Here is a 55,403-nt window from a genome sequence, read left to right as displayed (position 1 = left end):
CGACGGCTTCGTCATCGCCGGCGGCGCCGGCATCGTGGTGCTCGAGGAATACGAGCGGGCCGTGGCGCGCGGCGCGACCATCTACGCCGAGGTCACCGGCTACGGCGCCAACTCCGACGGCTATGACATGGTCGCCCCCTCGGGCGAGGGCGCCGAGCGCTGCATGCGCATCGCGCTGGAAATGGCCGGCAATCCGAAAATCGACTATCTGAACCCGCACGGCACCTCGACGCCGGTGGGCGACAGCAAGGAGATGGGCGCGGTGCGCAACGTCTTCGGCGACGCCATGCCGATGATCTCCTCGACCAAGTCGCTGACGGGTCACAGCCTCGGCGCGGCCGGGGCGCAGGAGGCCATATACTGCCTGCTGATGATGAAGCACGGCTTCGCGGCCGAGAGCGCCCACATCGAAAATCTCGACCCCGAGTTCGAGGGCATGCCGATCCTGCGCGAGCGCCACGACGGCGAGCTGACGCACGTCATGTCCAACAGCTTCGGCTTCGGCGGGACGAACGGCACGCTGATCCTGTCGAAGGTCGACCGCTAGGGTGACGGATCCGGCTGACGCAGGCCGTTCCACCGCTCCGACGCGGCAGCCGAGATGCAGGCGGCCAGCGCGTCGCTGTCGCGTTCCATATCCCTCATGCCATGCATCCGCGCCGCGCGCGGCCACATCCAGGTGTCCTGGGCGGCGGCGTCGGCCGGCGTGACGCCGCGTCCGAAGCAGCTGACCCGCAGCGTCTCGCCGCCAAGGCGGTGGTCGGTCGCCCCGGGCCCGTCGTCGAAGGCCACGACCACCGTGGGCGGCGTATCCGCCGGGAGGTCGGCCCGGGTCAGATAGTAGCGAATGCAGTAGTCGAGGCCGTGGTCCATCCGGTCACCGACGCACGAGCGAAACAGCGCCGGCTCGAGCGCCGGCGGGGCCCAGTCGAATCGGCCCCACCGCGCGTCGCCGAGACTGTCGAGAGACGACCGGCCATACTCCGCCTGGAGCTGGCGCAGATTGTCCAGGGTGACCACCGTCACGGCGACGCGCGGGCGCTCCCCTGCCTGGACCGGAGCGGCGACCGGAAGCGCGAGCACGGCGGCAAGAACGGCGGCGGGCGGAGTCAGGCGCATCGATAGCCTCCACTGGGCGTTTTCCGCATACTGGCCCTGTTTCATCGCGACGGAAGCCGCCCGAATCTGACGACCGCCCGGAGGCTGCGTCCTGCCCGATCCCTACATCCTGTTCCTGCTCGGCCTCGGCGCCGTGGTGCTGCTGGTGTCCTGGGCCCCGGTCGGGTTGAAGCGCGTGCCGCTGACCCTGGCGATCCTTTGCGTGTCGATCGGGGTGACGGTGTTCTCGAGCGGCCTTCTCTCGTTCAACCCCGATCCCCGAACGTGGGACACGGCGACCGAGCGGCTCACCGAGCTGGTCGTCATCATCAGTCTGATGGGCGCCGGGCTGAAGCTGGATCGGCCGCCCGGCTGGCGACGCTGGGCCACGACCTGGCGGCTGCTGATCGTGGCCATGCCCCTGACCATCGCGGCGGTCGCCTTTCTGGGCTGGGCCGGGCTCGGTTTCAGCCTGGCCATGGCCCTGCTGTTCGGGGCCAGCATGGCGCCGACCGATCCGGTGCTGGCCGCCGACGTCCAGGTCGGACCGCCGAAATCCGGCGACGAGGACGAGGTCCGCTTCGGCCTGACTTCCGAGGCGGGGCTGAACGACGCCCTCGCCTTCCCCTTCGTCCATCTGGCCATTCTCGCCGCCGCCGGGGGTCTGGCGACCCAGGACGGCCTCACCGACTGGTTCACCATCAAGGTCGGCTGGAAGCTGCTGGCAGGGCTGGGGGCCGGCTGGCTGATCGGCCGGATTCTCGGCCACCTGCTGTTCCGGAGCCGGCGCGGCCTGTCCAGGCTCGGCGACGGTCTGATCGCCCTGGCCGCCACCCTGATCGCCTACGCCGTCACCGAGCTGGTCCACGGCTACGGCTTCCTCGCCGTCTTCGTCTGCGCCGTGACCATTCGGGCCTCGGAACGGGATCACGACTTCCATCAGGAGATGCACGACTTCTCCGACCAGATCGAACGGCTGCTGATGATGCTGCTGCTGGTGCTGTTCGGCGGGGCCCTTGCCAACGGACTGCTGTCCAGCCTGACTTGGACCGACGCCCTGATCGGCCTGGCGGTCGTGTTCGTAGTGCGGCCGGTCGCCGGCCTGATCGCCATGACGGGATCCAGCCAGCCGTGGCGCGAGCGGCTGCTGCTGGCCTTCCTCGGCATCCGCGGGGTCGGCTCGGTCTATTATCTCGCCTACGGCATCAACCACGGCGATTTCGGCGACAGCGAGCGGATCTGGGCTGTGGTCGGCTTCATCATCCTGGTGTCGATCATCGTCCACGGAGTCACCGCGACGCCCCTGCTGGCCCGGCTGGCCCGGCGGCGCGAGGCCGATGCAGCCTGACGCTTCCCCCCGAATGCGGGCGCTGCTAACCCTCCCGGTTCAGAACACGGAGATGTACGATGGCGAGCGAGAGCGGCTGGAACATGCCCACGGGCGAACTCATGAAGGGCAAGAAGGGCCTGATCATGGGGGTCGCCAACAGCAACTCCATCGCCTGGGGCATCGCCTCGCAGCTGGCGGCCCAGGGCGCCGAACTGGCCTTCACCTACCTCGGCGAGGGCCTTGAGCGCCGCGTCCGTCCGCTGGCCGAGAGCGTCGGCGCCAAACTGCTGATCCAGGCCGACGTCACCGACGACGCATCCATGGACGCCGCCTTCGCCGAGCTGGAGAAAGAGTTCGGGACGATCGACTTCGTGGTCCACTCGGTGGCCTTCGCCAACAAGGACGAGCTCAAGGGCAGCTTCGTCGACAACACCAGCCGCGACAGCTTCCTGTTGGCCATGAACATCTCGGCCTTCAGCTTCGTCGACGTGGCCAAACGCGCCTCCAGGATCATGCCCAACGGCGGTTCGCTGGTGACCATGACCTATCTCGGCTCGGAGCGGGCCATCCCCAACTACAACACCATGGGCGTGGCCAAGGCGGCGCTGGAGGCGGCGACCCGCTACATCGCCCGCGACCTCGGACCCAAGGGCATCCGCTGCAACGCCATCTCGGCCGGGGCCATGCGCACCCTGTCGCTGGCCGGCATCTCGGGCGGCCGCGGCATGATCGCCCAGGGCCGGGCCATGTCTGCGATGAAGGAGGACACCTCGATGGAGGGCGTCGCCGGCTGCGCCCTGTGGCTGTGCTCCGACCTCGGCCTGTCGACCACCGGCGAGGTCATCCACGTCGACGCCGGCTTCCATATGATGGGCCTGCCGGACGGCGAGGAGGGCTGAGGCCCTCGGCTACCGCCCCAGCGCCGCCCTTTGCAGGGCGAACAGTTCGGCGCAGCCGCCCTCGGCCAGCTGGAAGAGGCGGTCGAACTCGGCGCGGGTGAAACCGCGCTTCTCGCCCGTGGCCTGGATCTCGACGATGGTCCCCGAGCCGGTCAGGACGAAGTTGGAATCGGCCTCGGCGGTGGAATCCTCCTCATAGTCGAGGTCCAGCACCGGCTGGTCGCTGCACACGCCGCACGACACCGCCGCGACCTGATCGAGGATGGGGTCGGCCTTCAGCACCCCCTCGGCGCGCAGATAGTCGAAGGCCGAGGCCATGGCGACCCAGGCTCCGGTGATGGCCGCCGTGCGTGTGCCGCCGTCGGCCTGGACCACGTCGCAATCCAGCACCACCTGCCGCTCGCCCAGCGCCTTGAGGTCCACAACCGCCCTCAGCGAACGGCCGATCAGCCGCTGGATCTCCTGCGTCCGGCCCGTCTGCTTGCCCGAGGCGGCCTCGCGCCGGCCCCGGGTGTGGGTGGCGCGGGGCAGCATGCCGTATTCCGCCGTGACCCAACCCTGCCCCTTGCCGCGCATCCAGCCGGGCACATTCTCCTCGACCGAGGCGGTGACCAGCACCCTGGTGTGGCCGAAGGTGACGAGGCAGGAGCCCTCGGCGTAGCGGTTGACGCCGGTCTCCAGCGTCACGGCGCGAAGCTGTTCGGGCGCGCGTTCGGAGGGGCGGGCGGCGGTCATGATCGATTTCCTTGGACGGGACGGCGGGGCTGCTTATCCTGAAACCGTGAGCCTGTATTCCCCCCTGTCCGCGCCTTCCGCCATCCGGCTGCGCCCGGCCTCGGTCGAGGACGCCGATCTGCTGGCCGGCTGGGACCGCCAGCCACACGTCATCGCTTGTTCGACCGACGACCCCGGGGCTGACATCGCCTTCGGCGGCATCCCCTGGCGCGAGGAGCTGGCCGATCAGTCCGACGTCAGCTTCTACCGCATCGCCGAGGTGGAGGGCCGACCCATAGGCGTGATGCAGGTGATCGATCCGCACCGCGAGCCGACGCACTACTGGGGCGACATAGAGCCCAACCTGCGGGCGCTCGACATCTGGATCGGCCCGCCAGACGCCCTCGGCCACGGCTACGGCACGCAGATGATGACCATGGCCATCGACGACTGCTTCGCCGACCCGGCGGTGACCGCCATCGTAATCGACCCCCTGGCCTCTAACGAGGAGGCGCATCGCTTCTATCAACGGCTCGGCTTCGAGCCGGTCGGCCGGCGGCTGTTCGACGAGGACGACTGCCTCGTCCACCGCCTGCCGCGGGCACGATGGGAGGCGCGTCAGCGATGAAACCGCCCCTGCTGACCTCGACCGCGCTGGAGACCGGCAGCCTGACCGGGCTGGACCAGCGCGCCCGCGACATCTTCCGCCGCATCGTCGAGACCTATCTGGAGACCGGCGAGCCGGTCGGATCGCGGACCCTGTCCCTGACCGGCGTGGCCCTGTCGCCCGCCTCGATCCGCAACACCATGCAGGACCTGACGCTGGCGGGGCTGCTGGGCTCGCCGCACACCTCGGCCGGCCGCATCCCGACCCACGCCGGCCTGCGTCTGTTCGTCGACGGCCTGCTGGAGATCGGCGACATCGGGGCGGAGGAGCGGCGCGAGATCGACGCCCGCCTCGCCGGCCGCGGCCGCAGTTTCGAGGAGGCGCTGAACGAGGCCTCGTCCCTGCTCTCCGGTCTGGCCGGCGGGGCCAGCATCGTCGCCAGCCCGGTGCGCGAGGCCGGGGTCAAACACGTGGAGTTCGTGGCGCTGGGCCACGACCAGGCCCTGGCGGTTCTGGTCGGCGACGACGGCTCGGTCGAGAACCGGCTGATGCCGCTCAAGGCCGGGGTCACGCCCTCAACCCTGCAGGAGGCGTCCAACTTCCTCAACGCCCGGCTCAAGGGCCGTCCGCTGCACGAGGCGCGCACCGAGATGCGCACCGAGCTGGACGCGGCACGGCGCGAGCTGAACGAGACCGCCGCCCGCCTCGTCGAGGACGGCCTCGCCGCCTGGTCGGGCGGGGCCGAACGCGAACGGGCCCTGATCGTGCGCGGTCGGGCCAATCTGCTGCACGACCGCGAGACGGCCGAGGACCTCGAGCGGGTCCGCATCCTGTTCGACGACCTCGAGCAGAAGGAACAGCTGATCGGCCTGCTGGACGGGGTCTCCACGGCCCAGGGGGTGCGTATCTTCATCGGCGCGGAAACACGGTTGTTTTCGCTTTCGGGTTCCGCCGTGATCGCGGCGCCCTATATGACGGGCCGGCAGCGGGTGCTGGGCGCCATCGGCGTGATCGGCCCCGCAAGACTGAACTACGCCCGTGTCATACCGTTGGTGGACTATACCGCCCGGGTGCTGGGCCGGATTCTGGACGGACAAGAGACTTGAGCGACATTCACGACGACACCCCGACCTCCGAGGAACTGGCCGCCGACATCGGCGAGACCAGCTACGAAGGCGAGCCCGATGACGGTCTCGGGCCCATCGACGCCCTGATCGCCGAGCGCGACCAGTGGAAGGACCGCGCCCTGCGCGCCGTGGCCGAAGCCGAGAATACGAAGAAGCGGGCCGAAGCCTCGAACAACGACGCCCGTGCTTACGCGATCCAGAAATTCGCCCGCGACCTGCTGGGCGTGGCCGACAATCTGGAGCGGGCGCTGCAGGCGGCTCCGAAGAACGCCGACGCCGGCGAGGCCGGCCTGGTCACCGGTCTGGAGCTGACCCAGAAGTCGCTTCTGCAGGCCTTCGAGGCCAATAATCTGAAGCGCGTCGCCCCCGAGCCGGGCGAGGCCTTCGACCCCCACCTGCATCAGGCCATGATGGAACAGCCGTCCGACACCGTTCAGGGCGGCCAGGTGATCCAGACCCTGCAGGCCGGCTACGCCCTGTTCGGCCGCACCGTGCGCCCGGCCATGGTCGTGGTCGCCGCCAAGGGCTCCGGCGCCGCGGCGGGCAATGCGGCCTATGCGAAGGCGATGGACTCCGACGGCGGCAATTTCGACGGGACGGCCTAGGCCTTCAGCCGCGCCTCAAACAGCGCCAGCAACTTGGCCCACCCGTCCGCCGCGTCCGCCGCCCGGTAGCTGTCGCGGTAGTCGGCGTGGAAGCCGTGCGGCGCGGCCGGATAGACGTCGATGCCGCTGCCGGTCTGGCCGGCGCGCTGCAGGGCGCTGCGCATGGCCTCGACGGTGTCCAGCGGAATGCCCCGGTCAGCCTCGCCGTACAGCCCCAGCACCGGCGCCTTGAGGTCGCCCGCCAGATCGACCGGCCACGGCCGGCCCGCCTCCACCTGTTCCGGCGTCGCGGTGGCGGCCGGGGCCAGCCGCCCGTACCAGGCCACGCCCGCGTCGATCGCCGCGAACCGGGCCGCGGCCTGCCACACCACCTTGCCGCCCCAGCAAAAGCCGGTGATCCCGACCTTGTCCGCATTGGCCCATAGCTGCTGGCTGGCCCAGTCGAGGGTGGCGGCGATGTCGCCCATCACCTGCTCATAGCCGGCCGCCGCGACGATCTGCTGGACGCGCTGCATGTCCGACAGCGGGGCAGGATCCTCGACCCGGACGAAGAAGGCCGGGGCGATCGCGGCGTAGCCCGCCCTCGCCAGCCGGCGGCAGACGTCGCGGATGTATTCGTGGACGCCGAAGATCTCGGATACGACCACCACCACCGGAAAGGGACCGTCGCCCTCGGGCCGGGCCACATAGGCCGGCAGGTCGAAGCCGTCGGGCGCCGGATAGCTGACGTTCGCCGTCTCCAGTCCGTCGGTCGGGGTCGTCACCGGGCTGGCCTGGGCGGCGAGGGCCGCGGGCGCATAGCCGGCGAAGAACAGGCCGCCCAAGCCGCCTGTAGCCAGGGCGCGGCGGCTGAAACGGAAGTCGTCGGCTTCGGGACCTTCGGGTCGGATCAGATCGGGCATGGGGACCTCCGGCTCGGGAAAGCGGGACAGTGGCGCGGCTTCCCGGAGGCGTCGAGTCACGATTGCCGTGAGGCCGGACCGGCCCTGCGCAGCGTCAGGTTGATCCGCCCCCCGCCGGGGATCAGCCCCGACGACCCCGTCAGGATGCGGTCGATTCCGTGCCGCGCCAGCCGGGCGGGGCCGGTCAGGGCGCAGACGTCGCCGGAAGTCAGCCGCACCGACCGCGTCGGGCCGCCGTCCGCCGCCCCGAACCGGAACACCGCCGTATCGCCCAGCGACACCGACAGCACCGGCGCCGACCGGTCCGCCTCGTCGAGGTCCTGATGCAGCCCCATCCGCGCCCCGTCGCGATACAGGTTGACCAGACAGGCGTCCGGCGGCTCCGGCCAGCCGGTCAGTTCGCGCCACAGGTCCGTCAGCGCGGCCGGCATGGGCGGCCACGGCGCGCCCGTGACCGGGTGGGTCGGCTGGTAGCGGTAGCCGCCCCGGTCGGAGACCCAGCCCAGCGGCCCGAGGTTGCTCATCTCGACCGAGAACGGCCGGCCGGTCCGGGTCGTCGGCCGGTGGAAGGGCGCGGCCTCGATCGCGGCCAGCACCTGATCCAGCAACGCGGCCTGCTCGCCCGGCGACAGGGCCCCCGGCCACAGGCGGAAGCCCTCCAGCCCCGTCTCGATCTCGCGCCGGGCCAAGACTCAGCGGGTCAGATAATAGTCGGCGATGCGGCAGACGTTGATGTTTTCACGCAGGAGGGTCTGGCCGCCGGCCAGTTCGGCCCGCAGGTCGTAGAGGCAGCCGCCGGCCCCGCCGTCGATCAGCACAGCCACGCTGGCGCCGCTCGCCACCGGGGTTCCGCCCAGCAGGTCGGCGCCGAAGGTTCCGGTCCGCACATCGGCGGCCTGCAGCTTCTGAAGCGCTACGCCGGTCTGGTTATGGACCCTGACGCGGCGGTTCTGGCCGTCCGCCGACTGGCCTCCCGGCGCCGGCGCGGCGCTGACCAGTCCCGCCACGCCGAGCGAGGCGGCGATCAGGACGGCCGTGAACGTTCTCCGGGCGAGCATGGGCCCCTCCTCCTGACCGGCCGGGGTCGGCGGGTCGTTAACGCCATTATATGCCGTTGCGCGCTTCGTGACACATCTGACGGAGACTGACGCTGAATCGCGATCAGGCCTTGCGGGCGGGGGGGTGTTTCCCATATCGGCGACAACCCGCCGTAAAACCCCGCAGTCCGTGGGGCTATGCGCCGGAACCGTACATATCGACCCAGGACCCGACACCGGGGGCGGTCACGCGCGGCGCTTCGCTTTAAAAGGCCGCCGCACCGCCCGCTGAAATGGAGTGAAAGACCAGACTATGGCCAAGATCATCGGCATCGACCTCGGCACCACCAACTCGTGCGTGGCCGTCATGGACGGCAAGAATCCCAAGGTCATCGAGAACGCGGAGGGCAACCGCACGACTCCGTCGGTGGTCGCCATCCAGGACAACGGCGAAGTGCTGGTCGGCCAGCCCGCCAAGCGTCAGGCCGTGACCAACCCCACCAACACCTTTTTCGCCATCAAGCGCCTGATCGGCCGCGCCTTCACCGACCCCGTGGTCGCGAAGGACAAGGACATGGTGCCCTATGAGATCGTCAAGGGCCCGACCGGCGACGCCTGGGTGAAGGCCCACGGCAAGGACTATTCGCCCCAGCAGGTCTCGGCCTACACCCTGGGCAAGATGAAGGAGGCCGCCGAGGCCTATCTCGGCGAGACCGTCACCCAGGCCGTCATCACCGTCCCCGCCTATTTCAACGACGCCCAGCGTCAGGCCACCAAGGACGCCGGCAAGATCGCCGGCCTCGAGGTGCTGCGCATCATCAACGAGCCGACCGCGGCCGCCCTGGCCTATGGCCTCGACAAGAACGACGGCCAGAAGATCGCCGTCTATGACCTCGGCGGCGGCACCTTCGACGTCTCGATCCTCGAGATCGGCGACGGCGTGTTCGAGGTGAAGTCGACCAATGGCGACACCTTCCTCGGCGGCGAGGACTTCGACCTGCGTCTGGTCGACTACCTGGCCGACGAGTTCAAGAAGGAGCAGGGGGTCGACCTGCGCTCCGACAAACTGGCCCTGCAGCGCCTCAAGGAAGAGGCCGAAAAGGCCAAGAAGGAGCTCAGCTCCACGACCCAGTACGAGGTCAATCTGCCGTTCATCACCATGAACGCCTCGGGTCCGCTGCACCTGAACATCAAACTGTCGCGCGCCAAGCTGGAAGCCCTCGTCGAGGACCTGGTCCAGCGCACCATCGAGCCGTGCCAGAAGGCCCTCAAGGACGCGGGCCTCAAGGCCTCCGACATCGATGAAGTGGTGCTGGTCGGCGGCATGACCCGCATGCCCAAGGTCCAGGAGGCCGTGAAGGCCTTCTTCGGCAAGGAGCCGCACAAGGGCGTCAACCCCGATGAAGTCGTGGCCCTGGGCGCCGCGGTCCAGGCCGGCGTGCTGCAGGGCGACGTCAAGGACGTGCTGCTGCTGGACGTGACCCCGCTGACCCTCGGCATCGAGACCCTCGGCGGCGTCTTCACCCCGCTGATCGAGCGCAACACCACCATCCCGACCAAGAAGAGCCAGACCTTCTCGACCGCTGACGACAACCAGTCGGCCGTGACCATCCGGGTCTTCCAGGGCGAGCGTCCGATGGCGGCCGACAACAAGATTCTCGGCCAGTTTGACCTGATGGGCATTCCGCCGGCCCCGCGTGGCATGCCGCAGATCGAGGTCGCCTTCGACATCGACGCCAACGGCATCGTCCACGTCACCGCCAAGGACAAGGCCACCAACAAGGAACAGTCGATCCGCATCCAGGCCAACGGCGGCCTGTCGGACGCCGACATCGAGAAGATGGTCAAGGAAGCCGAGGCCAACGCCGCGGCCGACAAGACCCGCAAGGAACTGGTCGAGGCCCAGAATTCGGCCGACAGCCTGATCCACTCGACCGAAAAGGCCATGGCCGAGCACGGCGACAAGATCGACGAGGCCGGCAAGACCGCCATCGAGGCCGCCCTTGCGGACCTGAAGACGGCCAAGGACGGCACGGATCCGGAAGCCATCCGCGAGAAGACCAACACCCTGGCCCAGGCCTCGATGAAGCTGGGCGAGGCCATGTACGCGGCCTCGCAGGGAACCGACGGCGCCGCCGCCGAGGCCCCGGCTGACGACGGCGTCGTCGATGCGGAGTTCGAGGAAGTCTCCCCGGACGCCGACGCCGGCGACGAGAAGAAGAGCGCGTAAGCCATTTCCTCCCCATCGCATTGCGATGGGGAGGGGGACCGCGAAGCGGTGGAGGGGCTGTCGGCCCCGGGCTCTGTCGTTCATGGAACGGAAAGAGCCCCTCCACCACGCTTCGCGCGGTCCCCCTCCCCGTTGCTTCGCAACAGGGCGGAGACAAACTTGCATCAGTCGGCCGGGCGCCCATGTCAGCCCGGTCAGCCTTTCCGGTCAGCGGCCCATCAGAGGCGACGGCCGGAGCGGGCAGGGTAAGAGGACGAACGCCAGATGGCGACGCGTGACTATTACGAGATTCTGGGCGTCGAACGGACCATCGACGCCGCCGGGCTGAAATCCGCCTATCGCAAGCTGGCGATGCAGCACCACCCCGACCGCAACGGCGGGTGCGACGAGGCCATGGCCCGCTTCAAGGAGATTTCCGAGGCCTACAGCGTGCTCTCGGACGACCAGAAGCGCGCCGCCTACGACCGCTTCGGCCACGCCGGCGTCAACGGCGGCGGCAATCCCTTCGGCCAGGGCGGCGCCGGCTTCGCCGACGTCAACGACATCTTCTCCCAGGTCTTCGGCGAGGCCTTCGGCGACGTCTTCGGCGGCCGCGGCGGCGGCGGCGCCCGCCAGCACGGCCCGCGGCGCGGCTCGGACCTGCGCTACGACCTCGAGATCACCCTGGAGCAAGCCTACAAGGGCGCCGAGGTCGAGATCGCCGTCCCCACCACCGCCACCTGCGAAAGCTGCGAGGGGTCCGGGGCCAAGGCCGGCACCAAGCCGGCCACCTGCACCACCTGCCAGGGCGCCGGCCGCGTGCGGTCGGCCAACGGCTTCTTCCAGGTCGAGCGCACCTGCCCGCGCTGCGGCGGCGCCGGCCAGATGATCGCCGATCCCTGCACCGCCTGCCACGGCCACGGCCAGGTGCGGAAGAACCGCAAGCTCCAACTCAAGGTCCCCGCCGGCGTCGACGACGGCTCGCGCATCCGCCTGTCGGGCGAGGGCGACGCCGGCATGCGCGGCGGCCCCCGCGGCGACCTCTACGTCTTCCTGTCGGTCACCCCGCACGAGCTGTTCGAGCGCGACAACCTCGACCTGCTGGTCACCGTCCCGGTGCCGATGACCACCGCGGCTCTCGGCGGCGAGATCGACGCCCCCTGCCTGACCTCCGAAGCCTGTGACGGCCGCTGCAAGGCCGCGGTCACGGTGCCCGCGGGCTCCCAGACCGGCAAGACCGTCCGCATCAAGGGCAAGGGCATGCCCCACCTCAACGGCAAGAACCGCGGCGATCTGGTGGTCGAGCTGTTCGTCGAGACCCCGACCGACCTGACCGCCCGCCAGAAGGAGCTGCTGGAAGAACTGGCCGCCTCGCTGGGCGACCTGCAGACGCCGCGCAACTCGTCCTTCGCCGGCAAGGCCAAGCGCTTCTGGGCCGACATTCTCGGGGACGCCAAGGAAACGGCGCAGTGACGCCGGCCGGGGGGCGGCCGTTGGGCGCCATCTTCCACGCCGGCATCTCCGGCGCCCGCGGCCGCATGGGCCGGGCCGTCTCGGCCGTGCTCGACGCCCGCGAGGACGTGGTCGTCGCGGCCCGCTTCGATCGCGGCGAGACGCCGGACCTGTCGCTGTGCGACGTCATCATCGACTTCTCCACGCCCGACGCCTCGGTCGAACTGGCCCGCGCCTGCGCCGCCCGCGGCGGCCCCGCCCTGGTCATCGGCTCGACCGGCCTGACCCCGGACCAGGACGCCGAAATCCTCAAGGCCGCCGAGACCGTGGCCATCGTCCGCAGCGGCAATTTCTCGCTCGGCGTCAACATCCTGATCGGCCTGGTCGAGCACGCCGCCCAACGCCTCGACGCCGCCGACTGGGACATCGAGGTGCTCGAAACCCATCACCGCAGGAAGGCCGATGCCCCTTCCGGCACGGCCCTGATGCTGGGCGAGGCCGCCGCCAGCGGCCGCGGCGAGGATCTGGCCGATGTCCGCACCGCGCCCTACGACGGCATCACCGGCGCGCGTGAGCCCGGCAAGATCGGCTTCGCCTCGCTGCGCGCCGGTGGGGTCATCGGCGAGCACACCGTCCTGTTCGCCTCGGACGACGAGACCCTGACCCTCAGCCATTCGGCCATCGACCGTTCCCTGTTCGCCAAGGGCGCCGTCGCCGCCGCCGCCTGGGTCCGCGGCCGCAAGCCCGGCCTCTACGACATGCAGGACGTTCTGGGTTTCAGGCAGGCATAAGAGAACCCTCTCCCGATGGGAGAGGGCTTGAGCGCACGAGCGCGTAGCGATCGTCCTTGCGCGAAAGGGTGAGGGTCGACTGTCCGGGGCGGCTTCGCCGCTCAAACCAGCCAACCCTCATCCGGCGCTACGCGCCACCTTCTCCCATCGGGAGAAGGAAAACGGAGTCAGTGCGCGTGCCGCCTCCGGCCGTGGCCGCCCAGCACCAGAGACTTGATGAAGAAGAACACCGCGATGACGATCGCATAGCCGAGGAACAGGGCCAGCACCGTCATCCAGAAGCCGAGCGACAGCAGGTCTGGCAGGACGAACGCCCCGCCGTCCAGCATCGGCCGGATCACCCCGATCGCGATATGCACGAGGGCCGCGCCCAGCGCCGAGGCCCCGAGCCGGCTCCACCCCGTCATCAGCAGGGCCGCGATGATGGCGATCAGCAGGCCCATGACCTGGTTGACGCCGTCGAACCCGCCCTCGGCGAGGTTGAACAGGGCCGTCAGAAACGCGCCGATCGAATCGAACAGGGACTCCATAGGCCTCTCCTCCGCCTGCGGCCCAGCTTGGCCGTGAGCAGGGTTAACGCGGTTCCGGCCGAATGGCTCCGCTTAACGTCCCGTGGAGCCGAAACCGCCCGCGCCGCGCGCCGTCTCGTTCAGGGCCCGGACCTCGACCAAGGCCGCCTGCTCGTGCCGGGCGACGACCATCTGGGCGATACGTTCGCCGCGCCGGATCACGAACGGCTCCTGCCCCAGATTGGCGAGGATGACCCCGACCTCGCCGCGATAGTCGCTGTCGATGGTCCCCGGCGAATTCAGGCAGGTGATCCCGTGCTTCAGCGCCAGCCCCGAGCGCGGCCGCACCTGGGCCTCGAACCCCGGCTCCAGCGCGATCTTCAGCCCGGTCGGCACCAGCGCCCGCGCGCCCGGCGCCAGCGTCAGCGGCGCGTCGTCGGCCACCGCGGCGCGCAGATCCATCCCGGCCGAACCGGACGTCTCATAGGCCGGCAGGGGCAGGCCTTCGGCGTGCGGCAGGCGTTCGATGCGAAGGGTGGTCATGCGAAAGGGCTTTCAGGCTTTGAAGTGGTCGGCGATCCGGGCGGCCAGTTTCCTGGCCACCTCGGTCTTGGTCTGGCGCGGCCAGGCCTCCATCGAGCCGTCGCGGGTGAACAGGGTCACCGCATTGCCGTCGGAGCCGAACACCTCGTCCGAGACGTCGTTGCCGACGATCCAGTCGCAGCCCTTGCGCGACAGCTTGGCCCGGGCGTTGGCCTCCAGATCGGTGGTCTCGGCGGCGAAGCCGATCACCAGCTTCGGCCGCATCTTCCCCGGCGCGGACACCCCCGCCAGGATGTCGGGATTCTCGATCAGGGCCAGCGACGGCGGCCCGCCGGGGGCCTTCTTGATCTTGCCCGAGGCGACGCCGTCGACGCGCCAGTCGGCCACGGCGGCGCTCATCACCGCGATGTCCGCGGGCCCATCTTTCGTATTCAGCGCCGCCTGCACGGCGGCCTGCATCTCGCGCGCGGTCTCGACCCACACCCGGTCGATCCCGGCCGGCGCGGTCAGGGCCACGGGCCCAGACACGAGCGTCACCCGCGCGCCCAGCGCCGCCAGCGCCTCGGCGATCGCATAGCCCTGCTTGCCGCTGGAGCGGTTGGTCAGCCCCCGCACCGGGTCGATCGGCTCGAAGGTCGGTCCCGCCGTCACCACCGCGTGGCGTCCGGCCAGCGGCCGCTCCGGTTCCGGGGAAGCGGCCGGTTCGGCCAGCAGGTCCTCGATCGCCTCCAGGATCGCCGCCGGCTCGGCCATCCGGCCCGGGCCGAACTCGCCGCAGGCCATCTCGCCCCTGTCGGGCCCGACCACCGCCGCGCCATGGAAACCGTCGAACCCCTTGAGCCGCTCGACATTGGCCTGCACCGCCGGGTGCAGCCACATCCGCACATTCATCGCCGGGGCCAGCAGCACCCGCTTGTCGGTGGCCAGCAGGGTGGTCGAGGCGAGGTCGTCCGCCAGCCCGTTGGCCGCCTTGGCGATCAACCCCGCCGTAGCCGGCGCGACCACCACCAGATCGGCCCAGCGCGACAGCTCGATATGGCCCATGGCCGTCTCGTCCTCGGGCATGAACAGCGCCTGGCGGACCGGATGGCCGGTCAGGGCGGCCAGCGACATCGGGGTGACGAACTCGGCGCCCGCCGGCGTCAGCAGGCTCATCACCTCGGCCCCCGCCTTCTTCAGCAGGCGCACCAGCTCCAGCGCCTTGTAGGCGGCGATGCCGCCGCCGACGATCAGCAGGATCTTGCGTCCGGAAAGCGCGGCTGGGGTCATGGCCCTGATCTAGCGACCGGGCCCCGCGGCGTCGAGGGGAGGCCGATCCGAACAAGAACATTGCAAGAACAAAATAACAGCGTTATGGAGTCGCGCGGGTTCAAAACATGGAGGGTGTGATGATCGGCAGAAACATCAGGGCGGGGTGGGCCGTCGGCGCCGTGGCGCTGCTGGCGGCGTGCGGCAATGGCGGTTCGGCGGTCGAGACGCGCGACCGGGCGGCCGAAGGGGCCGAAGCGGTGCTGACCTCGGCGGCCGGAACGCCCGCCGCGGCGGCGGAGAGCCCGCAACGGGCCAAACCGGTCCTGACCGCCAACCGGCGCGAGACGGTGGACGCCAAGACGGCGCGGCTGTTCGCGCGTAACGGCGCGGACTTCGGAGCCACGACGGCGGAGGACTATCTGGCCAAGGTGCAGGCGTTCACGGGCCGTCCGCCGGCCGACGCCGAGCGGGTCGAACGGCCCAATGGCGACGTCCTGCTCTACCAGGCCTCGACCAATACCTTCGCCGTGGTGTCGCGCGACGGCGTGGCCAAGACCATGTTCAAGCCGCGCGAGGGCGCCGCCTACTGGGCGGAACAGAAGGCGGCCGCGCCCGACTTCGGGCGGCGGCGGTCCTCATCGTCCGGGTGAACCGGGCGGGAACGGGCCGTCAGGCCTCGTCCGTCTCCTTGCGGTCGGCCATGTCGCGGATCAGTTCCAGCGCCAGCTTCTGCTGCCGGGTCGACAGCTGGGGGGCCAGGCGGCTGATCTCGATCGTGTAGCGGGTGGCCGGAAAGTCGTGGTCGAAAGCCGCGCCGCCCTCGGCCATGCCGGCAAGCTGCGCCCCGTTCAGACCCTCGAAGAAATAGCCGATGTCGACCTTGAAGAAGCGGGCGATGTCCCAGAGCTTGGACGCCGAAATCCGGTTGGCGCCCTTTTCGTACTTCTGGATCTGCTGGAAGGTCAGGCCGAGCGCGCGACCGAGATCGCTCTGGTTATACCCGAGCGCCAATCGCTTCTCGCACACACGTCGTCCGACGTGCCGGTCCACCGGATGAGGTCCGTCCTCGCCCTTGCCTCTGGCCATCTCTGGTTATGCCCTTTCTTGGGTACGCCCCCGTTCTGAATGCGCCTGCTTGAGCCCGCTGTCACGGAAAAACGCGCCGTTTTTCCCCTGCCCACAACCATAGGTCGCGTAACCGCTTCAACCCCTCTCTGCTCACGGGAAAATTGCCCGAAGGGTGTAATTCAGGACTTGCGACGCAGGCGCCGTCCGACCGCCGGCGCCAGGGCGAGCAGCAGGCCGAGCCCGAACAGAAGATCGCCGAATCGCCCATAGAGCGTCACCCCGGCCGGGGCCGGCAGACGGGCGTCTATGACCCCGCTCTCGCCCGGTTCCAGCCGCTGATCGTCGATCACCCGGCCCCAGGGGTCGATCATGGCCGAGACCCCGGTCGGGGTCGAGCGGACCACCGGCAGGCCGGTCTCGATCGCCCGATAGCTGGCCAGGTTGAGGTGCTGCAGAGGCCCCGAGGTGCGCCCGAACCAGGCGTCGTTGGAGATGTTGACGATCCAGCGCGGCCGCTCGGCCGCCCCGGGCGTGAAGCCGGGATACAGGCTCTCGTAACAGATCAGCGGCTGAACCTGCGGCAGGCCGGGGACGGAGATCGGCGCGGGCCGGGGCCCGGCGCTGAAATCCAGCGGCATATGGGTCAGGCTGCGCACCCCCAGCGCGCCCAGAAGGTCGCCGGCCGGCAGGTATTCGCCGAACGGCACCAGCCGGTATTTGTCATAGGCGGCGGTGATCCTGAGACCCTCGCCGCCCTCGTCGGACAGGGCCAGCAGGCTGTTGTAGTAACGGGCCCCCTCCGACGCGGCGGGATCGGCCACGCCCCGGCCGAGGCCGAGGATCAGGGTCTGGCCCGGACGCACCGCCCGCGCGATGGCGGCGGCGTCGGGCGAGCCGGGGGCGAACACCTGATTGGCCGAGGCCGGCAGGGCCCCCTCCGGCCAGATGATCACGTCCGGCACCACCGCGCCGGGACGCGCCGTCAGATTCACATAGCGGTCGACGATGCCGCGATAGGCCTCGGGGGTCCATTTGGACTCCTGTGGCACGTCGGCCTGGACGATCCGCACCACCGTGTCGGTCAGGGCGGGGCGGGCCCCGGACAACCGCATCGTTCCGCCCACGATCAGGGCCGCCAGCGCCAGGGCGCCGAGAGCAGCCGCGCCGATGCGGGCCTTGCGCGGCCCCGGACCGGCCAGCGGTCCGAAGGCTGAGGCCGCCGCCACCGTCACCAGGCTGAGGCCATAGACGCCGGCCACGGCGGCGAACTGCGACGCGGCCGAGCCGGCCTTCCAGCTGGCCCCGGCCGGGTTCCACGGAAACCCGGTCAGCACATGGCCGCGCAGCCACTCCAGCAGGCAGAACAGGCCGGCGAAGACCAGCACCCGTCCCACCCCCGTCGGCGCGAACCGGCGGTACAGGGCCGTCGCCGCGCCCCAGAACACGCCCAGTCCGATCGGCAGCAGGGAGGCGGCGAACGGCGCCATCCATGCCTGCGCCGGATTGACCAGAAAGGCCTCGGCCACCCACCAGCAGCTGATGAAGAAATAGGAGAAGCCGGCCAGCCACCCCACCCAGAAGCCGCCGCGGGTGTTCATCGACCGCTCGGCCAGCAGCATCAGCAGCGGATAGCCCAGCAGGCCGGGCAGGACGCCGAACGGCGGATGGGCCAAGGCCGCGAGCGCGCCGGCGGCCAGCGCCAGGGCGACGCGGCCGAGGCGCAGGATCAGTCCGTCGCGGCGGGAAGCGGGATCAAGCTTGAGCATCGGCCCTGTATGGGTCGGCGACGCCCAGACTGGCAAGGATGGTCCGCTCTTCGGCCTCCATCGCCTCGGCCTCGGCCTCGTCTTCGTGATCGCGGCCCAGCAGGTGCAGGACGCCGTGAACGGTCAGATGCGACAGATGGTCCGCCAGTGTCTTGCCCTGGGCCTCCGCCTCCGCCGCGCACACCCCATAGGCGAGCACCAGATCGCCCAGGTGCGGCGCCGCGCTGGCCGCCGCCGGGAAGGACAACACATTGGTCGGCCGGTCGCGCTCGCGGAATCGGCCGTTGAGGTCCTGCACCGCGGCGTCATCGGTCAGCAGCACCACGACATCCCCGGACGCCGCGCCGAGGGCGGCCGCGGCGGCGCGCCCGACGACATCGGCCACGTCCGGCAGGGCGGCGCTCCAGGCGTCGTCCTCGATTTCGACCTCGATCATGCGTCCGGGTCTTCCAGATCGGCCGCCGGGCGATGCTTCGCCGCGTCGGCGTCATAGGCCCGAACGATACGCTCGACCATGGCGTGGCGGACCACGTCTTGGGCCTGGAAGCGCTGCACCCCGACCCCCTTCACATCCTCGAGGATGCGCAGGGCGTGGCGCAGGCCGGAGTCGCGCGGGTTCAGCAGGTCGATCTGCGACGGGTCGCCGGTCACCACCATCCGGGCGCCCTCGCCCAGCCGGGTCAGCACCATCTTCATCTGCAGCCGCGAGGTGTTCTGGGCCTCGTCGACGATGATGAAGGCGTGGGCCAGGGTCCGGCCGCGCATGAAGGCGATCGGCGCCGCCTCGATCTCGCCCTTGTCGCGCCGGCGGCGCACGTCGTCGGCCCCGAGGATGTCGTTCAGCGCCTCCCAGATCGGGGCCAGATAGGGATCGACCTTCTCGTTCAGGTCGCCGGGCAGGAAGCCCAGCTTCTCGCCCGCCTCGACCGCCGGCCGGGTGATGACCAGCCGGTCGACCTGCCCCCGCCGCAGCAGCGAGGCGCCATAGGCCGCCGCGAGGAAGGTCTTGCCCGTCCCCGCCGGACCGACTCCGAAGGTCAGTTCGCAGCGCGACAGCAGGTCCAGATAATTGGCCTGGGCCGCGGTCTTGGGGGCGATGGCCCCGCGCCGCCCGACCGGCAGGGCGATGGCGTTCGGCGCCACCGTCCCCTGCCCGGCCCGCGGCTGCGTCGCCGCCGCGCCGAGCGCCGTGCGCACATCCGCCTCGGTGATCTCGGCCCCGGTGGTCGAGCGCGCCGCGAGGGTCTCGATGACCCGCCGGGCCTGGGCCCGGTCGCGGGTCGAGCCATTGATGGTCACCCCGCCGCCGGGGGTCTCGACCAGCACCTTGTAGGCGTCCTCGATCAGGGCGATGTGGCGGCTGTGCGGCCCCGTGACGGCGCGCAGGGCGGCGTCGTCCAACGCCAGGAACTCACTCTCACGCGCCATACTAAAGGGTCCCTATCGCTCGACGCGCGGCGTCTCGCTGCATGAGGGACGCGCCTTCCTTGGTTATGAGCCGACCCGTCAGGGAGTTCTGCTGGCCGCGCTCGATCTCCACCGGAACGATCTGACCGATCAGATGATCCGCGTCATCGACATGGACCGACTGCAGCCACGGCGAGCGACCGATGGCCTGCGCCCCGTGCCGCCCCTTGCGTTCGAACAGCACCGGCACGGTCATCCCCGCCCGCGATTCATTGAAGGCCACCTGCTGCTCCGTGAGCAGGGCCTGCAACGCATGCAGCCGCGCGCGACTGACGGCGTCCGGAACCTGCGCCGCCATGGTCGCCGCCGGAGTGCCCGGGCGCGGCGAATACATGAAGGAGAAGGCGCTGGCGTAGTTCACCCGCCGCACCAGATCCATGGTCTGCTCGAAGTCCGCATCGGTCTCGCCCGGGAAGCCGACGATGAAATCGCCCGACAGCGCCATGTCCGGCCGCGCCGCCCGTATGCGCTCGACCAGATCGAAATATTTCTGCCGGCCGTGCTTGCGGTTCATCAGCCGCAGGATCCGGTCCGAGCCCGACTGCACCGGCAGGTGCAGATACGGCATCAGCGCCTCCAGCTCACCGTGGGCGGCGATCAGCTCGTCCGACATGTCGTTGGGATGGCTGGTCGTATAGCGGATCCGGTCCAGCCCCGGGATCTCCGCCAGCGCATACGCCAGCCGCGCCAGGCTCGACGGCTTCCCGTCCGGCCCCTCGCCGTCATAGGCGTTGACGTTCTGGCCCAGCAGGGTGACCTCGCGCACGCCACGGTCGGCAAGGGCCCGCGCCTCGGCCAGCACGTCCGCCACCGGCCGCGACCATTCGGCCCCGCGGGTGTAGGGCACCACGCAGAAGGTGCAGAATTTGTCGCAGCCCTCCTGCACCGTCAGGAAGGCCGTCACCCCCTCGCCGCCGCGCGGGATCTGCAGCGCGTCGAACTTCTCATTGGGCGCGAAATCGGCCCCGATGCGCTCGCCCCGCGCCCGCGCCGTGCGGGTCAGCAGCTCCGGCAGCTGATGATAGGCCTGCGGCCCGACCACCAGATCGACCGCCGGCTGTCGCCGCATGATCTCCTCGCCCTCGGCCTGGGCCACGCAGCCGGCCACGGCGATGGTCATCCGCGCCCGGCCCGCCGCCAGACGCAGGTCCCGCATCTCGCGCAGCTTGCCGAGCTCGGAATAGACCTTCTCGGCCGCCTTCTCGCGGATGTGGCAGGTGTTCAGGATGACGAAGTCCGCATCCTCGGCCGTGTCGGTCGGGGCGTAGCCCAGCGGGCGCAACACATCGGCCATGCGCTCCGAGTCATAGACGTTCATCTGGCAGCCGTAGGTCTTGATGAACAGCCGCTTCGGCGCGGCGCCCGCCTCGGTCGTCTCCGGCGCTGGAACAAGGGTCTCGGTCATGCGGCGACTTTTAGTGCGCCCGCGCCGTTCGCGCCATGGCCGGCGCTAGTCGAGGTCGGCCGGGTCGACCCGCGCCGCGTGGCGTTTGAAGATCAGGCCTTCGCGGCTGGACGGCTCGGCCCCCTCGATCGGCTTGCCGTAGAGCTCCAGCTTGTGGCCGATCAGTTCGAAGCCCAGCCGTTCGGCGATCTCGGTCTTCAGCCGTTCGATTTCGGCGTCGAAGAATTCGATCACCTCGCCCGACCGCGTATCGATCAGGTGGTCGTGGTGATCGTCCCCCGCCTCTTCATAGCGGCTGCGGCCATCGCCGAAGTCATGCTTCTCGACCACCCCGGCCTCCTCGAACAGGCGGACCGTGCGGTAGACGGTGGCGATCGAGATATGCGGATCGATCGACGAGGCGCGGCGGTACAGCTCCTCGACGTCCGGGTGGTCCTCGGCGGTCGACAGGACCCGGGCGATGACGCGCCGCTGCTCGGTCATGCGCATGCCGCGCTCGGCGCAGAGTTTCTCGATCCGGTCCATCCGGACAGAATAGGCGGGCCGGACGGTCTAGGGAAGCGTCCCGGCCAGGTCGAGCGCCAGAACGAGGGCGTCGCGCCGGGCGCCGTCCGCGCCGGGGTAGTAGCCCGGTCGCCGGCCCGCCTCGACGAAGCCCGCCCGCGCATACAGCGCCCGGGCCGCCTCATTGTCCCCGGCCACCTCGAGGAAGACCCGCACGGCGCCCCGGGCCGCCGCCGCCAGCACCCCCTCGCCGACCAGCCGCGCCCCCTGCCCGCCCCGCCGGGCCTCGGGCCGGACCGCCAGCGTCAGGATCTCCGCCTCGTCGGCCGCCGCCCGCATCAGGATGAAGCCGTCCCGGCTCTCGATCGCGAACACTCCCGGCTGATCCAGCAGGGCGGCGAAGGCGGCTGTGCTCCACGGCGAGTCATGCGATCCGGAGAAGGCCGCGGCGTGAATCGCGGCCAGATGCGCCGGGCGCTCGGCCGCACCCGTATCGGACGCCGGGCCCGTCATGCGCCGGGCGCGACCGGCCGGGGCTGGCCGGGCAGGCGACTGGGCGGCGTCGCATCGGGCGCGCGCAGATAGAGCGGGCGCGGCGGGTGGGTCGCCGGATCGGCCGCCGCCGCCAGCCGGGCCAGGGCCTCGGGCGCCGGCCCGTCCAGGTCGAGCGTCGCCGCCCCCTCGTCCGCCACCAGCGCCGCCCCGGAGCCGACCAGCCGGACATCCGGGCCCAGCGCCGCCGCCCGCGCTCGCGCCGCCTCGATCGACAGGGCCTCGGCCGGCCCCTGCGCGATCCCGTCGCGCCAGAAACGGGCGTAGACCTGACCCCGTCGGGCGTCGATCAGCGCCGCCATGGGGCCCGCCCCGCCCGCCGAAGCCGCCAGCCCGTCGAGGGTCGAGACGCCCACGACCGGAAGGCCCAGCGCCGCGCCCAGCCCCTGGGCGAAGGCCAGTCCGACCCTCAGCCCGGTGAACGATCCCGGCCCCGTCGTCACCCCGATGCGGTCCAGCCCCCCGAAACCGCCCGCCTCGGCCGCGGCGTCCCGCACCAGGCCCGCCAGCCGCTCCTGATGCCCCTTGGCCATAGCCTCCGAGCGCAGGCCGAGCGCACGCGCCACGCCGCCGGCCGGGCCGCCCTCGACCGCGAACACCGCGGCGCTGCACAGGCCGAGGGCTGTATCGATCACCAGTACCCTCACGACGCCGCCCCGCACCGGCCGGCGGTCAGTCGTCGCACGCCAGCGCCTGCACCACCCGCGCCACCGCCTTGCGCACCTCGCGATCCTCGATCAGCGGAAAGGCCGTCGCCACGGCCCGGCCGTCCAGCGTGGCGGTGATGGGACGCAGCGCCTCCCATCCGCTGTCGGCCGGCCCCCGCGCGGTCTCCACCGGCGGAAAGAAAGCCTCGACGGAGGTCGCCAGGACCGTCGCCACCCGATGCAGCCGCGAGGCCGAGATGCGGTTCTGGCCGGTCTCGTATTTCTGGACCTGCTGGAAGCTGATCCCGAGCTGCTGCGCCAGCGCCGTCTGCGACAGGCCGAGCGCCGAACGACGCAGGCTGATCCGTGCGCCGACATAGGTGTCGACCTTCTCCGGTTCGCCCGTCCTCCCCATCACGCCGCTCCTTCTGATCTGGACGGAACAGTTTCATGGAAACGGAACTGATGCAACCATTTCGTTTCATCTACACATCCAGCCGGGCCACAACCGCCGAGACCTGTCGCGTCTCCGACCGTTCGATCCGCTCCTCGCCGCCCGCGACCCCGCGCACCACCAAGGTCCCGGCGTCGCCATGTTCATAGAGGCCCACCCGGACCGCGCCGTCGGCCATCTCGATAACGCAGCCCTGACCCCGTCGCGGCCAGCGACCCGGCTCATATTCGAGCACCACGCCGGAGGCCGCCCACGGCGCCAGGTCGTCGTTCGACAGCTGCAGCCGCCGCCTCTCGAGAGGCGGCGCAGCGGCCCAGGCGCGGCCCGCCTCCGCCATGCCGTGGGCCGGCGTTTCTGGCGGCGCCGGCGCCTGCAGCTTCCGGGCCAGCGCCTCGGGCGAGGCCCCGAGCGCCGTGGTCATCCGACGCTGCACATCGGGGCGGAACAGCCCCGGCCGCTTGCCGGATTCATAGAGGCCCCAGCCCTGACTGGTCATGCCGACCCGCTCGCCGGCCTCGGCCTGGCTGAGCCCCGCCTCGTGGCGCAGGGCTGCGAGCGCCTCGCCGAGGCGCCGGGCGTCGCTGTCGCTCTCGAACCGGGGCATGGATTCATGATGGCGCCGTCCGCCCCCCGAAGCGAGGACGGATTTGTTTCAGCCGCGCGCAAGCCCCATCGCCGTCATCCTCGGGTCAAGCCGGGGATGACGGGAGAGAGGGTGACTCAGATCACCTGCTCGACCCGCGTCACTTCCGGCACATAGTGTTTCATCATCTGCTCGACCCCGGCCTTCAGCGTGGCCGAGGAGGACGGGCAGCCGGCGCAGGCCCCGCGCATGCGCAGGGACAGCACCCCGGTCTCGTGGTCGAAGGAGTCGAACAGGATGTCGCCGCCGTCCTGGGCCACGGCGGGGCGGACGCGGCTGTCCAGCAGGGCCTTGATCTCGGCCACCACCTCGTCGTCCTCGACGCCGGATGCGGCGACGTCAGCGCCGCCGTCGCGCATCAGCGCCGCGCCCGATACGAAATGATCCATGATCGCCGCAAGGATCGGCGCCTTCATCTGCGGCCAGTCCGGTCCGGCCGGATCGCGCGTCACCGAGACATAGTCGGCCCCGAAGAACACCCCGGTCACGCCCTCGAGCTGGAACACGCCCTCGGCCAGCGGCGACGCGGCCGCCTCATCTATGGTGCGGAACTCGCGCGGCTCGGCCGAGACATCGCGGCCGGGCAGGAATTTGAGCACGTTCGGATTGGGCGTGGGTTCGGTCTGGATGAACATGGCCGGTAAGTGCGCCCGCCGGCCCCCGGGTTCAAGGCGCCGGAGCGCCGCAGCATTCCTTCCCATCGAAGGAGGGGGCCCCGCTCAAGCCGGGAGGCGCCGCGCGCCGAGCCTCAACGCCCCTTGTTCATATCAGGCCAGATCCTCGATCTCTTTCTCGGTCAGCTCCCCCGGCACGATGGTCACCGGCAGTTTGCGGCCGGTGAAGGACGCCCCCTGCTTGACCACCGCGGCGACCAGAGGCCCCGGGGCGCTGGAGCCCGCCGCGAGCACCAGGATCTTGATGTCGGGATCCTCGGCCACGACCTTGCGGATGCACCCTTGCGGCTCGCCCCGCTCGATCACCAGCACGGGCGTCGAGCCCGACCGCTCCGCCGCCTCTGCGGCCCAGCCGCCCAGCGTGGCCTCGGCCTCGGCCCGGGTCTGGCGTTCGATCTCCTCGCGCACCCCGGCCCAGTGCGCGTCCGAGGCCGCCGGCGGAATGATGCGCAGCAGCACGACATGGCCGCCGGTCGAGCGCGCGCGCCGCGCCGCATAGCGCAGCGCCGACTCGAACTCCGGACTGTCGTCCACGACGACCAGGAATTTACGCGGCATCGGCGACCCTCTCCCTCACACCGCAGGCTAGCAGATCGAACCCGCCGGCGCGAAACGTCAGGCCGCGTCGGGCCGGCAGGTCCCGCAGAACCGACGACCACGGGTCAGCAGGACCGCTCCGATCACCCCGCCGACGAAGCGATCTCCCGGATGACCGCATTGGCGATGGTCAGCTTGGCGAAGGTCCAGCCCGAGCCCGAGGCCTCGATCTCGTCGACCGAGGCGCGCACCCCCTCCACCGTCTTCAGCCGCGGGCCGATCCAGCGGTCCACGGCCTGCTCAGCCGACAGTTCGGTGGATCCGGCGGAGGCGTCCGTCGAGCGGGCCACGGCCCGGGTCAGGACGACCTGCTCGTTCATCAGGTCCTCGATCATGCGCCGCACCGCCAGCCGGTCGAAATGGTCGGCCGAGGGCACCGCCCCCGCCGCCGCCCGCAGCCGGTCGAAGTCGAACGCCGCCCCGACCTGGTGGTACAGGGTGGCCATGGCCGGTTCCGGCCAGCCGGCCTCGCGGGCCAGGTCGCCGATATCCGCCGTGGCTACGAGCGGCCGCAGCATGGCCAGGTCGCGGGCGATGTCGGCGGGCGCGCCATAGCCGGTGAAGGCTGCGATCCGGGCCTCAAGCTGGGCCTGTTCGAACCGCGACAGCACCGCGCCTCCGGCGGCGCGCAGGGCGTCGGCGGACGGGCGGTAGGCGGCGATCAGACCGTCGACGGACGCCCCCTGGCGGGCCGCGCGGCGGGCCAGCCAGAAGGTCTGGCGGCGCAGCACGGTCGAGATTTCCCGATACAGAGCGATCTGGGCCTCGGCCGGGATCTTGAGGTCGAGGGCGGAGACCTGGTCCCAGGCCTGGTCGAGCCGGAACACCTGCCGCGCCGCCTCGAAGGCGATGACCATGGCCCCGGTGTCGCACTGGGCCGACAGCCTCAGACGCTCGGGGAAGGTCGGGCCGCACATGTTGACGATCTCGTTCGCCAGCACCGTCGAGACGATCTCGCGCTTCAGCCGGTGGCGCTGCATGTCCGCCTCAAACTTCGCCAGCGGGCCGGGGAAGTAGCGCACGAGGGTCTGTTTGAAGAAGGGGTCGTCCGGCGCGCCCGAGGCGACGATGTCGTCGAACAGCTCCAGCTTGGAATAGGCCGTCAGCACCGCCAGCTCCGGCCGCGTCAGCGCCTGTCCGGCCGTCTTCATCTCGGCCAGTCTGACGTCGTCGGGCAGGCCCTCGACCTTGCGGTCCAGCTTACCCTTGCCGCCCAGCCACTGCATGAAGCGCTGCTGCGAATCCAGCGCGCCCGGCCCTTCCGCCTGCTGCAGGCTGAGGGCCAGGGTCTGGTCGTAGTTGTGGACCAGCACCTTCAGCCCGACCTCTTCGGTCATCGACGCCAGCAGGGCGTTGCGGTCGGCCGACTTCAGGGCGCCCGAGGCGATCGCCGCCCCGGTCAGGATCTTGATGTTGACCTCGTGGTCCGAGGAATCCACGCCGGCCGAGTTGTCGATCGCATCGGTGTTGATGCGGCCGCCGTTGCGGGCGAAGGCGATGCGGCCGGCCTGGGTCATGCCCAGGTTGGCGCCCTCGCCGATCACCTGGGCGCGGACTTCGCCGCCGTCGACGCGGATGGCGTCATTGGCCTTGTCGCCGACCTGGGCGTCCGTCTCGTGCGGCGCCTTCACATAGGTGCCGATGCCGCCGAAATAGAGCAGCTCGGCCGGCGCCTTCAGGATCGCCTTCATCAGCGCGGGCGGGTCCAGCACGTCCTCGGCGATATCCAGCGCCGCCTTGATCTCGGGCGACAGCTCGATCGACTTGGCCGAACGCGGGAACACCCCGCCGCCCTTGGAGATCTTCGCCTTGTCGTAGTCCTGCCACGACGAGCGCGGCAGTTTGAACATCCGGTCCCGCTCGACCCACGAGATGGCCGGATCGGGGTTCGGGTCGATGAAGATGTCGCGGTGGTCGAAGGCCGCGACCAGTTTGATCGCCTTCGACAGCAGCATGCCGTTGCCGAACACGTCGCCGCTCATGTCGCCGACGCCGACCACGGTGAAGGGCTCGGTCTGGATGTCCTTGCCCATCTCGCGGAAGTGGCGCTTGACCGCTTCCCAGGCGCCGCGGGCGGTGATGCCCATTTCCTTGTGGTCGTAGCCGACTGAACCGCCCGAGGCGAAGGCGTCATCCAGCCAGAAGCCGTAGTCGGCCGAGATGCCGTTGGCGATGTCCGAGAAGGTCGCCGTGCCCTTGTCGGCGGCCACGACCAGATAGGGGTCGTCGCCCTCCCACAGCACCACCCCGGCGGGGTGCGCCACCGAGCCGTCGGCGAGGATGTTGTCGGTGATGTCCAGCAGGCCCGACAGGAAGGTCCGGTAGGCCCGGATCGCCTCGGCCTGCTGGGCGTCGCGGTCGCCGCCGGCGCGCACGATGGCCGGCAGGCCCTTCGGATAGAAGCCGCCCTTCGAGCCCACCGGCACGATGACGGCGTTCTTGACCTGCTGCGCCTTGACCAGCCCCAGAACCTCGGTGCGGAAGTCGTCGCGCCGGTCGGACCAGCGCAGGCCGCCGCGCGCCACCGGGCCGAAGCGCAGGTGCACGCCCTCGACATGCGGGGCCCAGACGAAGATCTCGCGGAACGGCTTGGGCAGCGGCAGGTCGTCCAGCTCGCGCGAGGCGATCTTGATCGAGATGTGCGGCTTCGGTTCGCCGTCCGGCCCGGTCTGGAAATAGTTGGTCCGCTTGATCGCCAGCACCAGCAGCGCCAGCCGGCGCAGCGCCCGGTCGTGGTCGAGGCTCTTCACCGCCTGCAGCAGCGCCATCAGCTTGTCGGACTGCTCGGTCACGGCAGCCGCGCGGGCCTTGGCGTCGCCGCCGACCGCCGGATCGAATTTGGCGTGGAACAGCGACACCAGACCGCGCGCCACCGCCGGATAGTCGCGCAGCGCCTCTTCCTGCACCGCCTGGCTCGGATCGAGACCGGTCTGCTGACGATAGCGGGCGAGGGTGCGCACCAGCGCCGCCTCGCGCCAGCCCACGCCCAGCTCCAGCACCAGCCGGTTGAAGCCGTCGCTCTCGGTCCGCCCGGTCCAGACCGCCGCGAAGGCCTGTTCGAACGGCGCGCGCACGTCGTCGAAATGCAGGTCGCCGCCGCGCGGGTCCTCGAGCAGGAATTCGTGCACGTGGATTTCCGGTCCGCCCAGAGGCGCCAGCGAATGGCCCCACTCCTCGAGCGTCTTCAGCCCCATGTCGGCGAGGATCGGCAGCACGTCCGACAACGGCACCGCCGCGCCGCGGCGATACAGTTTGAAGCGGAAGTTCAGCGGTCCGTCGGCCTCGGTGCGGAATGCCCGCACCGCCACCGGCTCGCCGCCATCGTTCAGGCCGGACTCATTCAGCTGGTCCGCCGCCTGCAGGTCCCGCACCGCCTCGTCGGCGTCGTAGCGGTCGCGATAGCCGGCCCCGAAGGCCCAGGCCCAGCGGGCGCTGAGCGGCCCGACCTGGACGTCGTCGACATCGGCCGTGCGCAGGGCGCTCTCGAAGCGGTCGACCCAGCTGCGGCCCGCCTCGGCGATCTCGGCGTCCAGCTCGGCCGGGTCCGGGCACGGGTGTTCGCCCGGGGTCACGCCGATGATGTAGTGGATGCGCACCAGCGGCTGGTCCGACAGCTGCGGATACCAGGCCGACAGACGCCCGCCCCAGGCCTTGGCCAGGATCCGGCCGATGCGCTCGCGCACCCCCGGATTGAACCGCTCGCGCGGAATGAAGGTCAGCACCGAGACGAAACGGTCGAACGGGTCCTTGCGGGTGAAGCTCTTGATCCGCGGCCGGTCGTGCAGATGCAGGATGCCGAGGGCGATCTCCAGCAGCTCGTCCTCGCCGATCTGGAAGAGCTCGTCGCGCGGATAGTTTTCGAGGATGTTCTTCAGCCGCTTGTGGCTGTGCGTGCCCGCCGCCTTGCCCGCCCGGGCCAGGGCATTGGCCACCTTGCGCCGCAGCAGCGGCACCTCGTTGGCGGTCTTGTCATAGGCCTCGGCGGTGAACAGGCCGACGAACCGGGTCTCGCCCGACGCCTTGCCGTCCGGCCCGAACCGCTTGACCCCGATATAGTCCATGTAGGCCCGGCGATGGACCCGCGAGCGGGCGTTGGCCTTGGCCACCGTCACCGGCTCCGACAGGTTCAGCTGCTTCTTCATCGACCGGGTCAGCACGGCCGGCTCATTGGCGCGGCGCAGCACGGTGCGGCCCGGATCAGCCAGCACGCCGAGGCCCGCGCCCGACTGCGACAGCGGCGCCTCGGCCTCATAGCCGCCGTCCTTCGTGCGCGGATAGTCGTAGTCGCGCGCGCCGAGGAAGACGAAATGATCGGCCTCGAGCCAGCGCAGGAAGGCCAGGTTCTCGGCCAGGATGTCCGGATCGACGCCCGCGACGCCGCCCTCCAGATGCGCGATCGAGCGCGCCATCAGGGCGTTCATCGCCGCATGGTCGGCGACGGCGGCGCGCACGTCGGCCATGGTCGCGGCCAGACTCTCGCCCAGGGCGTCGCGGCGCTCCTGGGGCACCGGCTCCATCACCACGATGATCACCGAGGTGCGCACGCCGTCCATCGCCACGATCGGGTGGAACATCGAGCGCACCGTGACCCCGGCCTCGGCCAGCTCGCCCATGACGCTGTCGACCAGGAAGGGCCGGTCGTCCTGAACGATGGCGATGGCGTCGTAGCCCGTGGCCCGGCCGTCCGCCCCGGTCAGCGGCCCGAGGGTGATCAGGGCCGCCTCGCCGGGCTTGCGCCCGGCCGCCGACTTCCACACCGTGGCCAGCAGATGGGCCAGGTCCGCGCCGCCCAGCTCCGGGGCCTCGTCGGCGACATAGTCCTCGTGGGCCTGGGTCAGGTAGGAACGGGCTTCCTCGCCGCCCGCGCCGCCGACCGCGGTGACGAAGCTCGCCTCCAGCGCCTCCAGCGTGATCGCCTGAGGGAGCGTGGGGGCGGAAGCGCCGGGCATGGGGGACTCTTTGCGGAACGCGGCCGCTGTCGGGCCGCCGGGGACGTCGCCAGACTAGGCCGCTTCGCCGCTTCGGCAAGCCGCCCGTCCGACCCGGCTCCACTAGGACAGGCCGACGCGTGCGGGAAGCCCCAAAACGACGAAGGCCGGCCCCTTTCGGAGCCGGCCTCGCCAGATGACTGCAGGTGTTCCGACGTCCTAGAAGCGGACGTTCATCCCGAGGCGGAAGCCGTGGGTCTTGAACGAGTCGGTCGACCGGATCATGTCCGTGCCCGTCGTGTTCGGGGCCAGGATGAAGGGGTTGGTCGCCGGCGTGGTCCCGTTGCTCGCGACGCGGATGTTGTATTCGCCCGTCTCCAGGTCCGAGTAGATGTACTCGCCCGTGACGGTGAGGCTGGGCGCCAGGCGCCATTCCACGCCGCCGCCGAACTGGTAGCCGTCGGCGTCGTCCTCATCCGTCGTCACCGTGAAGCTGTTGGCGGTGTTGTTGGTGACGAAGCTGTTCTCGACCTTGCCGTAGGCGACGCCGCCGGTGGCGTAGATCAGGGCCGGGCCGGCCGCGAAGCCGACGCGGGCGCGCAGGGCGGCCATGTGATCGAGATTGCGGGTGAAGCTGTAGTAGGCCGGAGTCGTGCTGAAGCCCGTGACGCTGTCCTCGACGTCCGTTCCGGCCACTTCGCCGACCGCGCCGACGACCCAGCGGCCGAACTGCATGTCATAGCCCAGCCGCACGCCGCCCTCGACGCCCGATCCGTCGGTGTCGCACGGACCCGCGCCGGTTCCGCTGACCTGATCCGCGCAGAAGCCCGGGCTGAAGGCGTTGGCGCCGCCCGCGGTCACCACGGAGTCGTCATAGGTCCCGTCCAGGTCGCGATCGAAGCGCAGGGTTTCGTTGTCGTCGTCGTTGGGCTGAACGAAGCCGCCGAACACGCCGATATAGGGGCCGGACCAGTCAGGCGCGGTCTGGGCGAGGGCCGGGGCGGCGACGCCGGCCAGCAGAAGCGCCACGGAGGCGGCGGAGACGGTCTTCAACATGGATATGTGTCCTTGAAATCGAGCAGCCCCCTCCTCGGCCGCACCAACGTGACCGCTGCGATCCCGTTCCCGATCGGACGACGATATGTGGCGTTCACGCCACTCGCGTCCGGGAACGTGTTATTTTCGCATCAGGTGCAGGTGGCGGAAACGACAAGGCCGCCGGACTTTCGTCCGGCGGCCTGTTCGGACCGGCGCCCAGGAGGGGAGGGGTGGCGCCGATCTCGCGCCGCGGCCTTGGGGGGAGGGGAGCCGCGGCGACAGGGTTGAGATAGGGGCCGGTTGTGGCCAATCAAGGGCGCGAAAGAGGGGTCAATCGGCCTTGGGCTGCGGCGGGTTGACGCGGCGCCGCGGCGACGCCGGCTCGCCGTCCGCGTCGGCGTAGGGCTCCCCGTCTCCGGACAGCAGGATGGCCATCCAGCGCGAGCCCTGGAACTCCGCCAGTATGGCCATGGCCATGACCGCCAGCGGCGTCGACAGGAACATGCCGACCACCCCCCAGACCTTGCCCCAGAAGGCCAGCGCCAGCAGCACCACCACCGGGTCGATGTTCTGGTTGTCGCCCTGCATGCGCGGCTGGATGATATTGCCGCTGATGAACAGGATGGACTGCAACCCGATCAGCAGGATCGCCGCCGGCCAGTAGCTCTCGAACTGGACCAGGGCGAACAGCGGCGGGGCCAGTCCGGCCACCGCCCCGCCCAGCACCGGAATGAAGCCGACCACGAAGATGACGAAGGTCCAGAACTCGGCGTTCTGCAGGCCGACGGCGCGCATCAGCAGCCAGGCCGCGGCGCAGATCATCGCCCCGGTGACGGTCTGGACCCACAGATAGCCCTCGACCCCGCCGCGGACGCGCTGGAACACCTCCAGCGCCTCGCCCCGGGCCGTGCGGTCAGGGAACATGCCGACGATCTTGCGCCGGAAGCCCGACTGCGAGGCCAGCAGGAAGGTCAGATAGACCATGACGAAGAAGGCCCCGGTCAGCACGCCCTGGGCCTGCATCGCCGCGTCGGTCAGATAGCGGCGCACGTCCAGCTGGGTCATCAGCTCGGCCGCCGTCGGCACGGTGTCGACGCCCAGCAGCCGCCCGCCGTCGATCAGGATCTGGTCGATGCGCGGGCCGATCCGCGACGTCACCCCGGTGGCTTCGTCGAAGAAGCCCGCCGCGCCGTTCACGATGATGCCGATCGAGGCGAAGAAGCCGAGCGTGACCACGATCAGCGCCGTCGCGCCAGCCAGATGGGAAGGAACCGGCGTCCGCTCCTCGATGAACCGCTTCACCCCGTCGATCATGATCAGCAGGAAGATGGCCATGGCCAGCGGCGTCAGAATGTCCCGCAGCCAGTAGACCGCCGCGCCCATGGCGACGACGGCGATCGCCACGAGGGCGTTGCGGGCCACCGACGAGGTGGGAAGGCTGATCGGGGCTTTCATCGCCATATGGTCAGGGTCCCCGCCCGCGCCGTCAATCGCCCTTGAACCGCCGCGCCGGCCAGTAGAGCATGAGCGCCGATCCCCTTCAGGAGTTCCCATGCCCGACGCCCTTCCCGACCTGTTCCTCGGCCAGTCTCCGACGGACGGCGGCGGCCAGGCCGAAGTTCTGCTGCTGAACCGCGCCAACCGTCACGGCGTGGTCGCCGGGGCCACCGGCACCGGCAAGACCGTGACCCTGCAGATCATGGCCCAGGGCTTTTCCGACGCCGGCGTCCCCGTCTTCTGCGCCGACGTCAAGGGCGACCTGTCCGGCATCTGCGTGCCGGGCTCCCCCAATGAGAAGCTGCTGGCCCGGGCGGCCGGCATGGGTCTGACCCTCCAGCCGAAGGCGGCGCCGGTCGTGTTCTGGGACCTCTATGGTCTCAAGGGCCACCCGATCCGCACCACCGTCAGCGAGATCGGCCCCCTGCTGCTGGCCCGCATGCTGAACCTCAACGACGTCCAGGAAGGCGTGCTGTCGGTGGTCTTCCACGTCGCCGACAAGGAGGGCCTGCTTCTCCTCGACCTCGACGACCTGCGCGCCCTGCTGGTCCATGTCGGCGAGAACGCCGAGCGCATCGGCCGCGAGGTCGGCAATGTCGCCCCCGCCTCCATCGCCGCCATCCAGCGCTCGATCCTCCAGCTCGAGCAGCAGGGCGGCAAGGCCTTCTTCGGCGAGCCGGCCCTGCGGCTGGAAGACATGATGCGGACGGGGCTCGACGGCCGCGGCCAGGTCAATGTGCTGGACGCGACGAAGCTGATGGCCAGCCCGCGCCTCTACGCCGCCTTCCTGCTGTGGCTGCTGTCCGAGCTGTTCGAACAGCTGCCCGAGGTCGGCGACCCGGACAAACCCCGCCTCGTCTTCTTCTTCGACGAGGCCCATCTGCTGTTCACCGACGCCCCTGACGCCCTGCGCGAAAAGGTCGAGCAGGTGGTGCGCCTGATCCGTTCCAAGGGCGTCGGCGTCTACTTCGTCACCCAGAACCCCGCCGACATTCCCGACAGCGTCCTGGCCCAGCTCGGCAACCGCATCCAGCACGCCCTGCGGGCCTACACCCCGTCCGAACAGCGCGGCCTGAAGGCGGCGTCCGACAGCTTCCGCGTCAATCCCGCCTTCGACACCGCCGAGGCCATCCAGTCGCTCGGCGTCGGCGAGGCCCTGGTCTCGACCCTCGACGAAAAGGGCGCGCCCCATGTCGTCGCCCGCACCATGATCCGTCCGCCCGACAGCCGCCTCGGTCCCGCCACCGACGCCGAACGCGCCGCCGTCATGGCCGCCAGCCCGGTGCGCGGCCTCTACGACACGCCCGTCGACCGCGAGTCCGCCGAGGAGATCCTGATGGCCCGCCGCGGCGAGGCCGACCAGGCCGCCGCCGAGGCGAAGCTGGCCGAGGCCCGGGCGAAGGCCGACGCCGCCGCAGCCAGGGACGCCGAAAAGGCCGCCGCCGCCCGGGCGAAGGAACAGGCCCGCCTCGACCGCGAGGCCGCCCGGGCCCGCGCGCCGGCCCGCCGCTCGACCCGCGAAACCCCGATCGAGGCGGCGACCAAGTCGGTGCTCCGCACGGCGGGATCGACCCTCACCCGCGAAATCCTGCGCGGCATCCTCGGCGGCATGCGGCGGCGGTGATGAGAGCCCTCTCCCGATGGGAGAGGGCTTGAGCGCACGACCGCCTGGCGGTCGTCCTTGCGCGAAAGGGTGAGGGTCGATCGCCGGCGTTCGGCGCAAGCTTTCGTCCTGTCAGGCGCAGCGGCTGACGCCGACTGACACAGCCGACCCACATCCGACGGGGCTCCGCCCCGCCACCTTCTCCCATCGGGAGAAGGACGCGCAAGCGCCTGACGCTGTGCTGGCGATCCGCGAAAACATAGTCGGGTTCAGCGGACAAACTCCCGAGTTTCCAGACGCCTCGCCGTTTCTAGAACCCATCTTCCATCCGGACAGGCCGGCGGGCGCATAATGCCGCCCGTCCTGTCGCCGCGGCAGGCCCCGGTCTTTGACAACCGCATTCCCGCCGCACCGTCCGAGGCGCGCCGATATAGACTCTGCCGACTCTGCACCCCGGTTTTTGCGCCGCCGATGCCGACCCTGCCGACTCCGCCCCCCGTTGTTCCGGATTTCACCCGGGTGGAACCCGGCCGCCCGCTACGGCCGCGGAACCAGCCGCCACATCCTGAGCGGATGACGCACCGCCCCGGCCTCCTCGCCGGCCGCCGCGCCGCGTCCCACGTAGAGGTCGGCCCGCACCGGACCCCGGATGGCCGAGCCGGTGTCCAGCGCCACGACCAGCCCCTGATAGCTGCCCCGGGCGCCCGTCAGGTTCCCGCCGTCGGCGTGAATCCAGACGAGGTCGCCATAGCGCCAGTGCGTCGGATCGACGGCGATGGCGCGCCGGGCGGGCAGGGGGATTCCCGCCGCCCCGTTCGGATCGCCGCCGTCGTCGGGGGCGAGGCTGAAGAAGATGTAGCGCGGGTTCAGCGCCATCACCGCCCGCGCCTCCGCCCCCCGATGCGCCGCCAGCCAGGCCCGGATGGCCTCGCCCGAGGTTCCGTTCGGCGGCAGCAGACCCTGCTCCGCCATCGGCCGGGCGATCCCGGTGAAGGGCCGGCCGTTGTCGGCGGCGTAGGCGGCCCGCGCCTTCGATCCATCGGCGAAGGTCAGATAGCCCGAGCCCTGGATCTGCATGAAGAACAGGTCCTCGGCGCGCATCCACGCCAGCGGGGCCGCGCCCGAGGCCGCCGCCGGGTCCGCCTCGATGCGGGCCCGCTCCGGCAGGACCTGACCACGCGACCAGCCGGGGGGCGGAGCCAGCACCGGCATGTCGAACTCGGCGTCGGGGCTGCGCCGGGCGGCGTATTCAGGCGCGAAATAGGCCGTCAGCAGACCGGGCCCGCCGTCCGCCGTCTCCGCCGCGACCACCGAGAAGCCGCTCTCGAAAAACGCCCGGGCCAGTGACGGCGTCACCGGCTTCGAGGTGCGCCGCAGCTGCTGCGCCCGCTCACACTGGGTCCGTCCCGCTGGATCGCGGGCCGCGCGGCAGCCGTCGGTCCAGGCGTCAAAGGCGGCTAGGTGATCCTCATGGTTCCAGCCGGGCAGGGCGGCGGGGCTCAGGCCTGCCGACGGCGCAGGCGCAACGGGTCCGGGAACCGGCGGCGCAGGCGTCGGCCGGGTCGGAGCGACCGGGCCCCGCGGCGTGGCGCAGGCCGCCAGCGCGAGCATCAGGGCCAGCGCCCCCGCGCGCATCGTCGCCCCGGGGCCGGACCCGCGGCGCCCGTTCCTCATGCGGCGGCGGGCTCGGTGCGGGCCAGCAGCCAGTTGGGGTCGCTGGCGCCCAGGGTCCGCTCGAAGGTCCAGACCTCGGCCACCCGGCGCTCCTCGACCTGTTCCTCAGCGGCCGGATCGGCCGACTTCACCCGGTTGCGCAACTCGGCCAGGAAACGGACCTTGGCGATCGCACGGTTCTCCTCGGCGGTGGCCGTCTCCAGGTCCGCCCGGGCCGGGTGCAGGAACTCGGCCTCCTCGGTCTCGCCCCGCGCCTCGCGGGCGGCGATGCCGGCCTCGAACGAGGCCATGACATGCGGGGTCAGCAGCGGCTTCAGGGTCTCGCGGTCGCCCGAGGCGTAGGCGCGGACGATGGTCTCATGGGCCTGGCGCGCGCCTTCGAGGAAGCGGACCGGGTCGAAATTGGGGTCGCGCGCCTTCAGGCCGGCGATGGAGGCCAGGGTGACGGCGTCCAGCGCGCTGGGACGGCCGGCGGCGCCTTCGGCGGCGGGGGCCGGCGCGGGCGGCTGGGCCCGGGCGTCCTCCTCGGGCTGCCGCCCGACCTTCTTGCCCAGCACATTATAGAGCTGGAACAGCACGATGGCCGCGATCACGGCGAAGATGACGATCTGGACCTGGACCGGCACGGGCATTCCCTGACTGGCGCCCATTGAACGCAGGGCGCGGCGAAACGACGATTAGGGGCTGATATGGGGGCGCGCAAGGCGAACGGCTCCCCCGCTCTCCTGCGGCGGATCGCCCGGATCGCCGCGGCGGCGGCGTTCCCCGCCGGGCGAGCGTCGTTGCCGCAAGCGGCGCTGCATGGTAGTCGCCGCGCCTTCCGGGCCGGACCGCCGCGCCCCTCACGCCATTCCAGACAAGACCGACCCGCCATGACCGACGCCGCTCCGCCCGCCGACGCCAACACCGCCGCGCCCGTTCCGAACGGCGCCGAGGCCCCCGCCGGCCCGGGCTTCCGCATTCTGGCCCAGTACGTTCGCGACCTGTCGTTCGAGAACCCCAAGGCCCCGGACTCGCTGCGCCTCGACGGCAAGCCGGCCATCGACCTCGGCGTCGAGATGAACGCCCAGGGCCGCAAGGACGGCCTGTTCGAGGTCGAGCTGCGGTTGACCGTCAAGGCCTCGACCGACGCCATGACCGTGTTCAACGTCGAACTGCTCTACGGCGGCCTGTTCGCCCTGCACGGCGTGGCCGAGCAGGACATCGAGCCGATGCTGCTGATCGAGTGCCCGCGCTACCTGTTCCCGTTCGCGCGCGAGATCATCGCCCGCGCCACCTCGGACGGCGGCTTCTATCCGCCCTTCATGCTCGACCCGATCGACTTCGCCGCCATCTACATGTCGCGCCAGCAGCAGATCGCCCGCGGCCCGGCCGAAACCGCCCAGGCCTGAGGTCAGGGCGGCTCAGGCCGCCTCCACGTCCAGACCGTAGGCCGCCCACAGCGAGTGGTCCTTCAGGGTCTCACGCAGGAAGGCCAGGTGCGCCGCCTGCTCGGCCTCGGTCGAGCGCGGCGCCAGCGGCCGCGGGCGCGGTCCATATCCGCCCGACGCAGCGGCCGCGGCGGCGGTGGTGACCGTCCGCGCCGCCGTCAGGTCCAGCCGCCGCTCCTTGCCGCCCTTCAGCTCCAGATAGACCTCGGCCAGCAGCCGGGCGTCGATCAGGGCTCCGTGCAGGGTACGCTCGACCAGGCTGATCTTGAACCGCTTGCACAGGGCGTCGAGCGAATTGGCCATGCCCGGAAACCGGCTCTGGGCCAGTTTCAGCGTATCGATCCAGCGCGTCTCCTCCAGCAGCGGATGGCCGCACAGGCCGCACTCGTGGTCGATGAAGGAGCGGTCGAAGGCGGCGTTGTGGGCGATCACCGGCGCGTCGCCGATGAATTCCATCAGCTCCCCCACCACCTCGTGGAATCGCGGCGCCCCTTTCACCTTCTCGTCCGTGATGCCGTGCACCCGGATGGCGTCGGGCGGGATCAGCCGCTCCGGATAGACGAGGGTGTGATACATCCGCCCGGTCGGCAGCAGGTCCTCGATCTCGATACAGCCGACCTCGATCAGCCGGTCGCCCGTCTTCGGATCAAAGCCAGTGGTTTCGGTGTCGAGAACGATTTCGCGGGCCATCCCCCTTATTGAATCGCTTCGCCGTCGGGCGAAAGCCCGCGCCGGGGCGAAGTCCACCCCGGAGCCAGAACCGTCCCCACGATTTCCCGCACCTGCGCCTGCGCCGCCTCCAGCCCCTGGCCGGTGTCGACGATGAAGTCCGCCCGCCGGCGCTTCTCGGCGTCAGGCGTCTGCCGCGCCAAAATGGCCTCGAACCGCTCCCGGGTCATGCCGCGCCGGGCCAGCACCCGCTCCGCCTGGACCTCCGGATCGGCGGTGACCACCACCACCGCGTCCACCGCCGCGTCGCCCCCGGTCTCGAACAGCAGGGGGATATCCAGCACCGCCAGCCGCACGCCGCGCCGCTCCGCCCCGGCCAGATCCTCCAGCCGCCCCTGCAGCACCAACGGATGGACGATCGCCTCCAGCCGCCGGAACGCCTCATCGTCCTGCCCCAGCGCCCCCACCAGCCGGATCCGGTCCACGGCCCCATCGACCACCACGCCGGGAAAGGCCTCGCCCACCGGCCCGACCGCGGCCCCGCCCCGGGCGTAGAGCCGGTGCACCGCCTCGTCGGCGTTCCACACCAGCGCGCCCTCTTCGGCGAACATCTCTGCCGTCGTCGTCTTGCCCATGCCGATGGAGCCGGTCAGGCCGAGTACGATCATTCGGTCTCTCCAAGGGCGGCGAGGGCCAGGACGCGAACATCCACCGGGGGCGGGTCCATGCCGAACAGGGCCCGGAACGAAGGCCGCGCCTGACCGATCAACATGGCCAGACCGTCGACCGTGGTCAGGCCCCGCGCCCGCCCGGCGGCTAGAAAGGAGGTCAGCAACGGCCGGTAGGTCATGTCCATCAGCACCGCGTCCCGACGGAGGGCCCCGATGTCGAGCCCAGGCGGGACGCTCAACGCATTGACCACCAGCGCCGCCTTCGTCTCCGCATCCGGCCCGGCCACCCGGACCCCGAGATCGGCAGCCAGCACCCGGGCCCGCTCCGCCGACCGGTTGAGGACGCCGACGTCAGCGCCAGCCGCCGTCAAGGCCGCCGCCGCCGCCCGCGCCGCGCCGCCGGCGCCGAGGATCAGGACGGACTGGCCCGCGACATCCAGCTCCGGCGCCTGTTCGGCCAGCGCCGCCATCAGACCTTCACCGTCAGTGCTGTCGGCCGAGATCCGACCACGCTCAAACACCAGCAGATTGGCCGAGCCGCACAGCCGCGCCGACGCGCTGACCTCGTCCGCCAGCGCCAGCGCCGCGGCCTTGAACGGCGCGGTCACATTCAGCCCTCGCAGCCCCCTCGCGCGGCCTTCGGCGACCAGGGCGGCGAATCCGGCTTCGTCCTCCGGCCCGAAGGCGCGATAGTCCGCGTCCAGTCCCGCGGCCGCGATCCACGCCCGGTGGATCAACGGGCTCAGCGAATGTCCGATCGGCTGACCCGCGACGCCCGCGATCACCGTCATTCCGCCAGCACTCCGGCGCGGCGCAGTTCCGCCAGCACAGGCCACAGCGGCAGGCCGAGCACGGTGAAATAGTCGCCGTCGACCGCTTCGAACAGCTGCGAGCCCATCCCCTCGAGCCTGTAGGAGCCGACCGACCCAAGGACCGCCTCGCCCTCGGACGCCAGATAGGCCTCAAGGAAGGCGTCCGAAAAGACGCGCATCCGCATCGCCGCCGTGTCGACGCCGGACCAGACCACCTGACCGTTGCGAGCCAGAGCCGCGCCAGAGTGCAGATGATGGCTTTGTCCGCGCAGGGCTGACAGCTGGGCCCGGGCGGCGGCGATCGAGGGAGCCTTGGACACCAGTCCGCCGGCGAAGGCCAAGGTCTGGTCGGCTCCCAAGACCCAGGCGTCCGGATCATGGCGCGACACCGCCAAAGCCTTCACCCGGGCGAGCTCGGCCGCCAGCCCTGCGGCGTCGCCCGGATCATGCGTCGCCTTGACCGCGTCCTCGTCCACATCGGCGACCTGGACCGAAAAGGGCACGCCCGCGCCTTCCAGCATGGCTCGCCGCGCCGCGCTCTTCGACGCCAGGATCAATCGCTCGCCGCTCACCAGCTGGTCCCCACGCGATGGGTGCGGCGCTCGTTCAGAACGTTGATGATCGCCGCCGCCGTCTCCTCGACCGACCGCCGCGTCACGTCGATGACCGGCCAGCCGCGGCGTTCGAAGGCCCGGCGCGCCTTGACCGTCTCCTCGCGCACCGCCTCGTGGTCGGTGTAGGACGAGGCCCGGCCGGCGTTGAGGCCATCCAGCCGGTTCCGGCGGATCTGCACCAGTCGGTCCGGCGAGACCGTCAGGCCGATGACCAGCGGGTTCTTCAGCCCGACCAGTCGCTCTCCGTCCTCCTGACCCGGCACCAGCGGCACATTGGCGGCGCGGATGCCGCGGTGGGCCAGATAGATGCAGGTCGGCGTCTTGGAGGTCCGGCTGACGCCGCACAGGACCACGTCGGCGCTCTCCAGCTGCTCGGTCGTGCCCTGGCCGTCATCATGAGCCATGGCGTAGTCGAGCGCCGCGATGCGGTTGAAATAGTCGGTGTCGAGCGCGTGCTGGGCCCCCACCCGCGTCGAAAGCGCCGCGCCGAGGTAGCGCGACAGGGCGCCGACCAGCGGGTCCAGCGCCGCGATCTGCGGCATGTCCAGCCGCCGGCAGCCGTCCTCCAGCTGCTCGCGCAACTCACGGTCGACCAGGGTATGCAGCACGACGCCGGGCGAGGCGGCGATCTCCTCCAGCACCCGGTCCATCTGTTTGGCGGAGCGGACGAGGGCGTAGATGTGCTCGATCGGGATCACCCCGTCGAAGCGGGCCACGACCGCCTTGGCCATGGCGTTCAGGGTTTCGCCGGTCGAGTCCGAGACCAGATGGACGTGGAAATATGTCGCCAGACGCGAGGCGCCGGAGGCACGGGCGGGACTCACGGTGCTGGCCTCGGGGACGCGCCGCTCATGGGGACGGACTCATCGGAAGCTGTCCATGACGACGAGACTCCTGTGGACGGGGTCGGGCGCCGATCACCCTGACCGGTGCGTCGATCTCTATAGCCGGGCCGACGGAAGGCGGCGAGCGGGGATCAAGGTGGACGGCGCCCCCGCCCATCGGGCGAGTCATCCCGCGCCGTCGGCGGCGCTCGCGATCGGGTGTGGACAACCTTAACAAATCCTTAACGGCGCCCGGCTCGTCGCCTCTGTTCTCCACGGGCGGTGTCAGACAGATCAAGGGCTTGCGCCGGTTGTCCCCGCTTTCACCAACCCGGTGGGCGTCGGTGGAAGACCGTCGGAACCCGCTGCGGATAAGCGCGGCAAACCGGCCAGATGGGCCTCTGTTATCCCCGCCATCCCCCGCCCTGCCTTCTTCCACCATTCTTCTTCGAATCTCTTTCATTGAAGGAAGGGGGGTGCGACATCGGCCTGGGCTTGAGCGAGACAGGGCCCCCCGGTAAGCCCGAGATCAGATGACCGTTTCCGACACCCCGCTGCTGCTCAAGGTTCTCGCCGGCCAGGCGACCGGGCGTCCACCCGTGTGGTTCATGCGCCAGGCGGGACGCTATCTGCCCGAGTACCGGGCGCTCAGGGCGACAACGCCGGATTTCATCTCTTTCTGCCTCGACCCCGAAAAAGCCGCTGAGGCCACGCTGCAGCCGATGCGACGCTTCGGCTTCGACGCGGCCATCGTGTTCGCCGATATCCTGCTGATCCCCCGGGCCCTCGGCCAGGAGGTGTGGTTCGAGGCAGGGGAGGGGCCTCGGCTCGGAGCCCTGCCACCGGTGGAGACGATGCGGGCGCTGGCCTCCGGCGCCGGCGAGGCGTTGAAACAGGTGGGCCAGACCCTGTCGATCGTCAGGGGCGAACTCGAGCCGCACCGCGCGTTGATCGGTTTCGCCGGAGCGCCCTGGACGGTGGCTACCTACATGCTGGACGGCGAGGCCCGGACCATCGGCAAGGGCGAGCGCGCCCAGGCCCGGACCTACGCCTATGCCGAACCCGACAAGGTTGCGGCCCTGCTGGAGGTGCTGGTCGAGGCCACGGCCCACTATCTGAAGATGCAGGCCGACGCCGGGGCGCAAGTGCTGAAGATCTTCGAGAGCTGGGCCGAGGGCCTGCCCGACGACCTGTTCGAAACCCTCGTCCTGAAGCCGCACCAGGCGCTGGTGAAGCGGGTCCGGGAGCTGGGGGTGACCGTGCCTCTGATCGGCTTCCCGCGCGGCTCGGCGGCGTTGGCGGAACGTTACGCCACCGAATGTGACGTGCAGGCCGTGGCGCTGGATACGGCTTGTCCGCTGGCGGTCGGGCGCCGGGTTCAGGCCGTCAAGCCGATCCAGGGCGCTCTCGACCCGCTGCTGTTACGCGCCGGCGGCCCGCTGCTCGATCGCCGCGTGGACCAGTTGCTCGAGGCTTGGGGGCAGGGGCCGTGGATCTTCAACCTCGGCCACGGCATCCTTCCCGACGTGCCGATGGCTCACGTCGAGCAGGTGCTGAAGCGGATCGGCGCCCAATGAGGACGCTCACCGGCCGCCGCATCGCCGTTGTCCTGTTCAATCTTGGCGGACCGGACGACCAGGCGTCGGTGAAGCCCTTCCTGTTCAACCTGTTCAACGACCCCGCCATCATCGGATTGCCGGGGATCGCCCGCACACCGCTGGCCCGGCTGATCTCCAGCCGTCGCGAGAAATCGGCCCAAGCCAACTATGCCTTGATGGGCGGGGGATCGCCGCTGTTGCCCGAAACGCGCAGACAGGCTGACGCGCTGGAGGCGGCTCTGGCGCAGAGGCTTCCCGACGACGAGGTGCGGGCCTTCATCGCCATGCGCTACTGGTCGCCGCTGACGGAAGAGGCGGCTGCCGAGGTCGAGGCCTTTGGTCCCGACGAAATCGTCCTGCTGCCGCTGTATCCCCAGTTCTCGACCACCACGACCGAGTCCTCGCTGAAGCGCTGGCACGCCGTTTACGCGGGCCCTGGCGAGAGCCGCACCATCTGTTGCTGGCCTGAGGCCTATGGCTGGGTCGAAGCCCAGGCCGAGGCGATCGGCCGCAAGCTGGACGAGGCCGGAGACGAGCCGGTCCGGGTGCTGTTTTCGGCCCACGGCATCCCGGAGTCGCTGATCAGCCGCAAGGGCGATCCGTATCAGGAACAGGTGGAAAGCACGGTCGCAGCCGTTGTGGCGAAACTGGAAGCCCTGGGCCGGCCGGTTGATCACGCTCTCTGCTACCAGAGCCGGGTCGGGCCGATGAAGTGGCTCGGCCCCTCGACTCCGGAGGCATTGGAACAGGCCGCCGCCGACGGCGTGGGCGCCGTGGTCGTGCCGATCGCCTTCGTCTCCGAGCACGTCGAGACCCTCGTCGAGCTCGACATCGAATACGGTGAGCTGGCCCACAAACTCGGGGTTGAGCCCTATCTGAGGGTCCCTGCGGTCGGGACATCGGCGTCGTTCATCAACGCCCTGGCGGAGGCCGCGCTGCATGGATTGTCGCGCACCGGCGTCGCGCCCTACGGTCCCGGGTGCCGCGGGGACTGGAAGGCCTGTCCCTGTCAGGCGGAGAACCGGGCGGCATGAGTTTCGAGACGTTCAACGTCGTGCGCGGCCTGCACATCCTGGCGGTGATCGCCTGGATGGCCGGGATGCTGTTCCTGCCCCGGCTCTACGCCTACGATGCCGAACAGTCGGGCAAGCCGGAGCCCCTGCGCGCCGAAATGCAGGGCCTCCTGCGCATCTGGCAGCGCCGCCTGCTCAAGATCATCATCAATCCGTCGATGACCGCCGCCTGGGTCTTCGGCGTCTGGATGATCCTCATTCATGTCTACGGCTTCGGGCAGGGGTGGATCTTCCTCGCCGAGCCGTGGATGGCGACCAAGCTTGTCGCCGTCACTGCTCTCAGCGGCTGGCACGGGTTCCTGGCGGGAGAGTTCAGGCGCATCCAGGCCGGGACCTCGACCCGTTCCGGCCGCTTCTGGCGCATGACCAACGAGATCCCCTTCCTGATCGCCATCGTCGCCGTGCTGTCGGTGACGGTCGAATGGACCCTCGGCTGATCGCCAGCGCTTGACCTTGCCGGCCCGGCGTGGTTTCGCTGGTCGCGAACCGATCCTGGCCCAGGGCTTTCGCCTTCCGGACGGTCCCTCTCTTACAGCGACGCCTGCCGGATCGACCCTGCGGGACCCACGCCGCCCTCCCTGCCGGCCCCCCGGGCCAACATCGCCAGCCGCCCGGCCCCGCTGCAGCGGGCGTCCTTGCGCGCACGCCTGAAGAAGATTTCCCATGACCGACGTCCGCGACACCGATCCCACCGCTCCCGAGGCCGAGACCCTCGAAGGCGACCTGCCGACCAATGAGGTCGCCGCCGCCGACCTGCCGATGGTCGATCAGGAGGCTGATGAAGACGAGGACGACGGCGAGCCGATCGTCCCCAACGGCCGCATCACCCTTGCCGAGCTGAACGAGAAGACGCCGGCCGACCTGGTCGCCTTCGCCGAGGGCCTCGAGGTCGAGAACGCCTCGAACCTGCGCAAGCAGGACCTGCTGTTCGCCATCCTCAAGGCCTTGGCTGACGAAGAAGTCGAGATCATCGCCGACGGCGTGCTGGAGATCCTGCCGGACGGCTTCGGCTTCCTGCGCAGCCCGGACGCAAACTATCTTCCGGGTCCGGACGATGTCTACGTCTCGCCCTCGCAGATCCGCCGCTTCGGCCTGCGCTCGGGCGACACCATCCATGGCGCCGTGCGCGGCCCGCGCGAGGGCGAGCGCTATTTCGCCCTGCTCAAGGTCGATACGATCAATCTCGAAGACCCCGAGATGGTCAAGACCAAGGTCCTGTTCGACAACCTGACCCCGCTCTATCCCGAAGAGCGGCTGCACATGGAAATTCAGGACCCGACGCTGAAGGACCGCTCTGGCCGGGTCATCGACATCGTCGCGCCGCTCGGCAAGGGCCAGCGCTGCCTGATCGTGGCCCCGCCGCGGGTCGGCAAGACGGTGATGCTGCAGAATATCGCCAAGTCGATCGAGAAGAATCACCCCGAGGTCTTCCTGATCGTCCTCCTGATCGACGAACGGCCGGAAGAAGTCACCGACATGCAGCGGACGGTGAAGGGGGAGGTCATCGCCTCGACCTTCGACGAGCCGGCCACCCGCCACGTCGCCGTCGCCGAAATGGTGATCGAAAAGGCCAAACGCCTGGTCGAGCACAAGAAGGATGTCGTCATCCTGCTCGACTCCATCACCCGCCTCGGCCGCGCCTACAACGCCACCGTTCCCTCGTCGGGCAAGGTCCTGACCGGCGGCGTCGACGCCAACGCCCTGCAGCGGCCCAAGCGCTTCTTCGGCGCTGCGCGGAATGTGGAGCAGGGCGGCTCGCTGACCATCATCGCTACCGCCCTGATCGACACCGGCTCACGGATGGACGAGGTGATCTTCGAAGAGTTCAAGGGCACCGGCAACTCCGAGATCGTGCTGGACCGCAAGGTCGCCGACAAGCGCATCTTCCCGGCGATCGACGTGCTCAAGTCCGGCACCCGCAAGGAAGAGCTGACCACGCCGAAGGACCAGCTGGCCAAGACCTACGTCCTGCGCCGCATCCTCAACCCGATGGGCCCGCAGGACGCGATCGAGTTCCTCATCGACAAGCTGCGGCAGTCGAAGAACAATGCGGACTTCTTCCAGTCGATGAACACCTGACGGCGGGATGGCCGCTGTTTCACGTGAAACAGGAGCGGGGCGATGAAGGTCAATATCGAGATCGAGTGCGAGCCGGCCGAGGCGCGGGCCTTTCTCGGCCTTCCCAACGTCGAGCCGCTGAACGACCATCTCGTCGCCGAGATGAAGCGGCGCATGGACGAGAACATGGCCGCCATGCAGCCGGATGAGCTGATGAAGACCTGGACCAGTTTCGGCCTTCAGGCCCAGGACCAGTTCCGCAAGCTGATGGAAGCGGCGACCAAGCCGTGACGCCGCGTCTCCGCTCCGCGCCATGACCGACACCATCTTCGCCCTGGCCACGCCGCCGGGGCGCGGGGCCATCGCCATTCTCCGCCTGTCCGGACCGCACACCGATGCGGCGCTGGCCAGCCTCGGCGCCGGTGGTCTGAAGCCGCGCCTGGCGTCGCTTCGTGATCTCGTCCTTGATGGGCGGGCGCTCGATCAGGCCCTCGTGCTCCGCTTTCCTGGCCCGAAATCCTACACCGGCGAGGACTGCGCCGAGCTGCACATTCACGGCGGACGGGCGGTGGTCGAGGCCGTCAGCGACGCCCTCGTAACGCTGGGCCTTCGCCCGGCGGAGCCCGGCGAGTTCACCCGCCGCGCCTTCGAGAATGGCCGCATGGATCTGGCCCAGGCCGAGGCCGTCGCGGACCTGATCGACGCCGAGACCACGGCCCAGGCGGCCCAGGCTCTGGGGCAGCTCGACGGAGCCCTGTCCCAGACCTACTCCGGCTTCCGCCGTGACCTGCTCAAGGCCCTGGCCCTGGTCGAGGCCGAGATCGATTTTCCCGACGAGGAGGTGCCGGACAATCTGGCCCGCACGGCCGGGCCTGTACTGGACGGTCTGATCGCCGATTTGAAGACGGCGCTGGCGGACGCCCGACGGGGCGAGCGGGTGCGCGAGGGCTACCGCATCGTCCTGATTGGTGAGACCAACGCCGGCAAGTCGTCGCTCTTCAACGCCCTCGTGGCGCGTGAGGCGGCCATCGTCACCCCCATCGCCGGCACCACGCGGGATGTGCTCGACGCCGACCTCATCATCGGGGGCTATGCGGTGACCCTGGCGGACACCGCCGGCTTGCGAGACAGCGACGACCCGATCGAGGCCGAAGGAGTCCGCCGCGCCCGGGCGCGGGCGGAGCAGGCGGAGCTGAGGCTGTGGGTCCGGGCGCCGGAGGATCCGGATGGCCCTGCGGCGGCCTATGCGCGCCCTGACGATCTGGTGGTCCTGACCAAGGCGGATATCGGCCGGGTGGACCTGCCGGCCGATCATGAGGCGCTGGTTGTCAGCACGAAGACCGGTGAAGGCCTCCCCGCCCTGCACGACTGGCTGGCGGCGAGACTGGCGCGTGACCTGTCGGGCGCGGACTTCCCGGCGGTCACCCGCGAGAGGCACCGCCGCCGGCTGACCGAGGCCCTGGCGGCTGTCGAGGCCGGGCGCCGGGCGCTCGACGTCGCCCCCGAAATGGCCGGTGATGATTTGCGTCGGGCCGCCGACAGTCTGGCCCGGGTCACCGGCGCCATCGGCGTCGAGGACATTCTGGGCGAGGTGTTCTCGACCTTCTGCATCGGGAAGTGAGTTTCACGTGAAACACCGCCCGCGTCCCGGTAGCGAAAGCGCCGGCTTTCCCCTATGTCCCCGGCCATGAAGCGTTTCGACGTCATCGTCATCGGGGGAGGCCACGCCGGCTGTGAGGCCGCGGCCGCGTCCGCGCGCGCCGGGGCGGCCACCCTGCTGCTGACCCAGAAGCTCGAGACCATCGGCGAGATGTCCTGTAACCCCGCCATCGGCGGTCTGGGCAAGGGTCATCTGGTGCGCGAGATCGACGCCATGGATGGCCTGATGGGCCGGCTGGGCGATGTCTCCGGCATCCAGTTCCGCCTGCTCAACCGCTCCAAGGGTGCGGCGGTGCAGGGTCCGCGCAGCCAGATCGACCGTCGCCTGTACCGCGAGGCCATGCAGGCCGAACTGTCCGCGACCCCGAACCTGACCCTGATGGCCGGAACGGCCGAGAGCCTGATCCTGGAGGGGGACCGTGTCGTCGGGGTGGCGACGGGGGAGGGGACCGAACTGCGGGCCGGCGCGGTCGTGCTGACGACCGGCACCTTCCTCAACGGCGTCATCCACAAGGGCGACCAGCGCATCCCCGCCGGCCGTCACGGAGAAGCCCCGTCGACCGGACTGGCCGCCGATCTCTATGGCGCCGGCCTGTCCATGGGCCGGCTCAAGACGGGCACGCCGGCGCGGCTGGACGGGCGCACCATCGCCTGGGACCGGCTGGAGATGCAGGCGGCCGACGACGAACCTGTGCCGTTCAGCTTCCTGACCGACCGCATCGACGTGCCGCAGATCGCCTGCGGCGTGACCCACACGACCGAGGCGACCCACCGCATCATCGCCGACAACCTCGGCGACAGCGCCGTCTACGGCGGCCACCTGTCCGGCCGCGGGCCCCGCTACTGCCCCTCGATCGAGGACAAGGTCGTGCGCTTCGCCGACAAGACCTCGCACCAGATCTTCCTCGAGCCGGAAGGCCTCGATGATCCGACGGTCTATCCGAACGGCATCTCGACCTCGGTGTCCGACTCGACCCAGGCCGCCTTCCTGCGCACCATCCCGGGTCTTGAAGCCGTCGAGGTGTTCCGCTTCGGCTACGCCATCGAATACGACTACGTCGACCCGCGCGAGCTGACGCCGGCGCTGGAGGTCAAGAAACGGCGCGGACTGTATCTGGCCGGCCAGATCAACGGCACCACGGGCTACGAGGAGGCGGGGGCCCAGGGTCTCCTCGCCGGGCTGAACGCCGCCCGCGCCGCCGCCGGATCGGACCCGGTCATCCTCGGCCGGGACCAGGCCTATATCGGCGTGATGATCGACGATCTGGTCACACGCGGGGTGACCGAGCCCTACCGGATGTTCACCAGCCGGGCCGAGTACAGATTGACGCTGCGGGCCGACAACGCCGACCAGCGCCTGACGCCGATCGCCATGGCCGCCGGACTGGTTTCCGCGGAAAGGCGGGTGGCGTTCGAAGCCAAGACGGCCCTTCTTAATGAAGCGGCGGCGCTGGTGCGCGGGACCACCTATACGCCGAAGGAAGCCGGGGCGCTGGGCGTGGCGGTCAATTCCGACGGGCAGCGCCGCTCGATCCGCGATCTGCTGGCCTTCCCGGGCGTCGACCTGAATACCTTCGAGGCGGTCCATCCCGCCATCGCCGCCTGGCCGCGTCAGGTGCGCGAGCAGATCGAGATCGATGCAAGCTACGCCGGTTATCTGGATCGCCAGGCTTCGGACGCCGAAGCCCTGCGCCGGGAGGAGGCCCTGGCCATACCGCAGGACCTCGATTATGCCGCCATCGGCAGCCTGTCGAACGAGGTGCGGGAGAAACTGACCCTCGTCCAGCCGCGCACCTTGGGGCAGGCGGGCCGGATCGAGGGCATGACCCCCGGCGCCCTGACGGCCCTGCTGTCGCACGTGAAGCGGACCCGGGTGACCGCGTGAGGGAAGCCAGCGCCGACCTTCTCCTCCCCATGCAATGGGGAGGGGGACCGCGAAGCGGTGGAGGGGCTCTGTCCGTCTCTGCCGCTGGCAGCCCCTCCGTCACGCCGCTGACGCGGCGTGCCACCTCCCCATTTCATGGGGAGGATACCGGAGAATGACCCCCACAGAGTTCCAGGCCCTGACCGGCGCAACGTCGGACCAGATCGCGGATCTCGAGACCTTCATCGGCCGGCTGGCCGAGGCCAACGCCGTGATGAATCTGATCGGGCCAGACACGCTGCCGGATGTGTGGAACCGCCATATCTGGGACTCGGCCCAGCTGCTGGAGCTGGCGCCGGATTCCCGCACCTGGGCTGATCTCGGGGCGGGGGCCGGGTTTCCCGGCGTGGTGCTGGCGATCCTGCTGAAGGGCCGGCCAGACGCCCATGTCTGGTTGATTGACAGCCTCGGCAAGCGCTGCCGCTTCCTGCAGGAAGTCGTCGAGGGGCTCAGCCTGCCGGCCACGGTGATCAACGGCCGGGCCGAGGAGCAGAGGCTCAAGGTCGACGTCGTGACCGCCCGCGCCGTTGCGCCGATGGAGAAGCTGCTCGGCTATGCACAGCCTTATCTACAGCGCGGCGCACAGGGGCTGTTTCTCAAGGGGGAAAAGGCCGAGGCTGAGTTGATCGAAGCCCGCAAGGTCTGGCATTTCGAGAGCAGCCTTTCCGTCTCGCGCAGCGACCCGCGCGGACGTATCGTTTCCGTCCGGAGCCTCCGCCGTGTCCATAGCCGGTAAGACGCGCGTCCTCGCCGTTTCCAACCAGAAGGGCGGCGTCGGTAAGACGACCACGGCGATCAACCTCGGCACCGCCCTCGCGGCGATCGGCGAGAAGGTCCTGATCGTTGACATGGACCCGCAGGGCAATGCGTCGACCGGCCTCGGTGTTCCACGTGAAACACGGCGGGTGACCATCTACGACGTCATCGTCGACGGCCGCTCCGTCGATGATTCCGCCGTCCCGACGGCGGTGCCCGGCCTGCACATCATTCCGGCCGACGCCGACATGTCGGGGGTCGAGATCGAGCTCAGCCAGGCCGACCGGCGCTCGTTCCGCCTGCGCGACGCGCTCGCGGGGCAGGGCTCCGAGGGTCAGGCCCGGTATGACTATGTGCTGATCGACTGCCCGCCGTCTCTGAACCTTCTGACCCTCAACGCCATGGCCGCCGCCGACGCGGTGCTGGTGCCGCTGCAGTGCGAATTCTTCGCGCTGGAGGGCCTCACCCAGCTGATGAAGACCATCGAAATGGTTCGGCAGAGCCTGAACCCGACGCTGGAGATCCAGGGCCTTGTGCTGACCATGTACGACCGCCGCAACGCCCTGTCGGGGCAGGTGGCGGCCGATGTGCGCTCGCATTTCGGCGACAAGGTCTATGAGGCTGTGATTCCGCGCAATGTGCGGGTGTCCGAGGCGCCGTCATTCGGCAAGCCGGCCCTGATCTACGACCTCAAATGCGCCGGCAGCCAGGCCTATCTGCGCCTCGCCCGCGAGGTGGTGGCGCGCGAGAAGACGCGGCGGCTGCAGGCCGCCTGATGCAAAGAACAGAATGGGATCAGTCAGTTGAGTGAACGTCAGCGCGGCCTCGGCCGGGGATTGTCGGCCCTTCTGGGAGAGCAGGCGGGCGAAGCTGTGCCGGTGGACGGCTCGGCGGCCCCGGCCGGGGTGCGCATGGCGCCGATCGAGTCCCTGAAGCCCAATCCGGATCAGCCGCGCAAGATTTTCGGCCAGGCCGAGCTGTCCGAACTGGCCGAGTCGATCCGCGACAAGGGGGTGCTGCAGCCCATCCTCGTCCGGCCGCACCCCAGGGAAGACGGGGTCTGGCAGATTGTCGCCGGCGAGCGTCGCTGGCGCGCGTCGCAGCTCGCCCGACTGTCGCAGGTGCCCGTCATCGTCCGCGAAATGGACGACGTTGCGGTGTTCGAGGTCGCCATCATCGAGAACGTCCAGCGGGCTGATCTCAATCCGCTGGAGGAGGCCGACGCCTATCGCCTGCTGATGGAGCGGTTCGGACGGACCCAGGACGCCGTCGCCGGCGTGGTCGGCAAGAGCCGCAGCCATGTGGCCAACACCCTGCGCCTGCTTCAATTGCCGGAGGAGGTGCTGTGGTACGTGCGGACCGGCAAGATGAGCGCGGGCCACGCCCGGGCCCTGATCACGGCGCCGAATCCGGCCGAGCTGGCCGAGCAGATCGTCAGGGAAGGTCTGAACGTCCGTCAGGCCGAGGCGGTGGCGCGACGCGCGGCCGAGGGTCCGAAACCGGTCAAGGCCAAGGCTCGTGCGGGCGCTGCGGCGGGGGAGGGCGGCGCCGACATCGCGGCGCTGGAACAGGATCTGACCGACGCCCTCGGCCTGCAGGTGTCGCTGGTCGACCGCGGCGGCAAGGGTGAGCTGACCCTGCGCTACGGCACTCTGGAGCAGCTGGACGACCTTTGCCGGCGCCTGATGCGGGGCTGAGACCAGTTCATGCTAGGGTGACGGCATGACCGAGAAACCGAGCAATCCGACCGCTGAAGCGATGAAGAAGGCCCTCGCCGCCAAGAAGGCGGGCGGCGGCCCGTCCCACAGCGGTCTGGAAGGCGGCGCCCGGGCCGAGCAGAAGGCCCAGCAGACCCGCAATCTGGCCCTGTCCAAGCCGGCCTTCCGCAAGGCCTCGAAGCGGGGCTAGAGCCCTAACCGGCGAGCGCGGGCCGAAATTTCCAGCAGCAGCCGTTCGGCGATCAGCTGGTCGGGCGAGCCGGTGGTCTTGGTGGCGATGTCGGCGGCGTTGACGCTGTCCAGCACCTTGTCGAGGTCCTCGAGCCGCCAGCTGCGCGCCTGACGCAGCATTTCCGCCTCCTGTTTCCAGAACACGCCAGCCGACTTGGCGGCCTCCTTGGCGCCCGCGCCATTGGCCTGCAGCACATTGATGCGGCGCAGCTTGCCGAGGTGGATCGAGGCCTGGCGCACAGCCATTACCGGCGATTCTCCCTCGGCCAGGGCCCGGCGCAGGCCCGACTGGGCCGGGGCGGGGCGGCCGCCGAAGGCCTGAAGAGCGGCGTCCTGAAGCGAGGCGTCGGGCTCGACGCCGAGGTGCGCTTCCAGCTCGGCGACGTCGATAGTCTGGCCCGAGCCGGGGCCGATGTAGAGCACCAGCCGCTCGATCTCCTGCCGCATCAGGCCGCGTTCGCGGGGCAGGCGGGCGACGAACCGGTCCAGCGCGTCCTGGGTCAGTCCGACCTTGTCGGCGGCGAGGGCCTCGCGGGTCATCCGGGCCACGTCGCCGGTCTCGTCCTCGTAGCAGGCGATGGCGACGGCGGCCGGCGCCGCCTCCGCCGCCTTGCGCAGCGCCGAGTCGCGACCCAGGGCCCCGGCCTCGATGACCAGCATGGCGTCCGGGTTGTAGGCGCCGTCGGCGTGGGCCTTCAGCGCCGCGGCCAGCATCTTGTCGATCGACGCCTTCTCCGACCCGAGCCGCACCCGCACCAGCCGCCGCCCCCCGATCATCGACAGGGCGGTCAGCGCCTCCTCGAGACGGGCCTCGTCGCCGTCAATGTCGCTGTCAGTCAGGACGGTGACGTTGAAGGGGTCGTTGAGGTCCGGGGTGATGGCGCAGCACAGCTGGGCGGCGCGCTCGGCCACGCCCGAGCGGTCCTTGCCGTGGATGACGGCGGCGCGCACCGACGGGTCCGGCGCCTTGAGGAAGCGATCGACCTCGGGCCGCTTCGCCAGGATCATCGGACGGCGGTCATGGCTGGTCCGGCAGGGCCTGCATCAGGTCCAGCCGGATCTGGCGCGCCAGCTCGGCGGCGGCGCGCTCCTCGCCGTCCTGCTGGGCGGCGATGGCGGCGTAGGGCTGATCGGCGGCGGCGTAGGTGGTGGTCACCGTCTCGACACCCGACAGCGGCAGGCCGCCCCCGACGGGGGTCAGGGTCCAGGCGCCGCGGACGGTCAGCTCATAACGGGTGGCGGTGTCGTCGATGCGGCGGCCGAGCGGGCGGCGGGACTGTTCGACCGTGGTCTGCAGCCGCCACAGCGGGGCCTGGGCGGCGTCGCGGCCGAGTGCGTCCTCGAGCTGTTCGCGAAGCCGGTAGCCGAGGCGATCATCCTGGGTGGAGACGGCGATGCGCGACAGGCTGGAGCCCACGCCCGCGTCGCCGTAGAGGGGGGTGAAACCGCAGCCGGCGAGCGTCAGTCCCGCCAGCGCGACAAGGCCGGCCCGCGCCGGGCGCATCAGCCGACCACCAGATTGACGATGCGATCCTTGACCACCACGATCTTCCTCACCGTCTGACCCTCCAGCCGCGCCTGCACGTCCGCGTCGGCGAGGACGATGGCCTCGACCTCGGCCGGCTCGAGGCCTCGGGCGACGCGGATTTCGCCGCGGCGCTTGCCGTTGACCTGGATCGGCAGGGTGACCTCGTCGTCGGCCGCCAGCGCCGGGTCGTACTCGGGCCACGGCGCGTCGAGGATCATCCCCGCTTCGCCCAGCCGCGTCCAGCCTTCCTCGGCCAGGTGCGGCGTGAACGGCGCGACCAGCCGCAGCAGGGCCGACAGCGCCTGCCGTCGCGCCGCGCCGCCCGCCTGGCCATGGTCCCGCACCGTGGCCACGAAGGCGTAGAGCTTGGCGATGGCCGAGTTGAAGCGGAAGCCGGCGATGCCCTCGGACACAGCCTTGATGGCCTTGTGCGTCTCGCGGACGAGCGAGGCGTTGGCCTGGTCCTCGCCGGCGAAGTCGGGATCGAAGCCATCGACCTCGGCCCAGACCCGCTGGACGAAGCGGCTGGCGCCCTCGACGCCGCCCGGGGTCCATTGCACGTCCCGCTCGGGCGGGCTGTCGGAGAGGACGAACAGGCGGCCGGCGTCGACGCCATAGGTGTCGACGATCTCTTGCGGGGCGACGACGTTCTTCTTCGACTTCGACATCTTCTCGATGTCGCCGATCGTCAGGGTTTCGCCGGTCGAGAGCTGGCGGGCCGAACGCTTGCCGCCGTCATGGAGCAGTTCGACGTCGGTGGGCTCGACCCAGGCCCCGTCGGCGCGGCGGTAGGTCTCGTGGACGACCATGCCCTGGGTGAACAGGCCGGCGAAGGGCTCCTTCACGCTCATCAGGCCGGCGTCCGACAGGGCGCGGGAGATGAAGCGGGCGTAGAGCAGGTGCAGCACGGCGTGCTCGACGCCGCCGATATACTGGTCGACCGGCAGCCATCTGTCGGCGGCCGTCCGGGAGATCGGCTCCTCGGCCGTCGGATCGGTGAAGCGGGCGAAATACCAGCTGGAGTCGACGAAGGTGTCGAGGGTGTCCGTCTCGCGCGTCGCATCACCGTGACACGACGGACATTTGACGTGTTTCCACGTCGGGTGCCGGTCCAGCGGATTGCCGGGCGTGTCGAAGGTCACGTCGCGGGGCAGCTCGACCGGAAGGTCGGCGGCCGGGACCGCGCCGCAGGACGGGCAGTGGATGATGGGGATCGGGCAGCCCCAGTAGCGCTGGCGGCTGACGCCCCAGTCCCGCAGGCGGTAGATCGTCGCGCCCTCGCCCTGGCCCGCCGCCTCGATCCGGGCGATGGCCGCCGCCTTGGCCGCCTCGATCTCCATCCCGTCGAGGAAGTCGGACTGGAACAGGGTTCCGGGTCCGGTGTAAGCCTCTGTTCCGACAGCGAAATCATCTCCCGATCCGTCAGGTCTCACGACCGAGACGACAGGCAGGTCATATTTGCGCGCAAAGTCGAGATCGCGCTGGTCGTGGGCCGGGCAGCCGAAGATCGCGCCCGTGCCGTACTCCGAGAGGATGAAGTTGGCGATCCACACCGAAACCTCGCGGCCGTCGAACGGGTGCAGAACTTTCAGCCCCGTGTCGAAGCCGATCTTTTCGGCTTGTTCGATCTCGGCCTGGGTCGAGCCGCCCTTGCGGCACTCGGCCACGAAGGCGGCGGCGTCGGGGTTGGTTTCGGCCAGGGCGCGGGCGATCGGATGGTCCGGCGCTATGCCCATAAACGACGCGCCGAACAGGGTGTCCGGACGGGTGGTGTAGATCTCCAGCCCTTCCGGCGCGGCTTCGGGCGCGGGCCCGGCCCAGCGCCAGGTCATCTGCAGCCCCTTGGAACGGCCGATCCAGTTCTCCTGCATCAGCCGGACCTTGTCGGGCCAGCGGCCTTCGAGTTCCTTCAGTCCTTCGATCAGATCGTCGGCGTAGTCGGTGATGCGCAGGAACCACTGGTTCAGCTTGCGCTTCTCGACGATCGCGCCGGAGCGCCAGCCGCGGCCGTCGACGACCTGCTCATTGGCCAGGACGGTGTTGTCGACCGGGTCCCAGTTGACCACCGAGTCCTTGCGATAGACGAGACCCCGCTTGAACAGTTCGAGGAACCACGCCTGCTGCTTGCCGTAATAGGCCGGGTCGCAGGTGGCGAACTCGCGCGACCAGTCCAGCGACAGGCCCAGCAGCTTCAGCTGGTCGCGCATGGCGGCGATGTTGGACCAGGTCCAGTCGCCGGGATGGACG

56 protein-coding genes (1 of these 56 running past the window's edge) are annotated in these 55,403 nt (G+C 70.1%); 23 read left to right on the top strand and 33 right to left on the bottom strand.

Translation table 11 applies throughout. The features are described 5' to 3' along the window. Positions 1–547 carry the 3' end of a beta-ketoacyl-ACP synthase I gene (gene fabB, locus V6M45_RS09520; RefSeq protein ID WP_332655834.1) on the top strand. The gene continues 689 nt to the left of window position 1, outside the view, so 547 of the gene's 1,236 nt are visible here — the last part of the coding sequence; the start codon falls outside the window, past its left edge; the stop codon is at positions 545–547. On the opposite strand, the gene V6M45_RS09515 is transcribed toward fabB, so the two are convergent. Further along, complete coding sequence (locus V6M45_RS09515; protein ID WP_332655832.1) at positions 544–1,119, bottom strand: hypothetical protein; 576 nt, start codon at positions 1,117–1,119, stop codon at positions 544–546. The genes fabB and V6M45_RS09515 overlap by 4 nt on opposite strands. Positions 1,120–1,255: 136 nt before the next feature. Here V6M45_RS09515 and V6M45_RS09510 point away from each other — a divergent pair, with 136 nt between their 5' ends. After that, complete coding sequence (locus V6M45_RS09510) at positions 1,256–2,446, top strand: cation:proton antiporter (protein ID WP_332655830.1); 1,191 nt, start codon at positions 1,256–1,258, stop codon at positions 2,444–2,446. An 83-nt stretch (positions 2,447–2,529) separates the two neighbouring features. Continuing rightward, on the top strand, positions 2,530–3,327 hold the full coding sequence (locus V6M45_RS09505) for an enoyl-ACP reductase FabI (protein ID WP_332655948.1): 798 nt from the start codon (positions 2,530–2,532) through the stop codon (positions 3,325–3,327). A 9-nt stretch (positions 3,328–3,336) separates the two neighbouring features. Here the strand turns inward: V6M45_RS09505 and rph are convergent, their stop codons facing one another. Continuing rightward, a complete protein-coding gene (gene rph / locus V6M45_RS09500) occupies positions 3,337–4,062 on the bottom strand; it encodes a ribonuclease PH (protein ID WP_332655828.1) in 726 nt (241 codons plus the stop codon). Here rph and V6M45_RS09495 point away from each other — a divergent pair. Genes V6M45_RS09495 through grpE form a run of 3 tightly spaced genes read left to right on the top strand, consistent with a single transcriptional unit; the run spans position 4,061 to position 6,380 of the window. Further along, positions 4,061–4,669: a GNAT family N-acetyltransferase gene (locus V6M45_RS09495; RefSeq protein ID WP_332655826.1), complete on the top strand. Its 609-nt coding sequence runs from the start codon at positions 4,061–4,063 to the stop codon at positions 4,667–4,669. The two genes, rph and V6M45_RS09495, sit on opposite strands and share 2 nt — an antisense overlap. After that, entirely contained in the window at positions 4,666–5,754 is a 1,089-nt protein-coding gene (hrcA, locus tag V6M45_RS09490; protein ID WP_332655824.1) for a heat-inducible transcriptional repressor HrcA, read from the top strand. Before V6M45_RS09495 ends, hrcA begins: the two co-directional genes overlap by 4 nt. A 35-nt stretch (positions 5,755–5,789) precedes the next feature. Further along, the gene (gene grpE, locus V6M45_RS09485; RefSeq protein WP_442880575.1) at positions 5,790–6,380 is read left to right on the top strand and encodes a nucleotide exchange factor GrpE; all 591 of its coding nucleotides are present in this window, start codon (positions 5,790–5,792) and stop codon (positions 6,378–6,380) included. Here grpE and V6M45_RS09480 read toward each other — a convergent pair. The 3 genes from V6M45_RS09480 to V6M45_RS09470 are packed head-to-tail and all read right to left on the bottom strand — an operon-like array spanning position 6,377 to position 8,340. Then, positions 6,377–7,282: a dienelactone hydrolase family protein gene (locus V6M45_RS09480; protein ID WP_332655821.1), complete on the bottom strand. Its 906-nt coding sequence runs from the start codon at positions 7,280–7,282 to the stop codon at positions 6,377–6,379. The genes grpE and V6M45_RS09480 overlap by 4 nt on opposite strands. 56 nt (positions 7,283–7,338) lie before the next feature. After that, positions 7,339–7,971 (bottom strand): alpha-ketoglutarate-dependent dioxygenase AlkB, encoded by a 633-nt coding sequence (locus V6M45_RS09475; RefSeq protein WP_332655819.1) that lies wholly within the window; start codon positions 7,969–7,971, stop codon positions 7,339–7,341. A gap of 3 nt (positions 7,972–7,974) precedes the next feature. Next, on the bottom strand, positions 7,975–8,340 hold the full coding sequence (locus tag V6M45_RS09470) for a hypothetical protein (protein ID WP_332655817.1): 366 nt from the start codon (positions 8,338–8,340) through the stop codon (positions 7,975–7,977). 292 nt (positions 8,341–8,632) lie between these two features. On the opposite strand from V6M45_RS09470, the gene dnaK reads away from it, so the two are divergent. The 3 genes from dnaK to dapB all read left to right on the top strand — a co-directional run bounded on the left by dnaK (position 8,633) and on the right by dapB (position 12,771). Next, on the top strand, positions 8,633–10,549 hold the full coding sequence (gene dnaK, locus V6M45_RS09465; RefSeq protein WP_332655815.1) for a molecular chaperone DnaK: 1,917 nt from the start codon (positions 8,633–8,635) through the stop codon (positions 10,547–10,549). 264 nt (positions 10,550–10,813) lie between these two features. Further along, positions 10,814–12,001 carry a molecular chaperone DnaJ gene (gene dnaJ, locus V6M45_RS09460; protein ID WP_332655813.1) on the top strand — a complete coding sequence of 396 codons (1,188 nt, stop codon included), beginning with the start codon at positions 10,814–10,816 and terminating at the stop codon, positions 11,999–12,001. A gap of 20 nt (positions 12,002–12,021) precedes the next feature. Next, complete coding sequence (gene dapB, locus V6M45_RS09455) at positions 12,022–12,771, top strand: 4-hydroxy-tetrahydrodipicolinate reductase (RefSeq protein ID WP_332655945.1); 750 nt, start codon at positions 12,022–12,024, stop codon at positions 12,769–12,771. 167 nt (positions 12,772–12,938) lie between these two features. Here the strand turns inward: dapB and V6M45_RS09450 are convergent, their stop codons facing one another. The 3 genes from V6M45_RS09450 to coaBC form a co-directional block, all read right to left on the bottom strand. Next, on the bottom strand, positions 12,939–13,301 hold the full coding sequence (locus V6M45_RS09450) for a hypothetical protein (protein ID WP_332655811.1): 363 nt from the start codon (positions 13,299–13,301) through the stop codon (positions 12,939–12,941). 72 nt (positions 13,302–13,373) lie between these two features. Further along, positions 13,374–13,823: a dUTP diphosphatase gene (dut, locus tag V6M45_RS09445; RefSeq protein ID WP_332655809.1), complete on the bottom strand. Its 450-nt coding sequence runs from the start codon at positions 13,821–13,823 to the stop codon at positions 13,374–13,376. A 12-nt stretch (positions 13,824–13,835) separates the two neighbouring features. Beyond that, positions 13,836–15,092 (bottom strand): bifunctional phosphopantothenoylcysteine decarboxylase/phosphopantothenate--cysteine ligase CoaBC, encoded by a 1,257-nt coding sequence (gene coaBC / locus V6M45_RS09440; RefSeq protein ID WP_332655807.1) that lies wholly within the window; start codon positions 15,090–15,092, stop codon positions 13,836–13,838. Positions 15,093–15,211: 119 nt separating this feature from the next. On the opposite strand from coaBC, the gene V6M45_RS09435 reads away from it, so the two are divergent. Then, the gene (locus V6M45_RS09435; RefSeq protein ID WP_332655805.1) at positions 15,212–15,724 is read left to right on the top strand and encodes an S-type pyocin family protein; all 513 of its coding nucleotides are present in this window, start codon (positions 15,212–15,214) and stop codon (positions 15,722–15,724) included. A gap of 19 nt (positions 15,725–15,743) precedes the next feature. Here the strand turns inward: V6M45_RS09435 and V6M45_RS09430 are convergent, their stop codons facing one another. The 15 genes from V6M45_RS09430 to V6M45_RS09360 all read right to left on the bottom strand — a co-directional run bounded on the left by V6M45_RS09430 (position 15,744) and on the right by V6M45_RS09360 (position 32,278). Then, a complete protein-coding gene (locus tag V6M45_RS09430) occupies positions 15,744–16,160 on the bottom strand; it encodes a helix-turn-helix domain-containing protein (protein ID WP_332655802.1) in 417 nt (138 codons plus the stop codon). A 161-nt stretch (positions 16,161–16,321) separates the two neighbouring features. Then, the gene (lnt, locus tag V6M45_RS09425) at positions 16,322–17,908 is read right to left on the bottom strand and encodes an apolipoprotein N-acyltransferase (RefSeq protein ID WP_332655800.1); all 1,587 of its coding nucleotides are present in this window, start codon (positions 17,906–17,908) and stop codon (positions 16,322–16,324) included. Then, the gene (gene ybeY / locus V6M45_RS09420) at positions 17,895–18,344 is read right to left on the bottom strand and encodes an rRNA maturation RNase YbeY (protein ID WP_332655797.1); all 450 of its coding nucleotides are present in this window, start codon (positions 18,342–18,344) and stop codon (positions 17,895–17,897) included. Before ybeY ends, lnt begins: the two co-directional genes overlap by 14 nt. Further along, complete coding sequence (locus V6M45_RS09415) at positions 18,341–19,336, bottom strand: PhoH family protein (RefSeq protein ID WP_332655795.1); 996 nt, start codon at positions 19,334–19,336, stop codon at positions 18,341–18,343. The genes ybeY and V6M45_RS09415 overlap by 4 nt, the downstream gene beginning before the upstream one ends. 1 nt (position 19,337) lies before the next feature. Beyond that, positions 19,338–20,780 carry a tRNA (N6-isopentenyl adenosine(37)-C2)-methylthiotransferase MiaB gene (gene miaB / locus V6M45_RS09410; RefSeq protein WP_332655794.1) on the bottom strand — a complete coding sequence of 481 codons (1,443 nt, stop codon included), beginning with the start codon at positions 20,778–20,780 and terminating at the stop codon, positions 19,338–19,340. A gap of 45 nt (positions 20,781–20,825) precedes the next feature. Beyond that, on the bottom strand, positions 20,826–21,305 hold the full coding sequence (locus tag V6M45_RS09405) for a Fur family transcriptional regulator (RefSeq protein ID WP_332655792.1): 480 nt from the start codon (positions 21,303–21,305) through the stop codon (positions 20,826–20,828). A gap of 27 nt (positions 21,306–21,332) precedes the next feature. Further along, positions 21,333–21,797, bottom strand: a complete 465-nt coding sequence (locus V6M45_RS09400; protein ID WP_332655790.1) for a GNAT family N-acetyltransferase — start codon at positions 21,795–21,797, stop codon at positions 21,333–21,335. After that, positions 21,794–22,483: a tRNA (adenosine(37)-N6)-threonylcarbamoyltransferase complex dimerization subunit type 1 TsaB gene (gene tsaB / locus V6M45_RS09395; RefSeq protein ID WP_332655788.1), complete on the bottom strand. Its 690-nt coding sequence runs from the start codon at positions 22,481–22,483 to the stop codon at positions 21,794–21,796. The genes V6M45_RS09400 and tsaB overlap by 4 nt, the downstream gene beginning before the upstream one ends. Before the next feature lie 25 nt (positions 22,484–22,508). Further along, complete coding sequence (locus tag V6M45_RS09390) at positions 22,509–22,898, bottom strand: helix-turn-helix domain-containing protein (protein WP_332655786.1); 390 nt, start codon at positions 22,896–22,898, stop codon at positions 22,509–22,511. A gap of 70 nt (positions 22,899–22,968) precedes the next feature. After that, positions 22,969–23,541, bottom strand: a complete 573-nt coding sequence (locus tag V6M45_RS09385) for a helix-turn-helix domain-containing protein (protein WP_332655784.1) — start codon at positions 23,539–23,541, stop codon at positions 22,969–22,971. A gap of 116 nt (positions 23,542–23,657) precedes the next feature. Continuing rightward, complete coding sequence (locus V6M45_RS09380; RefSeq protein WP_332655782.1) at positions 23,658–24,215, bottom strand: NifU family protein; 558 nt, start codon at positions 24,213–24,215, stop codon at positions 23,658–23,660. 132 nt (positions 24,216–24,347) lie between these two features. Continuing rightward, positions 24,348–24,812, bottom strand: coding sequence for a universal stress protein (locus tag V6M45_RS09375; protein WP_332655781.1), 465 nt, complete (start codon positions 24,810–24,812; stop codon positions 24,348–24,350). Positions 24,813–24,934: 122 nt separating this feature from the next. Beyond that, a complete protein-coding gene (locus V6M45_RS09370) occupies positions 24,935–29,800 on the bottom strand; it encodes an NAD-glutamate dehydrogenase (protein WP_332655780.1) in 4,866 nt (1,621 codons plus the stop codon). Between the two features lie 198 nt (positions 29,801–29,998). Next, on the bottom strand, positions 29,999–30,835 hold the full coding sequence (locus V6M45_RS09365) for an outer membrane protein (RefSeq protein WP_332655778.1): 837 nt from the start codon (positions 30,833–30,835) through the stop codon (positions 29,999–30,001). A 312-nt stretch (positions 30,836–31,147) separates the two neighbouring features. After that, positions 31,148–32,278, bottom strand: a complete 1,131-nt coding sequence (locus V6M45_RS09360; RefSeq protein ID WP_332655776.1) for an AI-2E family transporter — start codon at positions 32,276–32,278, stop codon at positions 31,148–31,150. 91 nt (positions 32,279–32,369) lie between these two features. Between V6M45_RS09360 and V6M45_RS09355 the strand changes: the two genes are divergently transcribed. After that, positions 32,370–33,938: a helicase HerA-like domain-containing protein gene (locus V6M45_RS09355; RefSeq protein ID WP_332655773.1), complete on the top strand. Its 1,569-nt coding sequence runs from the start codon at positions 32,370–32,372 to the stop codon at positions 33,936–33,938. 516 nt (positions 33,939–34,454) lie between these two features. On the opposite strand, the gene V6M45_RS09350 is transcribed toward V6M45_RS09355, so the two are convergent. Next, positions 34,455–35,552, bottom strand: coding sequence for an MltA domain-containing protein (locus tag V6M45_RS09350; protein WP_332655772.1), 1,098 nt, complete (start codon positions 35,550–35,552; stop codon positions 34,455–34,457). 35 nt (positions 35,553–35,587) lie between these two features. Further along, positions 35,588–36,223 carry a TIM44-related membrane protein TimA gene (gene timA, locus V6M45_RS09345; RefSeq protein WP_332655770.1) on the bottom strand — a complete coding sequence of 212 codons (636 nt, stop codon included), beginning with the start codon at positions 36,221–36,223 and terminating at the stop codon, positions 35,588–35,590. Positions 36,224–36,463: 240 nt separating this feature from the next. On the opposite strand from timA, the gene secB reads away from it, so the two are divergent. Beyond that, positions 36,464–36,982: a protein-export chaperone SecB gene (gene secB / locus V6M45_RS09340; protein ID WP_332655768.1), complete on the top strand. Its 519-nt coding sequence runs from the start codon at positions 36,464–36,466 to the stop codon at positions 36,980–36,982. Between the two features lie 12 nt (positions 36,983–36,994). Here the strand turns inward: secB and dnaQ are convergent, their stop codons facing one another. The 5 genes from dnaQ to V6M45_RS09315 are packed head-to-tail and all read right to left on the bottom strand — an operon-like array spanning position 36,995 to position 40,611. Further along, positions 36,995–37,711 (bottom strand): DNA polymerase III subunit epsilon, encoded by a 717-nt coding sequence (gene dnaQ, locus V6M45_RS09335; RefSeq protein ID WP_332655766.1) that lies wholly within the window; start codon positions 37,709–37,711, stop codon positions 36,995–36,997. A 5-nt stretch (positions 37,712–37,716) separates the two neighbouring features. Then, positions 37,717–38,358 (bottom strand): dephospho-CoA kinase, encoded by a 642-nt coding sequence (coaE, locus tag V6M45_RS09330; protein WP_332655764.1) that lies wholly within the window; start codon positions 38,356–38,358, stop codon positions 37,717–37,719. Continuing rightward, entirely contained in the window at positions 38,355–39,152 is a 798-nt protein-coding gene (locus V6M45_RS09325) for a shikimate dehydrogenase family protein (RefSeq protein ID WP_332655762.1), read from the bottom strand. The genes coaE and V6M45_RS09325 overlap by 4 nt, the downstream gene beginning before the upstream one ends. Then, entirely contained in the window at positions 39,149–39,694 is a 546-nt protein-coding gene (locus tag V6M45_RS09320) for a Maf family protein (protein WP_442880574.1), read from the bottom strand. The genes V6M45_RS09325 and V6M45_RS09320 overlap by 4 nt, the downstream gene beginning before the upstream one ends. A gap of 47 nt (positions 39,695–39,741) precedes the next feature. Then, positions 39,742–40,611 (bottom strand): pyruvate, water dikinase regulatory protein, encoded by an 870-nt coding sequence (locus tag V6M45_RS09315; protein ID WP_332655758.1) that lies wholly within the window; start codon positions 40,609–40,611, stop codon positions 39,742–39,744. A gap of 533 nt (positions 40,612–41,144) precedes the next feature. Between V6M45_RS09315 and hemE the strand changes: the two genes are divergently transcribed. From hemE to V6M45_RS09260, 11 genes are all read left to right on the top strand, one after another. Next, a complete protein-coding gene (gene hemE, locus V6M45_RS09310; RefSeq protein WP_332655756.1) occupies positions 41,145–42,188 on the top strand; it encodes a uroporphyrinogen decarboxylase in 1,044 nt (347 codons plus the stop codon). Further along, a complete protein-coding gene (gene hemH, locus V6M45_RS09305; protein WP_332655754.1) occupies positions 42,185–43,243 on the top strand; it encodes a ferrochelatase in 1,059 nt (352 codons plus the stop codon). The genes hemE and hemH overlap by 4 nt, the downstream gene beginning before the upstream one ends. Next, entirely contained in the window at positions 43,240–43,719 is a 480-nt protein-coding gene (locus V6M45_RS09300; protein ID WP_332655752.1) for a CopD family protein, read from the top strand. The genes hemH and V6M45_RS09300 overlap by 4 nt, the downstream gene beginning before the upstream one ends. Before the next feature lie 226 nt (positions 43,720–43,945). Then, complete coding sequence (gene rho / locus V6M45_RS09295; RefSeq protein ID WP_332655750.1) at positions 43,946–45,361, top strand: transcription termination factor Rho; 1,416 nt, start codon at positions 43,946–43,948, stop codon at positions 45,359–45,361. Between the two features lie 42 nt (positions 45,362–45,403). Continuing rightward, the gene (locus V6M45_RS09290; protein WP_332655748.1) at positions 45,404–45,631 is read left to right on the top strand and encodes a DUF6489 family protein; all 228 of its coding nucleotides are present in this window, start codon (positions 45,404–45,406) and stop codon (positions 45,629–45,631) included. A 22-nt stretch (positions 45,632–45,653) separates the two neighbouring features. Beyond that, a complete protein-coding gene (mnmE, locus tag V6M45_RS09285; protein ID WP_332655746.1) occupies positions 45,654–46,961 on the top strand; it encodes a tRNA uridine-5-carboxymethylaminomethyl(34) synthesis GTPase MnmE in 1,308 nt (435 codons plus the stop codon). Positions 46,962–47,027: 66 nt separating this feature from the next. After that, positions 47,028–48,884, top strand: a complete 1,857-nt coding sequence (gene mnmG / locus V6M45_RS09280) for a tRNA uridine-5-carboxymethylaminomethyl(34) synthesis enzyme MnmG (protein WP_332655744.1) — start codon at positions 47,028–47,030, stop codon at positions 48,882–48,884. A 154-nt stretch (positions 48,885–49,038) separates the two neighbouring features. Further along, positions 49,039–49,659: a 16S rRNA (guanine(527)-N(7))-methyltransferase RsmG gene (gene rsmG, locus V6M45_RS09275; RefSeq protein ID WP_332655742.1), complete on the top strand. Its 621-nt coding sequence runs from the start codon at positions 49,039–49,041 to the stop codon at positions 49,657–49,659. Continuing rightward, positions 49,649–50,455, top strand: a complete 807-nt coding sequence (locus V6M45_RS09270; protein ID WP_332655943.1) for a ParA family protein — start codon at positions 49,649–49,651, stop codon at positions 50,453–50,455. The genes rsmG and V6M45_RS09270 overlap by 11 nt, the downstream gene beginning before the upstream one ends. A 27-nt stretch (positions 50,456–50,482) precedes the next feature. Next, positions 50,483–51,376 (top strand): ParB/RepB/Spo0J family partition protein, encoded by an 894-nt coding sequence (locus V6M45_RS09265; protein ID WP_332655740.1) that lies wholly within the window; start codon positions 50,483–50,485, stop codon positions 51,374–51,376. A 25-nt stretch (positions 51,377–51,401) separates the two neighbouring features. Further along, positions 51,402–51,587: a hypothetical protein gene (locus V6M45_RS09260; RefSeq protein WP_332655738.1), complete on the top strand. Its 186-nt coding sequence runs from the start codon at positions 51,402–51,404 to the stop codon at positions 51,585–51,587. Here V6M45_RS09260 and holA read toward each other — a convergent pair. The 3 genes from holA to leuS form a co-directional block, all read right to left on the bottom strand. Beyond that, complete coding sequence (gene holA, locus V6M45_RS09255; protein ID WP_332655736.1) at positions 51,584–52,636, bottom strand: DNA polymerase III subunit delta; 1,053 nt, start codon at positions 52,634–52,636, stop codon at positions 51,584–51,586. The two genes, V6M45_RS09260 and holA, sit on opposite strands and share 4 nt — an antisense overlap. A 10-nt stretch (positions 52,637–52,646) precedes the next feature. Further along, positions 52,647–53,132: an LPS assembly lipoprotein LptE gene (gene lptE / locus V6M45_RS09250; protein ID WP_332655734.1), complete on the bottom strand. Its 486-nt coding sequence runs from the start codon at positions 53,130–53,132 to the stop codon at positions 52,647–52,649. Further along, positions 53,132–55,403, bottom strand: a 2,272-nt coding sequence (gene leuS / locus V6M45_RS09245; RefSeq protein ID WP_332655732.1) for a leucine--tRNA ligase, incomplete at its 5' end; no start/stop codon positions are given. The genes lptE and leuS, both read right to left, overlap by 1 nt.

The organism is Brevundimonas sp. (genome assembly GCF_036676055.1).
GTDB lineage: Bacteria > Pseudomonadota > Alphaproteobacteria > Caulobacterales > Caulobacteraceae > Brevundimonas.
Note: the sequence above shows the minus strand (reverse complement) of the source record. Positions and strands in the feature narration are given on the sequence as shown.

Coding starts and splice junctions, on each gene's coding strand:
- V6M45_RS09515 (WP_332655832.1), bottom strand. CDS start 1,119: ATGCGCCTGACTCCGCCCGCCGCCGTTCTTGCCGCCGTGCTCGCGCTT.
- V6M45_RS09505 (WP_332655948.1), top strand. CDS start 2,530: ATGCCCACGGGCGAACTCATGAAGGGCAAGAAGGGCCTGATCATGGGG.
- V6M45_RS09495 (WP_332655826.1), top strand. CDS start 4,061: ATGATCGATTTCCTTGGACGGGACGGCGGGGCTGCTTATCCTGAAACC.
- rph (WP_332655828.1), bottom strand. CDS start 4,062: ATGACCGCCGCCCGCCCCTCCGAACGCGCGCCCGAACAGCTTCGCGCC.
- hrcA (WP_332655824.1), top strand. CDS start 4,666: ATGAAACCGCCCCTGCTGACCTCGACCGCGCTGGAGACCGGCAGCCTG.
- V6M45_RS09480 (WP_332655821.1), bottom strand. CDS start 7,282: ATGCCCGATCTGATCCGACCCGAAGGTCCCGAAGCCGACGACTTCCGT.
- V6M45_RS09470 (WP_332655817.1), bottom strand. CDS start 8,340: ATGCTCGCCCGGAGAACGTTCACGGCCGTCCTGATCGCCGCCTCGCTC.
- dnaK (WP_332655815.1), top strand. CDS start 8,633: ATGGCCAAGATCATCGGCATCGACCTCGGCACCACCAACTCGTGCGTG.
- dnaJ (WP_332655813.1), top strand. CDS start 10,814: ATGGCGACGCGTGACTATTACGAGATTCTGGGCGTCGAACGGACCATC.
- V6M45_RS09450 (WP_332655811.1), bottom strand. CDS start 13,301: ATGGAGTCCCTGTTCGATTCGATCGGCGCGTTTCTGACGGCCCTGTTC.
- dut (WP_332655809.1), bottom strand. CDS start 13,823: ATGACCACCCTTCGCATCGAACGCCTGCCGCACGCCGAAGGCCTGCCC.
- coaBC (WP_332655807.1), bottom strand. CDS start 15,092: ATGACCCCAGCCGCGCTTTCCGGACGCAAGATCCTGCTGATCGTCGGC.
- V6M45_RS09435 (WP_332655805.1), top strand. CDS start 15,212: ATGATCGGCAGAAACATCAGGGCGGGGTGGGCCGTCGGCGCCGTGGCG.
- V6M45_RS09430 (WP_332655802.1), bottom strand. CDS start 16,160: ATGGCCAGAGGCAAGGGCGAGGACGGACCTCATCCGGTGGACCGGCAC.
- lnt (WP_332655800.1), bottom strand. CDS start 17,908: ATGCTCAAGCTTGATCCCGCTTCCCGCCGCGACGGACTGATCCTGCGC.
- ybeY (WP_332655797.1), bottom strand. CDS start 18,344: ATGATCGAGGTCGAAATCGAGGACGACGCCTGGAGCGCCGCCCTGCCG.
- V6M45_RS09415 (WP_332655795.1), bottom strand. CDS start 19,336: ATGGCGCGTGAGAGTGAGTTCCTGGCGTTGGACGACGCCGCCCTGCGC.
- miaB (WP_332655794.1), bottom strand. CDS start 20,780: ATGACCGAGACCCTTGTTCCAGCGCCGGAGACGACCGAGGCGGGCGCC.
- V6M45_RS09405 (WP_332655792.1), bottom strand. CDS start 21,305: ATGGACCGGATCGAGAAACTCTGCGCCGAGCGCGGCATGCGCATGACC.
- V6M45_RS09400 (WP_332655790.1), bottom strand. CDS start 21,797: ATGACGGGCCCGGCGTCCGATACGGGTGCGGCCGAGCGCCCGGCGCAT.
- V6M45_RS09390 (WP_332655786.1), bottom strand. CDS start 22,898: ATGGGGAGGACGGGCGAACCGGAGAAGGTCGACACCTATGTCGGCGCA.
- V6M45_RS09385 (WP_332655784.1), bottom strand. CDS start 23,541: ATGCCCCGGTTCGAGAGCGACAGCGACGCCCGGCGCCTCGGCGAGGCG.
- V6M45_RS09380 (WP_332655782.1), bottom strand. CDS start 24,215: ATGTTCATCCAGACCGAACCCACGCCCAATCCGAACGTGCTCAAATTC.
- V6M45_RS09375 (WP_332655781.1), bottom strand. CDS start 24,812: ATGCCGCGTAAATTCCTGGTCGTCGTGGACGACAGTCCGGAGTTCGAG.
- V6M45_RS09370 (WP_332655780.1), bottom strand. CDS start 29,800: ATGCCCGGCGCTTCCGCCCCCACGCTCCCTCAGGCGATCACGCTGGAG.
- V6M45_RS09365 (WP_332655778.1), bottom strand. CDS start 30,835: ATGTTGAAGACCGTCTCCGCCGCCTCCGTGGCGCTTCTGCTGGCCGGC.
- V6M45_RS09360 (WP_332655776.1), bottom strand. CDS start 32,278: ATGGCGATGAAAGCCCCGATCAGCCTTCCCACCTCGTCGGTGGCCCGC.
- V6M45_RS09355 (WP_332655773.1), top strand. CDS start 32,370: ATGCCCGACGCCCTTCCCGACCTGTTCCTCGGCCAGTCTCCGACGGAC.
- V6M45_RS09350 (WP_332655772.1), bottom strand. CDS start 35,552: ATGCGCGCGGGGGCGCTGGCCCTGATGCTCGCGCTGGCGGCCTGCGCC.
- timA (WP_332655770.1), bottom strand. CDS start 36,223: ATGCCCGTGCCGGTCCAGGTCCAGATCGTCATCTTCGCCGTGATCGCG.
- secB (WP_332655768.1), top strand. CDS start 36,464: ATGACCGACGCCGCTCCGCCCGCCGACGCCAACACCGCCGCGCCCGTT.
- dnaQ (WP_332655766.1), bottom strand. CDS start 37,711: ATGGCCCGCGAAATCGTTCTCGACACCGAAACCACTGGCTTTGATCCG.
- coaE (WP_332655764.1), bottom strand. CDS start 38,358: ATGATCGTACTCGGCCTGACCGGCTCCATCGGCATGGGCAAGACGACG.
- V6M45_RS09325 (WP_332655762.1), bottom strand. CDS start 39,152: ATGACGGTGATCGCGGGCGTCGCGGGTCAGCCGATCGGACATTCGCTG.
- V6M45_RS09320 (WP_442880574.1), bottom strand. CDS start 39,694: ATGCTGGAAGGCGCGGGCGTGCCCTTTTCGGTCCAGGTCGCCGATGTG.
- hemE (WP_332655756.1), top strand. CDS start 41,145: ATGACCGTTTCCGACACCCCGCTGCTGCTCAAGGTTCTCGCCGGCCAG.
- hemH (WP_332655754.1), top strand. CDS start 42,185: ATGAGGACGCTCACCGGCCGCCGCATCGCCGTTGTCCTGTTCAATCTT.
- V6M45_RS09300 (WP_332655752.1), top strand. CDS start 43,240: ATGAGTTTCGAGACGTTCAACGTCGTGCGCGGCCTGCACATCCTGGCG.
- rho (WP_332655750.1), top strand. CDS start 43,946: ATGACCGACGTCCGCGACACCGATCCCACCGCTCCCGAGGCCGAGACC.
- V6M45_RS09290 (WP_332655748.1), top strand. CDS start 45,404: ATGAAGGTCAATATCGAGATCGAGTGCGAGCCGGCCGAGGCGCGGGCC.
- mnmE (WP_332655746.1), top strand. CDS start 45,654: ATGACCGACACCATCTTCGCCCTGGCCACGCCGCCGGGGCGCGGGGCC.
- mnmG (WP_332655744.1), top strand. CDS start 47,028: ATGAAGCGTTTCGACGTCATCGTCATCGGGGGAGGCCACGCCGGCTGT.
- rsmG (WP_332655742.1), top strand. CDS start 49,039: ATGACCCCCACAGAGTTCCAGGCCCTGACCGGCGCAACGTCGGACCAG.
- V6M45_RS09260 (WP_332655738.1), top strand. CDS start 51,402: ATGACCGAGAAACCGAGCAATCCGACCGCTGAAGCGATGAAGAAGGCC.
- holA (WP_332655736.1), bottom strand. CDS start 52,636: ATGATCCTGGCGAAGCGGCCCGAGGTCGATCGCTTCCTCAAGGCGCCG.
- lptE (WP_332655734.1), bottom strand. CDS start 53,132: ATGCGCCCGGCGCGGGCCGGCCTTGTCGCGCTGGCGGGACTGACGCTC.